This is a genomic window from Candidatus Moraniibacteriota bacterium (assembly GCA_016699425.1).
Lineage (GTDB): Bacteria > Patescibacteriota > Minisyncoccia > Moranbacterales > UBA1568 > SSEF01.
On record CP064975.1, the window covers coordinates 692,059 to 749,257 of the forward strand.

Here is a 57,199-nt window from a genome sequence, read left to right on the forward strand (position 1 = left end):
CGAGAGTTCACCGCTATCCGTCAGGAGCACGGGCCGTGCTGGATCAAGTGACTTCACCAGTGCCACTTCCTCCTCGAGGAAAGCGACATCGAGCGGTGGGCATTCTCCGAAGAAAACGAGGAATGGCTCATTCTCCACCTGCCAGGTCGTAATGATCGAACGATCGCGATACCGCTCCACGGTTTCACGCATAAACGCCTTCAGAGCTGCCTGCCGATCAGCGTCCCCACGCGACTTCGCCCACCCAGGGATATGACACTCGGGCCAGCGCGGCACCCGCTGACCGATCGAGAGGATAACCGTAGCGCCGGATTCTTCGGCCACATCCAGCTGCCAGTCGACATCAGTATAGTCGCGTTTCCCCGGTTCGCGTTCGACGAGATCCCAGTACACTGGGAGACGGAGCCGCTTCACGCCGGCATCATCAAGCAACGCCCGATACGTCTCTCGCCAATCCAGACCTAGATCCGTCGCATAGCGCGAGGAAAACGTCATACCGAGATGCACGTCTTCGCGCGGCGCCGGCCCAGGCAGATTGAAGTAGCCGAAGATGAGTCCGACAAGAAGTAAACATCCGAGCAAAGTATAACCAATTGTTTTGATGACACCCCACCAATGCGAATGCGTCGACTCAGACTGCGGATTCAGGAGTGTTTGATTCATAGGGCTTGTCTAGAGGAAAAGAAAATCGACGCCCTGAGTCACCGCCAACCACATCCCGAGACCGATGAGAATAACGGCCACCCCTTTCTGGAACCAATCCCAGAAGTAGAGCTTTTCTCCAAATATCTTCGGGTAGCGGAATGCCAGAGGAATCGCGAGGATGAGCACGAACGCATACTGAACGCCGTTCAAGGCCTGGATGAAGGTCACTGGGCCGAGGAAGGTCGCATAGGTCAGGAAGAAAGAAGCCGCTGCACCAAAAATCTTGTTCAAGATGAAAAGGATGCCAGTCGTCACATCACGCCGGTTCGACGACGAAAGACCGCGGGTATTGGCGAGGATAGCCCGACGATACTCGGGGATGATGAACAGACTGAAGCCGCCGATGATGAATCCCATCCGCGACCAGAGAAGACCGTTCACAAAATCCACATTATTGCGGTACCCGGTCTTCAGAAACAGAAGCGAGAGTGCCATGAGCGCGCCGGCCAAGAGTGTCGACTTCATGAGCGCGTCATTTTTCTTGAGCGGCAAGTCGAAGGCGATAAAGAACGCGCCTGTCAGGAGAAGGAGAAGCGAGAGGAGGTGGCCTGGTGAAAACGATAGCGTCGCGGCTGGACCAAATGCGAGTGAAGCAACACCGGCAATGATGGAAATCGTGATGCCGACGAGCGGTGCGACCCGTGAGATCTCGCTTCGCTTGACCGCATTATAGAAAGCGACCAATCCGTAGAGGAACAACACTCCCGAGATGACGAACACGACCATGGTCTGCCAAGGGATCGGCTGATAACCGAAAGGGACAAGCACAATCGCAAAGAGCGAGAGGACGGAAACGAAAAAAGCATACACGACCGGCTCCTTGATCCGACCGGCGAGGAGAAACTTGTCGAAGAGCGCCGTAACGGCATTGAAGAAATAGCCCGCAAGCGCAAAAGTGAGCCAGTGCATGAGGATTTGTTTTCTCAAGTATACCACCCCTGCCAGACCACTGGCGGGGGTAATACCCCACTTCTCAGCCTAGCAGTGCGATAACCGAGTCTGTCGTCCAGTACTATTTCCGTGCAATGGCGCGGAAGTAGAGGTCAACGTCCGAGATCCACTTCCGGACGCTTTCGGGTGAATGACCCGCACAAGATGATCCACATTTCCAAATAACCAGATTTGCCGGTTCGCTCGTCTGACGAAGGGCCGTGAGTTCTTGGAGCCGACCGCCGATAGCGTGCACCGCCTCGGCTGATTCGCCGAAACAGCCATGTCCCATCGCGATGCCACGCGCACCCGCACCCTTGTAGCCCCAGTAATTGAAACAGTCATCGCCCGATGCTGTCCGTGGCACCCGTTTCCCCCAATTACTCTCTTTCTTGGCGATCCCAACGATGAGACCGGCGATATCCCGATCGTACTCGGCAATCACCGGGACCATCGCTTCAATCGGGTATCCCGACACGATTGCCCGGAGTTCAGCTTCAAAGGAAGCCTTCTCACCGCTCGGGGGCATGTCCCGCTCTGCCTGATCAGAAGCGACTGTCACAGCCCGTCGGAAAGCCGCCTCACAGGGATTGGTCTCAACCTTATCTGCTTTCGGGGCCTTGGCAAAGAAGTGATAGTCCCGCTGCCAATCGCACAGGCTCGCACGAGACAAAGGGTCATCAGACTGCGCCTCCGAACCCGAATCGCTCGCTCCATCTGCTGTCTGGCCGAGGGAAAGGAAGAGTACTCCGACGAGACTGAGTGTCTGGCATGATCGCAGGATCCGGCCGCGCTTGTGTCGTCGCCTACCCATCGAAACCAGCTGGGGAATTCGCATAGAATATCGTTAGAAATTATGCCCTTTTCCGGAATATCCCGCTTGGGACGCAAGCCTGAGAATAGCATTTTTACACGCCTCGGTCAAAGCTTTTGTCCCAGAAATGAGCTCATTTATGGCTTTTATAAAGGATAAAACCGCCTCAAAGGGCGGCCGATATCACACAATACGAAAATGCCGTGTCAAGGGTTTTGTGAGCCCCCACTATACTACTCAAGCGGACCGCCCTCAGCTTGGTTCAATTCCTTGAAATACATGTCCACGTCGGCGATCCACTTCCGGACACTCTCCCGGCTATGGCCGTCACAGCTATAGCCACATTTCCAGATAATCATCTTGGCCGGAGTATCGATCTTGGATGAATAGATAAGAGACTCGATCCGAAGCGCAACCGTGTCGACGGCATCCTTACGACTATTGAAGCAGGTGTGTCCACCCGTTCCCATGAGCCGCCGCACCCCCCGATACCCCCAATAATTGAAGCAGTCCTGACCGTCCAAGACTGGCACCCGCTTCCCCCAATTACTCTCTTTCTTGCCGATGCCAATGAGGAAGGCCGCAACAATTCGATCCTTCTCGAGGATATAGGGTAACATGTCTTCAATCGGATACCCCTTCACCAATTCATGAATCTGATCACTGTACTCTTCCTTTTCTGCCTCGCTGAAAAATTGGAGGAAGAGATCATCATTCGGATCATACTTCTTCTTCTCTTCGGAGACTTCGTTCGCTATTTTGTCTGATTCGTCCGTCGCGACTGCCACCACCGCCGGAGCTGGTGAGCCTGCATTCGCCTCATCCGCTCCGATATCCTTGATGACTGACATCGACACCATGCCAAAGCTCACGCCCGCAAAGAGTGAAGCATAGAGTGCTTTCTTGGGCGACAAATTTCCCGGTGCTGGCAGCCAGCGACCCAAGCGCCGACTGAAACGACGTGACACGACAAAGACCCGCCGAAACAGCATCAGTTTCTTCCACTTGCGTTGGAACCCGAAAAAACTCTCGCGCGCGCCAGTGTGTTCCTTCAAAAGTACCGCGTCAAGCTGTCGCCGGGCGCGAATCATCGCCGGTGAGACGAGTGGGCGAGGCGCCAAACCCGGCCGCGGTGAGCGGTATTCATGACCATGAGCGACGCCATCGAACAGCATCTTGGCGTGCGATATTGATTTTGCTTTGGGCGGAAAAATTTCACGCATGGATTCAGATACCAGCTTTTTGTTTGAAGAATCCGATCACATCCGGCGTCCCGACCAGACATTTCCCTTCTGAGAAGACGAAGGGAACAGCAATCTTCGTCGTGTCCAAGGCACAGATTCCCGCCGCCTCACGCATCAATCGGGCATTGGACTGATCGCTCCACACTTCACGCTTCACAAAGCTGAACTTGCTCGCAATATCATTCTCATCGAGGAATTTCTGAACATCCCGACAGTGTGGACAGGTCTCTCCATAGAAATAGGTCGTCACTGTCTGATCCAAGGATGGTTTCGACTGGTCTTCATACACTCCCCACCAGATGAGAGCACCGATGAGTACAACCAAACCAAGCGCGAGCGCGATGCTGTGTTTCTTCTCCATAGGTATTTGTTACCCCTAGTATACCACGCGTTTCCGAGTAACGAGGAGGACGATGCTTCCGAGGAGTGCCATCGCGACCGAGAGCGCCTGACCAGTAGTCAAGACTCCATATACCAGGTTCCCCTCGAGCGGCAAGGCCCGGTAGTATTCGGCGCCGTACCGGATACCAGCATACAGGAAGAGGAAAAGGGCGGTGATTCGTCCTGGACGGCTCGCTTGTCGGCTCAAGACAGCCAGCAGGAGGAAAAGAAGCACCCCCTCGAACGCGGCTTCATAGAGTGTCACCGGATGGAGCAAGAGCGACCCTGATCCAGGAAAATGCATCCCCCAAGGTAGGGCCGACGGGCGGCCGAGGATTTCCTGATTGAGAAAGTTCCCAATCCGACCAAAGAAGATCGCGATTGGCACCGCCTGAACGAGCACATCCGAAAACCGGAGGAACTCACGCCTTGCTTCACGAGTAAACATAAAGAGTCCGATGGCTCCCCCGATGAGTCCACCGTGGAAACTCATCCCCCGGATACCGACCCATGCATCCTGTCCGAAATCATAAGGCAGGATAATCCGCCACGGTTCCTGGATGAAGTCCGATCCACCATAAAAGGCAACGTATCCGAGACGGGCACCAATGAGTACACCCCAGAGGACACTGACAATGACTTCGACGGTCGCATCCGCATCGACGAGCAAGCCCCGCCGACGAGCCAGCTTCACAAAATACAGCGCGGAAAACAAGACCCCCGCAATATACATGACCGCATACCAGGTCACCGGCAACCCGCCGATACGCACGACAACTGGGTCGATCGAAAGTGGCAGTGACTGCCACAGGGCGGCCATAGACTAATCGTTATTATATTCTGCGAGCTGCCCCTTGAATTCGATCGCATAGATCTCACCGAGCGCCATAAACAGTGAGACAATGATAGGACCAATGATGAAGCCCGGCAGTCCGAAGAGTGAGATACCGCCCAAGGTGGCAAAAAATATCATCAACGGATGCATCTGCGTGTCCTTGCCGACGAGTTTCGGACGGAGAATATTATCAATCAGCGAGATAACACCAAAGCCGACGATGAGGAGGAACACCCCTTGCCAGACCTGCCCCATGAGGAGGAGAATGATACCCGCCGGGAGCCAAACCAGGGCCGAACCGACCAACGGGATGATGGAGAGCAGGATCATGAGAAGTCCCCAGATAGCCGGCGATGGGACACCGACGATCCAAAAGGCGAGCCCCCGAGGAGGCCTTGGATCGCACCGACCACCAGCGTCCCCTTGAGCGTCGCGCGACTGATCGAGATGAATTTCGAAGCGAGCAATGTCTCATGCTCGGTCTTCAAGGGCGACAGTTGAATAAGACGGTGGAAGGCACGATCGCCATCGATCAGGAAGTAGAACAGCGTGAAGAACATGACGAAAACCCAGAACACAAAATGGGTCACGCTCTGATACGCTGTCTGAAGCAATCCCAAGGCGTTCTGGCTGAATTGCTGGATATCTTCCATGACGCTTTCTGTGGTGAAGGCAGAATCCTTGAAGACGATCTGGCCGAACGATGTTTCTTGAACCGTCTGCACTCCGATTTCAACAACGCTCGAGAACGAACGTTCCTCGGCGATGGCGTGGTACAGGTGATTCGCCTCTGCCACCGCGAGCGAGAGCACCGAGAGCACCGGGGTCACGATGATCACGCCAACCAAGAGACAAGTCAGAAATGAGGCGCTCCCCGGCTGTCCCGGGATCATCCGGAGAAGCGTCTGATAGGCGGGACGGAAGAGAACGGAAAGAATTGCCGCCGCGACAATCGCTGTCAGAAACGGCTGGAAAATGAAAAACACCGTCACGCCCACGAGAAGCATGATGAGGAAGAAAAAGTAGACATTGAGATGACGGACCTGCATAGAGTTCGACGCGTAACTACCATCCCCAGTATAGCGGAGAATGCACTCTAAGAAAACCGATGCCGGATGTTCAATACTTCTGTGCTATTTCAGTTGCAGCGAAGGCGCGAAATGCCGGCTGACCGAGCAAGATCTGAGCGTGGACGAAGATCTTCGGCTGCTGACCCTCGACGCGTTTCGCATGCGGCGGCCGGACAGCCAGTGTCAGTCCGTACTTTTCCAAAAAGAAAGCCTTGATCCCGGCGCGCGTATTGTAACCTATAGGGAGGACAAATGGCGCATATACTGTCCGCTTCGAGGAATAGTAGACCCGGTGTCTATCATGCAGGATGACGACCGCTTCCGCTCTTGCCCAATCCTGCCGGGGTAACGTTTTCCCTGCCGTCTTTCTCTTCTCTTGTTTTCCGCCTTCTCGAGTGTAGAGACAACGGGATCGCAAGGGACATGCTTCACACTTTGGTCGAGCAACACAGAGCGCGCTGCCAAAGTCCATCAGTGCCGCATTCAACGATTTTCTCGAACTGGTAAACTTTGACTCAAAGTAGTTCGTATCAATCACCGCATTCCTATTTCCAAGAAAGAATCGCCCCACGACACGTTTCAGATTTGTGTCCCAAGCCAAATGCCGATCGCCATACGCGAAGCTCATGATTGCCGCCGCCGTATATGGTCCGATGCCTGGAAGTCCTCGCAAGGCTTCGACATCCCGAGGGAATTTCCCTTGATGCTTAGCGACGACTTCTTTGGCCGCGGAAAGCATGTTCCGGCCGCGGGCATAATAGCCCAGGCCTTCATAATACGGGAGGAATTCCTCCCAAGAGGCGGCTGCCAATGACTCGACCGTCGGAAAGCGCTCAAGGAAACGCGTGTAGTAGCCGATGACGCGCGACACCTGCGTCTGCTGGAGCATGATCTCCGACACCCAGACTTCATACGCGGTGATCTTTGGGCGACGCCACGGCAAATGCTCCCGCCCAGCTTTCCGGAAGAAATCCATGAGTACTCGCTCAAAGAATGCAATTTTCTCTCGCCGGATTGACATAGTGTTCATGTCATTGTAGACTTTTTCTTCATGCCGAACAAGGTATGAATGACCCAGCACCTTCCCATTCACTACTGCAGAGGAGACTCGCATGCGCTACCGACCATTCCCTTCGTTCATCCGGGTCGTTCCTGGCCCAGGCGACGAAACCTACTTCGGACTCCAGGTCCCTCGTCAGCCCTGGCTACCACCAGGAGCAAAGAATATCGATGTTCTCCCAATGTCTTTTGTGGATCATCTACAGCTAGAAATCCGAACCGCGGCAGGTTCACATATGATTTCGCGAGACCAGTTCCACCAGCTGATGGTCACGGTGATCACAATCAGTAATAGGTTCTGTTCAGGGGTCGGGTACCCCTGCCATCTGGCAGTGATCGCGTCCGGTGAGATCGTCAACGATTTCGGAAGTCAGAGCGCGGCACAATTCTGTTCCAATGGACTCGTCTTCGAAGTCAGCAGGCTCTGCATCGATCTGCTGCAGGAATACCTCCTGGTGCCAGAATATCCTTCTTCAGTAAACAGCGACGCAGAGAATCGTCTCTATGCCTCGTCCGTGGTGCTGAAAGATAGAGTCCTCCACCAGTTCGTCCTCAACCGCTGATCACGCCGCCGCCCAAACAATAGTCACCGCGGTAAAATACCGCATACTGCCCCGACGCCACCCCGGTGTCGGTTTCTTTTTGGAGAAACACTTCCAGCGTCTCAGTATCCTGCCACTGTACCTGACACTCGTATTCTTTCGGGCCATGGCGAAGCTTCACCGAGAGCTCGGCGCCATCTTCGGGCCATTCACCGAACCAATTCAGATCGCGGACCATAAAGGTAGCTCGCGCCCGCTCAGTCCGATGCTCGGCATGCGAGATACAGACGGTGTTTTTCTCTACGTCCTTGGCCACCACATACCAGGGTCCACCCGACAGCCCGATCCCCTCGCGTTGTCCGATGGTGAAGTACCAAAAGCCATGGTGCTCACCCAAGACTTTCCCCGTCTCGAACTCGACGAGCGGGCCTTTTTTTATTCCGAGATGGTGGCGAAGAAATTCGTCGAACGGGATCTTGCCGAGGAAACAAATCCCCTGACTGTCACGGCGCTTGGCATTGGGAAGCTGGAATTTCTCGGCGAGCGCGCGCACCTGGGGCTTGGTATACTGGCCGATCGGAAACAGCGCCCGGGACAGCTGTGACTTCGACAGTTGAGAGAGAAAGTACGTCTGGTCCTTCACTGGATCAATGGCACGTTTCAAGAAACGGGTGGCCGGCCAGCTCGGCGTTCGCGTTGTGTCCGACCGCGAGCGTAAACGATCAGCGAAAGAAAACTGCGTGTTGAAATTGACCACGGCATCCGTCTGAGCATAGTGCCCGGTCGCGACTTTCGTATATCCATCCCCAATCGCGTCCCAGAACGCGCCGAACTTGATCCGCGCATTACAGAGCATATCCGGATTCGGCGTCCGACCAGCCTTCACCTCGCGGATCGCTTCTGCCACGACATACTCCCAATACTCCTTTTGAAGTGGCACGATTTCAAGCGACACACCGAGCTTTTCCGTCACCGCGCGGACATATGCTAGATCCTCTTCCCAGGGACAGTCCCCCAAGAAAGCCAGCTCGTCCTCGAGCCAGATCTTGATATAGAACGCGGTCACATCGAAACCCGCTTCCACCAGGAGTGCGAGCGCGACCGAACTATCCACGCCACCCGAAACCAGGACAGCGATTTTTTCCTTACTGTGATCCATAGGAATCGTTGCCCGCGGAACAAGAACAAGCTCTAAGTCTAAGGGGTGTCCCGAGACCCGTCAGCCTATCAGAATCATGTGAGAAATCAAGTCTCCTCGTCTTTCTCCTGCCGCGCTTCGTCGATGAGGGCTCGGACGGCACTCACATTGATATCCGGCTTGCGACGTATGGCCTTGAATTTTTTGGGTTCGATATGCTGTGCCTGAGAGAGTTTCATCGGTCGTTCAACTGAAGCATACACCCGGTGCTCCGAAGTGCGGTGATCTGTCCGGTTCGTCGGCCCATCTGTCGACTGTTGTCGGCCTGCAGGAGGGGTTTTCCCTGCGATCTGATTGCGCTCCCTGGCCACCGCTCGCTGATAGTCACGGAGACAGTCCTTGCAAAATGTCGGACGTGAGGCATCCGGCACAAACGGTACTTCGATCTCGAGACCACAAGTGGCACACACTGCCGGGTACAACACTTTCTCTGGGATGTTCACCGGCGCTTCGGTAGCCAAGGTCCCTTCGGCTGCCTCGAGCGTCGTGATAGCTGGCACGACTTCAGGTTTCGCTACAGACACCACCGGAGTCGGCATTGCTTCAAGGGGTTGGGTCGGGGTGTCCGACGACTCTTCTGGTAAATCAACAGCCACCAGCGGCGTCGCGACAGGTACCGAAACAGTTTCGGCTTTTACTCCTGGTTCCGCCATCACACGTGACCGATCAGGCTCTGGCAGTTTCACTGGTATCGGCTGGGGAGCAATCGGCTTGGCCACTGGTTTTGGTGTCGGTGCTTCGACAACCCGTTCACGCTTCGTGATACTCTCGGTGCCATGCTGCGGCACACGCTCGCGCGGAGCCGGCCGAGGGGTCGGAGTACTCGGAGTACGTGAGGTAGTTGCTGGGCGCGGAGTGGCTGGTACTGCTAGCGGAGCACGAAGGGCTTGCTTCTCTTCTTCGGTCAGCATGCCGGTCCAGCGGCGGATCTTGTCCTCCACCTCTTCCCGCGCTGAAGCATAGCGTTCTCGGGTCACTGCGATGACCTTGTCGTCGATACCCGGTGTCTCGACGAGGATCGGTGGCAAAGTCGTCGCCGAAAACGCATCCCCCGCGATCCCGTCGATCATGAGCTTCAGGTAGACCTGATACTTCGGCAAATTCACCATGTCATTCAACATGAAAACCGGCTCGAATTCTTTCTCGAGAAACTCCGCATCCATCGCCCCGACGCGGAAGGAAATAATTGTCCCCGCGTTGCCGAAGATGGCGTCCCGGATCTCTTCTTCAAATTGAGTGATGTACTGATTGGCCAAGATGAGCGAGAGTCGATATTTACGTGCTTCTGAGAGGATGTTGGCAAATGAGAGGGTCGCAAAGTTCTGGAACTCATCGATGTAGAGGTAGAAGTCATTTCGCTCCTCCTCGGGCGTATCCACTCGGCCCATCGCGGCTTGCTGGATCTTCGTGACCATCATCGCGCCCAAGAGCGCTGTCGAGTCCTCACCAATCTTGCCCTTGGCGAGGTTCATGATGAGAATCTTCCTCTCGTCCATGATTTTCCGCACATCAAACGCGCTCGTCGGCTGGCCGATGATATTGCGGATGAGGCTATTCGAGGTGAACTGCCCGACCTTGTTCTGAATTGGCGAGATAACTTCCTGCAACACGCGCTCATTCCAACCGGCGAATTCGACAGTCCAGAATTGCTTCACTACCGGATCGGTCACTTTCTCCATCACCCGCTCACGGTACGATTTGTCGACGAGGATGCGCATCACTCCCAAGAGCGTCGCACCCGGATATTCGAGGAGGGCGAGGATGGCATTCCTGAGGATGTACTCAAGCCGCGGCCCCCACGAATCGGCCCAGATTTTCTTGAAGACACTGACGAGACCGGACGCGACGACTGAGCGTTGATCGGCACCAACTTGCTCGAGCACATTGAAAGCGATCGGGAAGTCCTGGTCCGCCGGGTCGAAGTAGATAACGTCGTTGATACGCTCGGGCGGAATCGCCTTGATGAGTTTCAGGGCGACATCGCCGTGCGGGTCGATGAAGCAAATACCGTGACCCTGCTGGATATCCTGGATCGCCAGGTTCTCGAGCAAGTTGGTCTTACCCATACCGGTCTTCCCCAAGATGTACATGTGCCGGCGCCGGTCATCGGCCTTGATACCGAAGACCCGCTCTTGATTGCGAAAATTGGTCTTAGCAAAGACGGTAATCGGATTGGTATCGAGCTCGGACATACTTCAGATGCGTTGATCTTTTAGAGGGAAAGAAATCGGCCTACCGAACGGCCAGAGTGCTCATCATTGTACCGGCAAATTGCCCGGCGCGCCACCCCGCTTCGTCATGACGCGCGAGAACGACGGAGCGAGCACCTGCATATCCGGGAGGTGATAGATAGTTGCCAATTCTTCGGATGAAAACATGAACCGGTTTTCCTGAGGATCGGGATCACGCGTGATATACCGGCGGAGGAGTCGGCGCTGCCGATACCGGAGACGCGGCTCGACCATAACATAGCTCGCATAGGTCTTGGTGAGATCGTCTGGTATCATGCTATTCATCGCGAGATCATTGAATTGTTTGATGGCCCCGATAAACGCCGAGACTCCCGTCGCTTTGGAAAAGTGCTCCTTCTTCCCAAGATAGACATGGCGCATTTTGATCTTGAACATCGGTTTCCCGATATTGCTCTCGAGCGCTTTCAGGATATCCTTCTGTCCGGGTGTGAGACGGAATTCGACGGGCTGTTCCTCGGCTTTGGCCGCCTCCTCCTGGCTGGTCCACTCCAGTTCACTCCCCATCATGCCGGAAAACAGGTTATGAAAAACGTCAGCCAGGTCATGCCAAACGCGTGAAAATATTCCCGGCCGCTCGACTTCCTCATGACCGAGAAATTCTTCGATGGTTAGCGCGCCTTTCTTCGGGCCCCAGTCCTCCTTCACCGGCGTCGCGATGAATTGCAGCCAGAGATGCTGCCCCGGACCGAGCTTCCCCATGGTTTCGATCAGTCCGGCCATTGGGTCGAGCATCTTGCCGGTCACCGATTCCTCGAAAAATTTGTAGGTCCGAATTGGATAGAGATCGGGCTTGAGGAGCTTGAACTCCGTCCCCCAGAGGTCCCAGTCCTTGTTCGGCACGGTCCGCGGCACCTGCTTCGTATAATCCTCGGCTTCCACGATCTCGACATCCGGGTACTGGGCATAGAAATGCGCTTCGACCAGATTGCGAAACGCCTTCTGCGTCCGGATGAACATATGGACCTTGCCCTCAGCACTCACGAGCTCGAGCGAAAAACTCACCGGGTATTCACCGAGGATGAATTCTTCATACGCCGATGATGTTTTGATCACTCCAGCAAACCCAGAGTAGATGAGCTCCATCGGATGCGGGCTCTTCTCCAGCAGTTTCGGAGCGACGATCTCGAGCAGCACCCATTCGATCTTGCCCCCGAACACATTGTTCCGGCTATCGATCCAGAGAAATATGAAAATCGGGTAAAAAATGAACGGAATGATATAGAACCAAACATCGCTTGCGACTGAAGCGATAGTGGCTATGTTATGGAAAAATTCGAACATGCGACAGTGTCACTACATTACGAAGAACGTTGTCTTCATCTAGCAGTATAAAGAGTTTTCACCCGGGAGCAAACTCCTTCCCATCCCGAGTGCTCTCGATGAGTCCCGCTACTCAGGAACGTACCAAAACTATTCAGTTCAGGAACCCGAGTTACCGCTGCTTGTCAGAAAGAGAATAGATGTTCTTCCCAACCTTTGTGAAGAAGCTGTTGAGATTGATGATCACGGTCGAACGCTTTACTTGACGGACCTTCATGACCGCCTTCAGGAGTTCTTCACGCGTCATCGGTGTCTCGTGTTCCTTCAAAATGGACGAGAGTACCTCGCGGACCGTGCCCGGACGGAAACCCCAATCGGAGAGCGCATAGGTCCCGCGTCCGACCAAGACGAAACGCTGGTCCTTGATGAGTTCATTATGCACCGTCTGTGGATGCGTCTTCTTGCCGGTCTTGTAGAGGCCGTGTTCATCGATGAGACGAGCAATCTCACGGAAATGCAGTGGCTTCTTCATTACCTGGAGGATGAGGTGGGCGCGCTCGCGAGTTCCGCGCGGACGAACCGCACTCCAGTGCGAGAGACCATAGCGACCGAAAGCATTCTTCTCGATTTCAGCCGATGGCGCAATGAATGACTCGAACGTCTCTTTCGTGAGGTCAGTGTCCCCCGACTGCTTCACATACATCGAATAGAGTTCTTCCAGTGACTGGACTTCACCAGATTTTTGAAGGAGGTTCGTTACTGACGTAATCATCGCTTCCCACTCGTCCAGCGAAAAAGCATCCGTTGTGACCACCAATTTCCGCTCGGCCGTCTCTTTGCTAATCTGGACACCGGGAAATGCCGGGAGGAGCGCAAGCAGCGATTTTTGTTCTGATACTTTCCCTCCACCGAGGGCCGCGAGCAAATCATCCACGGACAGAATACCGCCGCGCGCCTGCACCGTCTCGATGACGCGCCTCACGAGAATGTGGTCACCTGCCTCTGCCATGACTTCCTTGACCCGCTTCATGATGACATCGACGATCTGACGAACTCGTTCGCGCGTGATGCCGTGAGTCTTCCCGATTTCCTCAAGGGTCTTTTCCTGACCATCAGAAACACCATAACGCTCACGTGTGATAACTCCGGAACGCTCTGGGAAAGACGACAACAGAGCACCCAAAAGCTCTTCGGCAGAGCGGGTGCTTGACAGACGAGTGGAATCGATCGGTTTCCTTCTTTCAGCCATAAAAAACTTCAGTAATTAGCATTTCTGAGAACGCCTCATATTAACGCATATTACCATATTTTGTCAAGAGCCGTAATAGAACCGACATTCTCCGGTCCAGTTTCCTCTCGATCACAGTTTGCAGTTGACAAATATGTCTTGTATAATTTCAGACAGGGAAACGCCAAAGAAAGTTTCCCTCTAAAAACAGAGACAACAAAAAAAGTATGGCTGATTCTTCGACCGAACCCAATTCCCAAACTGCTCCGGACAATGGCAACAAGATCCAAGCCCTCCGGGACATGATTTTGAACGCTGAACGCACCATCCAAGGAGCCAAGGCGATGCTGCTCCAGATTGAGGGAAAGAAGAAAACTGGCCGGCCGAAGAAGTCAGATGATGATGCGCTCGGGATTGTGGTTGAGGGTACCTTTGATGGCCAGATCATGCTCGGAACGGATGGCAAGCAATATCCTGTTCCCGCCAATTACGCGTCCAAGTCCAAACTCGTCGAAGGTGACATGCTGAAGCTCACCATCACTCCCGATGGCTCGTTCATCTACAAACAAATTGGACCGATTGACCGGCGCCATGCCATCGGCATCGTGAGTCAGGACGAAAACGGCAATTACCACATCGTGGTTGAGGGTGAACCGTTTCGTGTCCTGCTCGCTTCCATCACCTATTTCCGAGCTGAGCCAGGTGATGAAGTCGCTGTCACCATGCCCCGCGATCTCTCGGCCTCCTGGGTTGCGATCGAGAACATCCTGCAGAAAGGTGCTTTCGGAGCACCCGCCCCGATTGTGAAGCCCGCCGGCGAACGCCACTTGAACGCCGACTGGAAGAAAGATCTCGCCGAAAAGAAACCAGTTGATACTCCAGTCCCAGCCGAACCAGCCGTCCCCGACGCGACCGCCAATGCCAACCTCTCCCCGCTCGATGCCTGGGTGAAAGACATGGAAGCGATCGAGAAGGAGATCGCCGAAGGACGCTAGTGCAGTACATAAATTATTCTATACTTCGTCACCCAATATCATGGAAACTCCTGTTGTCACAGTCGAGAGCGCAGTCGTCGTTGGAGCTGAAAATCGAGTGGTCCGCATCGTAAAGCAGTTCTCGAAATTCATCATCGTCGGCGGAGTAAATACGGGAATTGATTTTCTCGTTTTGAATATTCTTATGTTCATGACGCACATCAATTCCGGACCGATGCTTTTTGTGCTGAATTGCATTTCGTTCTCTGTCGCAGTCGTCAACAGTTACTATATGAATCGACGCTGGACCTTCAAAGAGGCAGCGGCGGGGCTGGGCGAAAAGAAAGCCACTGTCCAATTCTCACAATTCTTTGTGGTTTCGGTCATCGGTATTATCCTGAACGGTACCGTCCTCACTGGCATCACCTCGGCGATTACCGCACCGTTCGGCATCGGGCCCCAACTCTGGGCCAATGTTGCCAAGCTCTTCGCGACCGGTGTCTCGCTCGTCTGGAACTTTATCGGCTACAAGCTCTTCGTCTTCAAGAAATAGCTCCCCGCTCGATCCTAGCCCCGCTCAAACGGCGGGGTTTTGTTTTGCTCGCCCGAAGACGGTATAATAGGAGTCACTGTTTCACCCTACACGAATTATGTCCGAAACCTTCTACCGCAAATACCGCCCGCTCCAATTCAAAGACGTCATTGGACAAGAAACGGCTGTCACCGTCCTCACTCAGAGCCTCGTCACAGGGAAACTCGCTCATGCCTATCTCTTCACTGGACCGCGCGGCACCGGTAAGACGACCTTGGCCCGCCTCTTCGCACGTGCGCTCAACTGCTCCAGTCGGAAAGACAAATCTGCGGAACCCTGCGGACGGTGTACGCATTGTCTCGCGATGGCCGATGGCCGTTCACTCGATGTCATCGAGATCGATGCTGCTTCCCACACCGGGGTCGACAATATCCGTGAACTCCGCGAGACCGTCACGAGCGCCCCGGTTCTCGGCAGCCACAAAGTCTATATCATTGACGAGGCGCACATGCTCTCCATCGGTGCCTGGAATGCTCTCCTGAAGACCCTCGAGGAACCGCCCGCCCATGTCGTCTTCGTCCTCGCCACTACCAACGCCGCCAAAGTACCCGAAACCATCCTTTCCCGTACCCTACGTCTCGACCTGCGTCGCTTCCCCGTAGAAATGATCGTGACCAAGCTCGAAAAGATCGCCAAAGCTGAAAAACTGAAGGTCGAGAAAGACGCTCTCACCCTTATAGCCCGTACCGCTCAGGGCGGGATGCGCGATGCCGAAGTACTCTTCACCCAGATCGCGACGCTCGAGGAGTCCCCCATCGATGCGGCCCGGGTCGCACTCCTCCTCGGGACGACAACCCTCGCCGCCAATCACGCTCTCATGCAGGCCGTTGCTGAGCGCGATCTGACCCGTGCTTTTGCGACCGTCACCGAACTGAAAGACACCGGTGCCCAGCTCGCCGGCTTCACTCTGTCGCTCCTCGAATACTGCCGCAAGCTTCTCTTCGCATCCGTCGATAGGGCAACAGCGGAGAAACTCATCGATGATTTCACGAAAGAAGAAAAGGCCGAGCTCTTCACGCTCGCCACGACCCTCGGTTCCAGCCGTATCGTCGAATGCCTCGAGCGTTTCCAGGAGGCCGACCGCCTCATCAAGGTCTCGCCGCTCCCGGAGCTTCCGATCGAGATCGCTCTGGTGAAGCTCATCCAAAGCGAACAGCCGCCCATCATAGCTTCAGCTGCGCCGAAAGTCACACCTCTGGCGGCGCCCGCGAGCCAGCCGAAAGTGGTCACTCCCGATCGATCCCAGCCCGCTCCAGCTGCTCCCAGCGCACCCGAGAAGTCAGCTTTGACCCCCACCTCAGTACTATCCTCTGCCGAGGAAGAACGGGCCGAGACTGATGCTCCAGTCGATCTCGGGCTGGCACTCCGCCAGTGGCCCGCTATCATGACTCATGCCCTCCGGCTGAACGCCTCGCTCGGTGTCGCCCTCTCGACGGCCACACCTGTCATCAAAAGCGAAAAGCTCTTGCTCCAGGTGAAGTATCCCTTTCACAAAGAGCGCCTGGAGCAAAAGTCGAATCGATTGACACTCGACCAGGCCTTTGTTACGATCTTGGGGTTTCGTACGCCGTGGAGCATCACCACGGAGAAAGATGCCGCGACTGAGGCACCTGCCGCCTCAGCTGAACGCCCCGCCATCATCGATGAAGCAATAAGCATGCTCGGTGGCCAGCTCGTTCAAGAGAGTTCCTAGAGGCTATAAAACTTAGGGGTTAGAGAGAACACTGGCTCAGCTCTCTAGAATCTATCTTCTAGTCACTAGTAACTGAATTTAATGGGGAGTAGCCAAGTGGTAAGGCAGGGGCCTTTGAAGCCTCCATGCGATGGTTCGATCCCATCCTCCCCAGCATAAAGAACATCTTGTAAATATGGATATCGGTATTTGGGGAGACAGCATTACGTATGGCGAAGGCGATCGTGAAGGTCTGGGATGGGTAGGAAGACTCCGAAGATCACGCCTCACTACTGACTATTGCGTTTATAATTTTGGTGTCTGTGGCGATACCACAGAAGACCTCTTGAAACGTTTTGTTATAGAAGCAAATTCAATTCAGCCAGATATAGTGGTGTTTGCTATAGGTATCAATGATTCAAAGATTCCAGCAAATGAAACTGCCAATAAAGTTACGATTGAAAAGTATCAGAAAAATATTCAAGAGCTCCTTAAGATGGCTAGAGGCTATACGGATAAGATTTATATAGTTGGGGCAACAAAAGTGAACGATCAGACCATAAGAGACAGCGGGACAAGATTTAAAAACGAAACTATTCAAACGTATAATAAATACCTCAAAGAGCTGTCTTTATCAGAAAACCTTATTTTCATAGATGTGTTTGAGATTCTGGATACAAACAATGACTTAGAAGATGGGTTACATCCAAACGCTCGAGGTTACGAAAAGCTTTATCAGATTTTAAGCAAACTTGTAAAATAATTTTAGTTCCTCAGCTACGCCTTTCCAATCTTCAGTTCTGAACACATCCAATAAGACCAGCTTTTGTTAACGGAAATACCCCTTGTGGGTGTTATTGTTTATAATGGGACGGATGGGAGCGAACAGGAAAGGCCTGCCTGCCGGTAGGCAGGGGTCGGGAAAACGGAAGTTTTCCTGTGGCGGAGAGCAGCGAGTCATCGAGTGTTGAGAACCGAGGGGTTCTCAAAGAGCGAAGCGAGTAAGATTCCCATCCTCCCCAGCACACAAACTTATGCAAAAAGTAGTCATCGTACATTGTTGGGACGGATATCCAGACTACTGTTGGTATTCGCAAACTAAGAAAGAGCTTCAGGAAAAAGGATTCGAAGTTCTCGTGCCAGAAATGCCTGAAACAGGTACTCCAAACCTCACTTTGTGGCTGCCTACGCTTCAGGCTCTTGCCTCAGAGCCGAATGAGAGTCTCCATTTCGTTGGACATAGTGCTGGATGTATTACAATCCTGAGATATCTAGAGCAGCTGAAAGATAGCCAAAAGATAGGAAAGGTTATCTTAGTAGCTGGCTTTACGGATGATCTTGGCTATGAGGAACTCAAAAACTTCTTCACAACGCCTATTCTTTTTGAAAAGATAAAACAAAGAGCGGAACATTTCGTGGCAATCCATTCAGACAACGATCCTTTTGTAGATCTAAAATATGGTACAATTTTCAAAGAAAAGTTAGGCGCAGACCTCATTATAAAAAACAAGATGGGTCATTTTTCTGGCGAGCGCGACAAAGAAGGGAGTTGCGTTTCACTTCCCGAAGTGTCAGAGGCTTTGACTAGATAAGTTGGAGCAACCTAGTCCGCAATCTTTTTCCAATCAACAGCTCCGAACGCATCCAATAAGCCTAGCAAAATACCATATGCCAAAAATATTAGTACTAGGCCCCTCTGGTTCGGGAAAAACATATATTTCTGCCGCGCTTCGTGAGAAAGGGATCAATGCTCTCGACGGAGACCTCATCGAAAACTTATCAGATTGGTTTGATGGCACCGGTAACAAAGTCGGGTGTCCGCCTGATGCTAATAAAGAATTTCTCGATACCCATGAATTTCTTTGGGATAGGGAGGTACTGAAAGACTTTCTAAAACAACAAGACAGCGTCTATCTTTTTGGAATGTCAGGCAATGCTTTTGATATGGTTGATCTTTTTGATAAAACCTATTTTCTAAAAGCGACTCCCGAGATTCTCGCAAATAGACTACGACACGAGAGCAGAGAGAACCCTATGGGTAAAACTGACTACCAACTTCAAAATGCTCTTGATTGGGCAAAAGAAATAGAGCAAGAAGCCTCAAGCCGAGGAATTGCTACGCTTGACGCAAATAAATCTCCTGAAGAAATTTTTGATGAAATAGTTTAATGTCTTCCGAAATCTTTTTCCAGTCCATAGTCCTGATACGTATCCAATAAGCCCAGTGAAATATTTCATGAAAACTTTTACCCCAACAAAAAAATTATCCAATGGCGACAAAGTCGCTATTCTATCACCATCATTTGCTGCTCCCGGAAAATGGCCTCATGTCTACGAACTTGGACTAAAAAGATTGCGGGAAAATTTTCAATTAGAACCTGTAGAATTTCCAACCACAAAAAAGATTGACGCATCCAATGATGAGAGGACTCAAGACTTGATAGCTGCATTTGAAGATAAGAACATACAAGCGATCATCTCTTCCTTGGGCGGTAACGACCAAGTAACTTATATAAAGAATCTTCCTTCGAAGCCATTCACAGATAATCCGAAACCATTTTTCGGATATAGTGATAACACTCATTTTATGAATTTCCTGTGGCTCCATGGAATTCCTTCCTATTATGGAGGCGCTCTTTTTACCCAGTTTGCCGAGTCGGGAAAAATAAACGAATACACGGCCCAGCATTTGAAAATCGCGCTCTTTCAACGCGGTGAAGTTAGCATTCAGGCAAGCGACTCCTATTGTGATCAGGGCCTGAGCTGGGACGACCAAAAAAATCTCGAGGTGAGTAAGTCGTATGAACCCAATGCAGGCTGGTTTTGGGATGGCGACCAAAACGCAACGGGCATTACTTGGGGAGGTTGTCTGGAATCAATTGATGAATTACTCCGTCATGCCATTCCCATTCCATCACTACAAGATTTTGAGAATATCATTTTACTAACAGAAACATCTGAAGAAATTCCTTCACCGGAGTATGTCAGACGTGTTTATAGAGCGCTAGGAGAGCGAGGAATACTGGAAAGGATCAAGGGTTTCCTCGTGGGACGGCCCAAAGCCTGGGAATTCGATACTCAAAAAAGTAGCGAAGAAAAAGAAGAGTATCGAAAAAAACAACGAGAGGCTACTCTGCAAATCATACGGCAATACAATAAAACCGCACCGATTGTACAAAATGTAGATTTTGGCCATACTGATCCACAGATTCCCATGCCCTACGGCATGCCTGTCCAGATAAACGCAGAAAATAAGGAGGTAATCGTCAATTTCTAAAGACCTGTGTTTCCTGTAGGAGATACGTTCCAACCTCGTCCCAGAGCCGCAGCCACCGTTGCTCGCGAACGACGTGGCCAGCACCGATCATCTATGACAACATACGAGACATACTTTAAAGACTTCATTGGACGAGCGGAAAAGTTATCTGCGGTAAAACGATATCGTGCATACGACACGATGTTCTACCGGACCAACCTCGCCACGCACTCGAAGCGCGTCGGTTGGCAGACAATGGCGCTCCTCGCGATGCTCCCCGACGATATCCGCCAGACGCTCGACCAAGAAAAAATACTCCTCCTTGCCTGGGTTCACGATGATCACGAGATATTTGCTGGCGATCACCAATCAGCAAGCGAGTGGCATATGACCAGGCAGCAATGTACCGATCAGGAAACAAAGGAGGCATGGGCTGTCGAAAAAACTGCCAAGATATTCCCGCATCAGCTCGGACGACATGTCTATCACGATCTCCTCGCAGAGGCCGTGCGCGTCGACACGATTGAATCACAACTAGTAAAGCTCGCTGACAAGATCGAGGGCTGTGGCGAGGCGCTCCATGAAATCTTTGGCGGGAATGTGGGCTTTACTGTCGAAGTGAAGGACCCCGACCATGACTATGGTAAAACCAACCCCATTCCTCCGGTGTACTACGGTCACTATTTTGACCATCTTCCAAAAAAACTCCCTCTCCTCGAACCCTGGAGAGCCTTCCTTGTACCTCCCCTCGTGAGCTGTCACGACAATATCAACTTTTCCGAGCTCGCCGCATTACATACTCCGCACACGAGAGCCTCACTGGATATCCCGATTGGATTCGCGCCATACGACTATTGGAAAGCCACCTTCCTCGCCTCTGGGAGCGAAGATGAAATCCATCAGCTGTTTGTCCGCGCGGGATGATTTTCAAGCACCAGCACCCATAATCTCGTCTATTATCACAACCCCACTATGACAGAAAACATCTCACACGATAGCGAAACACCAGCCCAGGGTCAGCAAGTTATCACAGCTTGTGCCTTTATTCATCACAACTTTGATGAAATTGAAAAAGTATTCCTCCCCAAACGGGCTGACACCAAAAAATTCTTGCCCGGAGTCTATGAGCTTCCGGGTGGGCATATTGATTACGGTGAGGACATCGTCAAAGGACTTGAGCGTGAGATTATGGAGGAGTTCGGCATGAAGGTGACAATCGGAGACCCCTTTGCTACTTTTACCTACCTCAACGAGATAAAAGGCTCCCACTCAGTAGAAATCATCTATTATGCAGCGTTTGTCGATTCTCTAGAAAATATCACTCTTCATCCCGAAGATCACTCTCAATTTGAATGGGTTGCAGAAGATGAGCTGCAAAAAGTCTTTACCGAACACAAAAAAGGCGACGATCCAGAAATACAAGCCATAGAGAAAGGCTTTTCTCTGCTCAGAGGAGAATCATTAGCCTTTCACTAAAGTAACTTCATCCAGTAGAAAAGCTCCAACTTCATCCCAGAGCCTAGGAAGACAAACTTTAATTACATTTAGAAACTCACAAAGCGTACACGTAAGAACATGTTTACATTACTCACTACCAGTATATATTTTGGTGTATCAGCAGCTCACTGGCTTGTGATTTTGTCAGCGCTTATAAGTTTCAGCGGGGCATTCGCGTACATACGCGACATGATAAGAGGTAAATCGAAGCCAAACTTAGTGACTTGGGGTCTTTGGGCATTTGCTCCTCTCATCGCCACCGGCGCTGCTCTGAGTGCAGACTCCGATTTGTGGTCAACTGTCAGAATCTTTATGTCTGGCTTCGGACCACTTTTAGTTTTTGTCGCTGCTCTTTTAGTTTCTCAAGGCTACTGGAAATTATCAAAATTCGACTACTTTTGTGGTCTCATATCGCTTTTCGCTCTTGGCGCTTGGACTCTTGCTGATGAACCTATCCTAGCAATATTATTTGCTGCTACAGCAGATTTATTTGCAACCATTCCGACCGTTCTAAAGGCCTGGAAGTATCCCGAGACAGAGACGCTTTATACCTATTTCGTTGGTCTCTTTACTGCTACAATAGTCATTCCTGCAATTCCTATTTGGAATATCGAAAATGCTGCTTTCCAAGCGTATCTGTTGGCAGCAAACGTTGTATTATTTTTTGTGGTTTTAAAAGGAAAGCTCCGGAAGGAAAGTTAGGTTTCTTAGTAAAAAAAGTTCTAGCCCATCTTAAACCTCAACATGTACAGTCTATGGATATCGAAAACACCATTCGCGAATATATTAGCGATGTGCTCCACATGTCACTCGCCACCTGTAAGGATAGTAAGCCCTGGGTATGCGAGGTGCATTTTTCTTTTGATAATGACCTCAACTTTTACTTCCTCTCCAAACCTGAGAGACGCCATAGCCAGGAGATATCGTTCAATCCACACGTTTCAGGAAACATCATCCATGAGCACGCCATTGGCGAATCAGTGAGAGGAGTCTATTTTGAAGGTCGAGCGGAATTCATCCCCAATATAAGTGAAGAGCACCCTGCCTATCGTACTTATTGCCAACGTTTCAATATGGGACCAGAAATTCTCGATCATGGATTCTACGCCATAAAAGTGACTGACCTCTATCTTTTTGATAATAAAGAAACCGAACCTGGTCAAAAGTATCACCTCCCCTGGTCTCAATAAGCTCCAACATCGTCCTAGAGTATCAGCACACCCTATGTACTATCTTTATCATAAAGTACCCAAAGAGCTCGAAGGAAATATTCTCTATCCTCTAAATCAATTAGAAACTCTTCTCCCGCGTACCTTTGAAAAAGAGAAAGAAAAATACAGGGGGAGGGAAATGCTTCTGCAGGTAAAGATACCTTTTCTCGACTGTCTTTGGAATGATGTCCTACACCTCACGGCCGTTCCTCCAGTCGAGATAAAAAAGGCACTGATTGAAGCAGGGCGAACGCCTGATTTTAACATGAACTGTTTTCAAATTGACCCAGCAATGCTTGAGGCGGAGAACACCGTTATTTATCTCTACACTCAGAATAGCCTCCAAGATATATCAGAAGAAAATAACTTTAGACCATACGATGCGACAAAAATATCCCAATACTCAGAAGTACCACAAAAAACGAGAGCCTATTACGAAGAGCTCCTGAGCGAAGGAAAGAAACCACTCCTCTATCATTTTATTCCACACATTCTCTATAAAGGGTCTATCGATACGAAAAACTTAGAACGTATCACCGTGTAGCATTGAGATACTCAATATTTAAAAGTGTTAATCTTTTTTGACTTTTCCCCAATCCACAGTTCCAAACACGTATCCAATAGCCAAGCATCGACAGACGGGACGCTGTGTGCTATTATCCAATGTTGCAAAATCGCAACAGCCCATTACGAAAAGGAGGTACCGATGGCCACGTGGCACAGCGTAAGAATGGTGGATGACAGGGAACAGAACGCCGAGGAGAAGATTGCTACCGCATTGAATCTCTGGCAGACCAAGCATCCCGACAGAAAGATTGTGAACCTACACCTCACGACGGGCCGACTCCTTGGTTCCAAGGGCGTATATGTCATCGGCATCTTCACCTCAGAGGAATGGCAGAGTAAGTAATCCCGAAAGGCATGGCGACCCGCCACAAGTGGTCGTCTTCTTTTTTTCACAAAGAAGCTCTCTGAGCAATACTTCACTCGATAGTTGGTATGCTATCCTGAAAATATATGAACAAAACCGTCATCTTCGACCTGGATGGTACACTGGTGGATATCGAGCCGGTTTTTCTTCGCATCTACAATACGCTGGCAGCGGAATTTGGACTCGCGCCCATTCGACCAGATGAACTTCCGGCTCTGAGGAAGCTCCATCTGAAACAGGTGATGTTTCGGCGGCTCGGCTGGCGGATAGTTTTCCTTCCGCGGATTTTGAAACGGGGCCAGACAGAATACCGGTTGCTCGTCCCCGAGGTCGAGCTCTTTCCCGGTATCCAGGAAACCCTCACACACCTCCGAGCCTTCGGTTATCGGATCGGTATCATCTCTTCGAGCGAACGAACGACGGTCCTCGCGCTCATCGAAAAATTTGGTCTCGATATCGATTTTGTCTATCAGAGTTCGCTCTTCGGAAAGGCCGCGATCCTGAAGGAAACGGCCGAAAAGGAATCATTTGCCCTTGCCGATACGGTCTATATCGGTGATGAGATACGCGATATCGATGCTTGTCGGAAGGCCGGCCTTGATATCATCGCGGTCACGTGGGGGCTAAACGACCGCTCAGCCTTGATCGCGACCGGTGCCCCGACAGCCGACACGCCTGCCGAACTCGAGGCGAAAATCCTCGCCCTCCTTCCGCTTAGTCACTCTCTCAAATCTCAACGCTGATAGATAAAAGAAACCAACCGCTTATCTCATAAAATACTCAGATTTCGGCTGAAAACCTCTCAGCGCTCGTCAGGATATCTCGATAGCCTTCCTCGCTTTTCAAGATTTTCCTCTCGTCCCGCCAGGGCGGGATCTCGAGACATGAGATTTGAGAGAGTGACTTACCAGCTCTTCCCATCAAACGGCGTCAGCGTAAGTTTCGCAATATCGACATCCGTGAGCGTCCGGACATTGATGGCCACCGTCTCGGCACCCGTCGTTGGGTCTTTCCCTTTCGCAATCGGTTGGACACCGCAAAACCGACAGAACAGGTGCTGCAGTGTCTTCTTGTTGAAGCGATACTCCACCAAATCATCCACCCCAGAAAGTAATCGGAACTGAGCGCCCGGAACAAAGGCGAGGAGCATCCCTTTCATGCTGCAGTGAGAACAATTGCACTCGAGCACAGACGCGAGATCAGTTTCAACCTCGAAAGCGACCTTTCCACAGTGGCATTTTCCCTGGTATTGATTGGCCATTGGCATAATTTAGTACTCCTACTATAGCATGGATAAGCCTAGAATGGGGCTTGCTTTTTCCAGAGAAAGCTGTTATCATGGACCCATAGAAGTTGAGGAATATAGTCGAGTTTCCCGCTTTCTAGACTAATTGAACATAGAGCAGCACCATTATGACTGGTACTATCAAGACGCTCACGGATCGTGGATTCGGTTTCATCGCTCGCGAAGGCGAAGTGAAGGACCTGTTCTTCCACTCCAAGGAGCTCTCCGGCGTGACGTTCGATGAGCTCAAGGTTGGCGATGTCGTCAGCTTCGAAGTCGTCGACGGTGAGAAGGGCCCGGCCGCGGTCAATGTGACCCGCGCCTAAGGCGTTCTCCCACGAACAAAAATACCGTCCCTTCGAGGGCGGTTTTTTTGTTGCTCCATTTTGACTAAGACGTGCCCACCAGAGAATCTTGTTTAACAAAAATCTACGGCACCAATCTACGATTGGTGCCGTTTCATATTGTCAACTTGTGATCATCGCTTCGGGACGATAAAAAGGAATCGCGTCCTTTGCTGAATGCTTCCAACCCCGCCCCCCCAAGCATCGAAACGTTACATCAGCGGCGAGGTCACCGAAATCGAGCAATATGCCAACTGGCAATAGAATGAGCGGTAAAGGGTTATCCGCATGTCCCGACTCAGATCGGTCACTATCACTTGCAAGTGCTCGAGCAAGTCTGTGGCGCACACCTGTCACGGTGTTTACGGGAAAATGAACAACGTTATCGTGCACGAAACCACCTCCTTCGTTGAGCTGTGGTAGATGACAATAGTGTAGCGCATTCCAGAAAAAAAGGAAGTCCCTCCCCGACATGAACGCACCTACAGATCATTGCCTGAGTAGGAGAGATTCAGGCTCTTGTTGATAAGTGGAAAATCCGGCACTATATCGTTCGTTACGAGATAGGGAAATACCTGCCAATTCAGGAAAGATGGATCGCGCACTTTTACTCGGGTGATCATGCCGTTTGCATCCGTCATGATGAAATAGACGATATCACCGCGCCAACCTTCGACGATACCGATGGCGTGAGCGTTCGGCATCAGACTCCCGATTCCGATCGCGACCGGACCAGGATTCGAGACGGCCCGATCGATTGCCTGATGGAGGATCTTGAAGGACTGGTGGACTTCACGTTCGCGCACTTTGTACCGGGCAAAGACATCCCCCGTCGTTTCTGTCGGGATAGAGAAGTACACTGTGTCATAGGCCGCATAAGGAAAATCTACTCGGGCATCCCGTTCGATCCCGACCGCCCGTGCCCCGATACCGACGATCCCATGATCTTCACCGACTGTGCGCTCCAGCCGTCCCGTGTCCTGCAGTCGATTCAGGAGGGAGAGGCTTTCGGCGACGGCCTCCATCACGGAGAGGAAATCATTTTCGAGATCGATGAGGTCCGTCTTGAGGAGCGTGAGTTCACCATCCAGGATATCCGCGGTCAGGCCACCTGGCATGAGCCTGCCCCGGAGGAAACGACTGCTGGTGAGCCGCTCATTCCATGCCATCACTCGCTCGCGGAGACGCGTCCCCTGACTGCCACCAAAGGACAGCCCCGTATCGAGCATGATGAAGGCGAGATCATTGTAGTGATTGGCCAGCCGTTCCAATTCGGCCAGGACCATACGCAGATACAGCGCACGCTTGGGTACTGTGACCGCAGCCAACGACTCAACCGCCTGGCAATAGGCAAGTGCATGGTGGAATGAACTGTCGCCGGAAATCCGTTCCGCGAGCGCCACCCGTTTCTCAGACGGCAATGCTTCAAATAACTTCTCTGTCCCCTTGTGGACATAGCCGAGCCGTGGCTCGAGTCGGAGGATCTCTTCGCCGAGCACACTGAAGCGGAAATGCCCTGGCTCGATGATACCCGCATGCACGGGACCAACGGGGATTTCATACACCCCTTCCCCGGCGTACCGCTCGAACGTCGCCCACTCTTTTTCTTTCGGTTCGACGATACCCTGATCCCAATGGAAATCTTTCCGGAGTGGATAGATATCCTTCGGGAAATTCTCAGCATGGAGATTGATTCGCTCAGCCTGAGGATGTCCCTGTGGCATCAGGCCGAAGAACGTGAGGATCTCCCGCTCATACATGGCGAATTCCTGATCTTCTGGCGTCAGTGATGGGAACGTTGAACGCTCCGGGCTCACCGAGAGAAAGGGCACGAGGAAACAGGCTTCCTTAGGAATACCAAAGACATAATAAATCCGGAAACCCCGGCCCTCCGCTCGCTCATCGGTCGCCGCCACCGTTTTCAGCGGGAGACCGTGAGTGTGCTTCAGTGTCCGAATGACCCGCGCGAGATCGGTCGCCGCCACTTCAAACAGCACCCGGTCACCTTCGGCTGTCGGAGTGAAGCCACCTTGGCCAAAACGCAAGAGTAGTTGGATCGGATCAGTCATAGTGGTCAGAGTGAAAAATTCTGAGAAATCGACTGGAGCAAAGCGGGCAACGGCTCAGGCAATTGCCAACTCAGGACGAGCAAGAGAGCAAACATCAGTACAACCGGGAGCTGCGTAAGCCGATTGCTTTCACCGCGCTCAGTTCCTTCCAGAACCGGTCCATACACCAGTGCCGACAGAATGCGGAAGAAGCCAAAGAAAATAACACTCAGCGCCAGGAGCAATACTCCAACAAGCCAGGGAGAGAAAGAGATCCCCGCAGAGAGAATGAGCAATTTCGTCACGAAGAGTGCAAACGGCGGCAATCCGGCGAGCATAAGGATGCCCGCAAAGAAAAGTGGTCCCGTCAGGGGCAGCGCCTTGAAGAGGCCGCTCACATTCTTGAGTTTGGTCGAACTGAACCGGAGAAAAATATTTCCCGCCAAGAGAAACAACATCGACTTAGCGATAGCATGATAGAACATGTGCAAGAGCCCGGCCATGATCCCGACACCACCTAGACCGAAACCGATCGTCATGAGCCCCATGTGTTCGATGCTCGAGTAGGCGAGGAGACGCTTGTAGTTTTCTGGACGAAGATGATGAAGGCGGCCAGCACAACTGAGAGTGTCCCGAAGAAAATAAGCAGGCCACTCGTGAAGTGAGTGTCCCCCAAGGCGAGATCGGTGATATGCTTCCAGCGAAGGACCGCAAACAACGCAACGTTGAGGAGTACGCCGGAAAGCAATGCCGAGATGGGCGACGGCGCCTTGCTATGAGCATCTGGAAGCCAGGCATGGAGCGGAGCGAGGCCCACCTTGGTCCCATAGCCGACGAGGATGAGGACAAAGGCGATCTTGGCGACGTCAGGCGTCATCGATCCAGCCGCGGCAGCCAGACTGGCCCAATCAGTCGCGCCCGAATGATCATCTGAGAGTGCAAGAAACAATAGCGTCCCGAGGAGACCAATGAGGAGGCCGAGAGAATTCAAGATGAGGTATTTCCACGCTGCCTCGGTCGCCGACGGTTTGTTGTAGAAACTGATGAGGAACGCCGTCGCCAATGTTGTCGCTTCGACTGCGGTCCAGGTGATAACCGGATGCACGGTCGAAACTGCGAGGTACATCGCAAAGAGGAAGATTTCGAGGAGGATGAAGAATTGGCGTACCCGACGCGGGCCGATGATGCCCTTTGTTACTTCCGCCCGCAGATACCCGACGGAATAGAGACTGACAAAGAAACCAACGAGCGCGATGATGAGAATGAGGTAAACGGAAAGTCCATCCACCGCGAAGACGCCTGCACTTCGGACAGTTTCTTCCGCAACCACGCGCGCGACGAGGCGGAACGCGAGTACGAGCTCGACCATCGCCGCCACGATGACACCCATTTCGATGAGTCGGGTCTTCTTGGCCGGCAAGAGGAAGAAGAGGGCGGCCGCGAGAACTGGAATGAGGACGAGAAAGATAATCATATGGACAGTTTAGTCTTCAATCAATCGGTTCATCTCACGCGTGTCAAGCGATCCGAACTGGCGATGTACGAGACGCAGAAAAGCGTATGCGATGACCATCCAGACGAGGATATCAAAAACGATACCGAGTTCCAGTGCCAGTGTCTGCTTCACTCCGAGGAAGAGAGCAAAGAGAACGACACTGTTTTCAAGTGCCAAGACAGCGATGATCTGGGCAAGTGCCCCCTGGCGATTGATGAGTAAGAAGATGGCGATGAACACCATCGCGATATTGAAGACGAACACATCCGGCGTCACCGAAGAGACCGTCCAGAGTGCAGCAAAGGACTGCGAGGCCGCAAAGACGATGAGGCCAAGCATGACAGCCAGCGTCGCCGGGGTTGAGAGATAGCTCGTACTCGCAACGAGGTGTCCAAAACGACGCAAGAGTCGCAAGAAGAAGTACGGTGCAACAATGACCTTGGCGATGAACGTTACCACCCCGACTATCACGAGTCCCAGCTCATCTCCGGCGATGCCAAGCACGATGATGATCGTCGCCACTGCCGCGGATTGCAACGCATAGAGGCGAAGGGTATAGGTGGTACTTTTCACGAGATGCAAAAGCACAACCGCGACGAAGGCCATGAGATCGAGCGAGAGCGTCAGTTGGAGAAAATCGGATTCCATAAGCCTAGGCAGTGAGAGAAACAGTCAGGACGACGGCGATCATACCGAGAACAAAAGAGGTGAAAAGGAGATCCGGAACACGGAAGATACGGTACTTCGACATGAGCGACTCCAGGAAAGCGATCGCGATCAGGAGTAGAAGTCCTTTCCCGATAAAAATGAGGGTCGGGACAAGGAGTGCAGAGAACGAAGTGTACTCGAGTGCCACCCCCCATGGGAAGAACACATTGGCACCCAATGCGATGAAGATAAGGAGCTTGTTGGCACTCGCCCATTCCATGAGCGCGAGGCGCTTGCCGGAGTATTCGAGGAGCATCGCCTCGTGGATCATAGTCAGTTCGAGATGGGTGGCTGGATTGTCGACAGGGAAGCGCGCGTTTTCGGCGAGGAGCGCGATCGCAAACGCGAGAAACGCGACAAAGAGCGGGAAGGCGGCTGTCACCGGTAGATTACTAAGCTGGGCCACCATATCGAGGAGGTGTCCCGTCCCCGCGAGGAATGATGCCGGTAGCAGCGAAAAGATGAGCCCTGCCTCGGCAAGCGCCGCGACCATCATTTCCCGACTCGAACCAAAGCCGCCGAAGCCACTGCCCGCATCCATCCCGGCGAGGGCGAGGAAAAATGTCATGAGCGCAAGGAGATATACGATCACGAGGAAGTCACCCGTCGCCGTCAGCGCCAATTCCGGCACGCCCGGCACAGCCGGAGCGACAGCCGTCACGAGGGGCACGGTCGCCCCGAGCAAGAGCGTAATCGCAAAGATGAGGTACGGAGCGAAACGAGTAATCCAAGACGCATCTGCCGAAATCACTTCATCCTTGGCAAAGAGTTTGCGGAAATCGCGATACGGCTGGAAAATATCTGCCCCCGTCCGCCCTTGCAAGCGGGCTTTCACGCGTCGGATGATGCCGATACACAAAGGCGCCAGGATCGGGACCGCGAGGATTTGGAGAATAAAGAAGAGAAGAGTCATACACGTGTGATCAGGAGTGAGTCGCCCACAACAGCACACCGAGGAAAGTGAGGGCAAAGTACAGGATATACACATTCACATTGCCGGTCTGGACGAGGCGAATCCGGTCCGCGAGGAAATGAAGTGCCGCATTCACGGGCCGATAGAGCCGCTCACGATACACATCGCGAAGCCCCGTCTCGATGGAAACCGACTTGAAGAAATAGCGCGTCTGATCGTCATGATATTCGATGGTTGACTGCTTCGTCGGTTGGAGGATGCCCCGAAATATCGTGACGAGTGAGCGCGAAAAACTCGTCGCCGTGATTTCGTTTCGGCCAGAGAGTGGGAATCCGCAGTCCCAGGTCGAACCGATGACGACACACCGCCCCCGAGTCGCGAGACGGACTGCGACCGTGATCGCTACGAGGATCACTATGAGGAGAATTGCAACGGTCGCGAGCGGGAGCACATCCGCAAATGCATGTCGCGAAGCCACGATCTCGAGGAAAGGGAAACCGAGCGTCGCCGGGTTGGTGAGACCGATACTCGCGACGATACCAGTCAGTCCGGCGAGGACCGGAGATGAAGCGAGGCCGAGCACTAGCGAGAGGAGTGCGAGGACACCCATCGGCACCACCATGATCCAGGAGACTTCCTTCGCCGCCTTTGCCTCCGCCGAGCGTGGTCGAGCCAAGAACGTCGTACCAAAGACCTTCACAAAACACGCGACCGCTAATCCACTGGTGAAGACGAGGCTCGTGAGAGCGATGAGGAAGGCGATCTTCACGGCGAGCGGCGACCCGATCACACCAGCAAACAGAACTTGAAACGTGAGCCACTCACTGACGAACCCATTGAAGGGTGGGAGCGCCGCGATCGCCAGCGACCCCACCAGAAAAAAAGTGGCGGTGTATGGCATCACCCGCAAGAGTCCACCATAGGCTTCCAGGTTACGCGTTCCCGCCCTGCTGACGACTGATCCGGCTCCGAGGAACAGGAGCGACTTGAAAACTGCATGATTGAGCAGGTGATACAATGCCGCCGCGAGCGCAAACAGCGCTACCCGCTCCTGCCCCAATGCAAAAAGCGTCAACCCCGCACCGAAAGCAATCGTGATGATACCGACATTCTCCACAGTGCTGTAGGCCAAGAGGCGCTTCAGATCACGCTCGGCATTTGCATACAGGATACCGAGCAAGGCCGAGACGGATCCGATGATGAGGAAGGTGACCCCCCACTCGACACGGGCCCCCTGGAAGAAATCAAAGAAGAATCGGAACAGCATGAAGAGAGCTGTCTTCACCATGATGCCAGACATGAGAGCTGAGACATGGGATGGAGCGGCCGGATGCGCCTCGGGGAGCCAGATATGGAGTGGGATGAGCCCTGCTTTGGTCGCAAATCCGATGAGTGCGAACCCGAGGATGAATGCTTCGCCAGTCGGCGAGAGCGTCCCGAAGGCTTCACGCCAGGTATCGAAAGAAAATGATCCGGTTGCCTGATAGGCGAGGAGACAGGCGAGGATGATGAAAGCTGTCCCGAAATGCGTCATGAGGAAATACACGAATCCGGCGCGGACATTTTCGGCTTTCTCATGTTCGAAAACAACGAGGAAGTATGATGCAAGTGACATCAGCTCCCACACCAAGAGGAAGAACAGTGCCTGGTTCGCAATCGGGATAAGCAAGAGACTACCAACGAAAAGATTGTAGAAAAAACCAAAAGACCCCAATCGACCACTGCCAATGAAATGTCGGAGATAACCATAGCCATACACCGATGCCAAGAGCGCGACGAGTGAGGCGAGGGCGAGGAAATAAGCCCCCATCCCATCGATACGAAAGGAAAGTTCCAGGAGCGGGAACGGCCCCGAGTATAGCCAGGCTACTCCCCGACCCCGATACAGTACGGGAAACGCCATCCCGAGACCGACGACCGATCCCAACGCAGCCATGGCATGCGCCGCCGCATTCGCCACTCGCCCGCCATCATTGATCCGTGCCCCAGCCAACAGCGAAGCGACCGCTCCGACGAGGAACAGTCCGATAAGGAGAAACAAAGCATCTTCTGAGAGAAAGAATTCCATAGGCGCTAGGCAGGTGTCGAACGGTTTTGATCAATCGTGTCCAGAATTTTCAACAATGCCTTCAGTATTTGCTTTGGAGACGGTGGGTCACCAGGGATCATGAAATCCACCGGGACGATATCCTCCACCCGATCATAGACCGCGTACGAGCCACGATAGATGCCCCCATCGATCGCTCCGTCCCCGACTGCGACGACCCATTTCGGTGTCGGCATCGCGGCATAACTGTGGCGGAGACCATCGGCCATATTGCGGCTGACTGGCCCCGTCACAAAGAGCATGTCCGCATGCCGCGGCGAGGCGACGAAACGGACACCGAAGCGCTCGACATCATAATACGCATTGGTGAGCGCTGTCAGTTCCTGTTCCTCGGCATTGCTCGATCCAGCCGACACGACCCGGATCGCGAGTGAGCCGCCGAATGTCCCCCGCACCCGCTGCCTGAGTGCTTCGCCCAATTCCTCGGCTTCACCCCCTCGGATGTCGCCCTCGCTGAGAGCCATGAGCGGCGTCGTAAAGATTTTCTTCAGCATGCGGTACATAACGGTCTCGACAATCGGGAAAAATCAAACATCCAACAAAAACTCCTTCCGGTATTTTCACCCGGCTATGATACCCCCTTCGGCTACCTATTGTCCACTACGCTCGCAGGGACAACCCCGTTCGCCAGGCGTTCCTTCCGGTCCCGCCAGTATTCGAACGCTCCCGGCAATACTGACAAGAAAATGATAAGGACGACAATCGGGAGGAGGTAGCGGTCGATATCCTCGATCAGACTGCCCAGATAATAGGCCAAGGTCGTCAGACCAACCGACCACAACAGCGCGCCTATAAGATTGAAAAAAGCGAATGTCCCATAGTGCATGCGAGCCACCCCGGCGACAATCGGCGCAAAGGTCCGGACAATCGGAACGAAACGCGCCAGGACTATCGTCTTGCCGCCGTAGCGCTCATAAAACGCCTGTGCTTTCAGGATATGGGATTTCCGGAACAAGAGCGAATCCTCGCGCGAAAAAATCTTCGGCCCGACCAAAGCCCCGAACCAGTACCCGACCATGTTCCCCGTGAACGCCGCGACAAACAGAATAACCAGGAGAAGCGGGAGCGAGAAGAACCCCTGCGCCGCCAATACCCCCGCCACAAAGAGCAAACTATCCCCCGGGAAGAAGAACCCGAGGAAAAGGCCTGTCTCAGCGAAGACAATCGCGAAGAGACCAATATACCCGATCGTCTTGATTGCCTCCACCATGTCGATACCGAAGAATTCCATAGAGTATTGTCGTTTAGCTAAATCGAGTAGGCTTCGTCCTTCAGCTCATTATAGAGCATATTCCCCACTTTGCGCGGAAGCATGGCATTTTCCAAGAGTTCGTCGAGCATCCGTTCTTCGGTCTTGAAGAGTGCATAGCGACCGAATGACTCGTTCAAATACGCGAGCTCCGTCCCAATTTTTGCTGCTACGGCGTCGCGCTTTTTTTCTGCATCCACCCGGAGTCCCTCATACAGTGCGATGACGGCCGTTGTCGATGCCTCATCTCCGTAGAGCCCTGGAAAGCGTTCCGAGAGTGACTTGAGACGCCGGAGCACCTTGGCCAGCACCACTTCCTGGGCGCGATAGTAACGGTATTCCTCGAGCATTTCCTGTTTGACTGGTTTGGGACGGAACTTCTTCCGCAGCCACATGACGAGTGTCTCGAACCAGTCCTGACGGAAGCGCTCCGCATGATGCGATACTTGCTCCCTTCCCTCCTCAACTCGCGACGTCTGAATCGCGATCTTGTTCAAAATCTCCTTGTATTCCGATTCGGAAATCTCCTGATAGACGTAGAGCTCGCGGAGAAAGCGCTTTTCCATGCCGAGAGCATACATCTGCAGTGCTCGGTTCATGTCGCTCGGTGTCGCCGTAAAGAGCGACTGACAGGCCGCTACCGACTTCTCGTAACGCTCCGTGTATTCTTGTTTGAGTCGGGCAAACACATCGCTCTTCACGTATCCTTTCTCATGGAAATCGGCGAGCTTCTCGAGCGCCTCCTGATAGACCAGGGCCGAGCACTCATGGTACTCCACGGTCTCGAGAGATGTCAGATCCGACAGTTTCATCTTCTTGATCATCGCTCCGATCGAGGTCGCTTTGATGAGGAGAGTGAAGTAGATGCAGCCAATCGTGATGGCCGCGATGAATTCCTTCACGGTAAAGTCATAATTCCAACCTGGAAGTATAAGTGTATCGGGGATGAGAAGCACCATCGTGACCGCCAGCGCTCCGCGGAGACTCCCCCACGCGAGCAGATGCTGCCACGACATCGGAATCTGATCTTCTTTCTTCAGTCGATTCACCATAGCCACGACTGGATAAATGGACAGTCCTCGGCCAATCATCACCACCACAACCGTCATGAGCATCGGCACGATAAATTGATCAAAATGGATCGGAAGATCAGCAAAGAGTAGTCCCATCAGAATGAAAACGAGCGAGTTTGCCACGAAGGCGAAGTACCCCCAGAACTTCTCCATGTATTCCTCGACGCGCGGCGAAATCTTGAACCGACCATAGTTGCCGATGACCATCGACGCCATCACGGTCGCGATAATCGACGAAAATCTGATTTCTTGGCCGAAGAGGACGAGATGATGCGAAATGAGTTCGGAGAGTATGAAGGTGAGATGCGCCACGAGCATGGTGAGCGTGATTTCAACGTGCTCATTATCCTGCACTTTACCGATGATCTTGGAAAATACGAACCCCATCAAGAGCCCGAAAATGCCACCACCAAGCACCATCGTCATAAACATGAATACACCCTCGAGTATGCTCCCGAGTCCCGAGAACCCGGCCATCGCTACATCAAGGACGATGAGAAAGAGAGCAAGCGAAGTACCATCATTGAACAAGCTCTCCCCCTCAAAGATGAGTGAGAGACGGCGCGGCACGCCGAATTCCTTGAACAATGCGAGCACCGCCACCGGATCCGTCGCCGAGATGAGCGCCCCGAAAACGAGCGTCGCCATGAACGGCACCGGGAAGCCGATGAACTTCAGTCCCCAGAAAAGCACGAACGCCACGAAAAAGGCAGAAACGACAAGACTCACAACTGACAGCCACGAGATCGATCGAACATTTTCGGCCATCTCACGCATGTTCATGTTGTAGGCCGACTCAAAGATGAGCACCGGCAGAAAGACAAAGAAGAGGAGCTCGGGAGTCAGTTCAAAACTTTTGATGAAATGAAAGAATGCAAAATGCGTGAGTGGCACCAGGATAGAGCCGACGATGACGAGCAGCACTGTATACGGCAATTTCAAGCGGCCGGCGACAAAATACGTGCCAATACAGATGAGCATGAGTACGGCGACCGCGAGCACGACTTCGAGTGACATAGGCGTTATTTATAGCAAACAAACAAAAGAGGCTCTTCTGAGCCATCGTTTCTATCGGCTCCATTCTACGCCCTCCCCTCCGTTTGGTCAAAGCAAAGACCGTAATCCTCAGTCACCGACACCATCACTATTGATTCTTTGGCTACCCGATGCTATGCTAGTGCTTCGTCAAAATCATTTCCCTGACGAACCACACGTCCCTTTCAATTAGCCAGGAGAACAGCATGAATGCATCGACATTCGCTTTAGCGGCTTTCATCGCCTTTGCCTACGTCGCATGGCCCAATCTCAGCAAGGCACTTGGCGTAAGCGGCGGACTCATCGCTTTCATCATGGTGGCTGGCGCACTTGTCGTGCTGATCATCACGTCTCATCAAGACCTAATGTCGATTGGAAAACTCACGACGAAGCAGGTACTCTGGATCACCTTTTTTGCAATCGCGAATGGCATAGCTGTGTACCTCTATGCCGAGACGGCTGCCGACAAGCGTGTCTCCACGGCGATTTTCCTCACTATGATTTTTGTCCTGGAGGTCGCTTTTGCTCCATTCATCGAATGGTATGTCACCGGGACGAAGCCTGACCTGATCCTAGCGTTCGGCTATGTACTCATACTGCCTGGCATGTGGATCATCGGCACAAGATCTGGCTAACTGCCATAAAGGAACTCAAAGAAAGGGACTGTATTCCAAATGGAATCAGTCCCTTTACAATTCCTCTTGAAGAGCGAGATTATTTGAGGGTCACGGTCGCACCGGCTTCCTCGAGCTTCTTCTTCATCACTTCGGCATCGGCCTTGGCGACTTTCTCCTTGATCACCTTTGGAGCGGCGTCGACGAGATCCTTGGCTTCCTTGAGGCCCAAGCCGGTCACTTCACGGACCGCCTTGATGGCATTGATCTTCTGCTGACCCGCGGCGGTGAGCTCGACATCGAAATCTGTCTTTTCTTCGACTTCTTCAGTAGCGGCGGCTGGCGCGGCACCCATCATCATCGGGGCAGCGGCTGACACGCCGAACTTTTCCTCGAGCACGCTCACGAGCTCGGACAGGTCGAGCACGCTCATCTTTTCGATCTCAGCGACGAGCTTCTCGAACTTCTCCGGCACAACGACTTCCTTCTTTTCCTCTGACATATGCGTACTGATTACGTGATTACAAATTGATTAGGCACCCTTGGCATCCCGCACCGCACCGAGTACTCGGACCAACCCCGTGAGATTACCCGAGAGGGTCCGGACGAATCCAGCGATCGGCGCTTGGAGTGTCCCGACAAGCTTTGCCCGGAGCTCATCCTTGGACGGCAATTTGGCTAGCGCCTTCACTGCTTCCACAGACAACGCCTCAGATCCGAGCGAGCCCCCGACAATTGAGAGCGTCGAGTCCTTGTGCGCTTTGATGAAATCGGCAATTGTTTTGGCGGCCGCAACTTCGTCCACAGAGAACGCGACGCCGACCTGGCCGTCGAGAGCACGAGCGTCCACCTTCACACCGACCTCATCCAGCGCGCGATTGAGGAGGGTTTTCTTCAACACCTGCCAGCTCGAGCCCGTCTCGCGGAGACTCCGACGGAGTGTCGTGATATCCTTCACCGAAACGCCCTTGAAGTTGGCAAACACCAGTGCCTTCGAGCCCTTCGCTTTGGCTGCGACACTGGCGATGAGCTCGGTCTTCTGTGATTTATTCTGCATAGTGAGATAACCGACAACCAACAACGGACAACCAACAACTTTATTCAAACACAGAAATTATTCCTCTGGTTTTCGGCTGTCGGCTATCGAGTAGTCGGTTGTGAAATTAACAAAAAATCTCCCTTTCCAGGAGACCGAAACAAGTAAAACCGCAAGGCTTCGAATCGTTCCTGCTAGGGATTTATCTACTCATTATTACTCTTGAGCAGTACCTTAGGTCTCTGGAAATATTCAGTTGTAGCACCATCGTAGCCTGAGAAACGAGCCGCTGTCAACCCCGCACCATTCTCCACGACGACTTCGTCACTCCAGAGAAACCACCTAACTATTCCGACTCCGCCCTCAGGCATCAGTATTTTGGCCTCGACAATCCCGAGAAGAATAGTGCGGGGTCAACTCCGATTACTCAGACTTTCGGGGCCTCGGCTGGAGCGACTTCAGCAGGGGTCGTCGCCTCAGCGGGAGCGCTCGCCACGACTGGGGTAGCTTCGGTGGCCGCCTCTTCCACCTTCAAAGCTTCTTCTTCCTTTTTATCTACCTGAGCTTCGGCAGGCTTTTCCTCAGCCGGTTTCTCCTCGACTAGCGGCTCCTCCTTTTTTACCGGACGTGGCATACGCTTGGGCGTGATTTTCCCTTCGATGACACCCTCCTTCACGAGCATATTGTGGACACGATCAGATGGCTGGGCGCCCTGGCCGATCCAATACAGGATGCGGTCCTTCTTGAAAATCGTCACCTTGGAGTGCGGGTCATGGCTCCCGAGCATCTCCACATGGCGATGGCCTGGGGCTTTGGTTTTCTCCTGAAGGACGACTCGGAATTGAGCCTGGTTTCTCTTGCCGAAGCGGTTGAGGCGGATGACGAGCATAATTTCCTAAATAAGCGTAAAATCGACACCAATCCACCGAAAGGAGGATACGAAAGCCATTCTAGCCGGATTCTTCCTGGGTGTCAACTTAGGCTGGGACCTCAACTTTCCCTATCCTCAGCAGTCTGGTCGAACGACTACGGATGTATCGCTTGCGTCCTCACAAAACCACCGTCTTCATTTACATAGTAGCGAAAATCTGAATCCCCTTGCGTGAAGGTCACATCGACGATCTCTGTCTCCGGATCCAAACAAGGTATTTTGAGAAATGATCTCTTCTCCCAAACTAATCGAGTGACGCCGACTGAACTCGCTTGCTCGGAGAAGGTATCCAGTCGAAAGGATAATTGGTGCAGGCCTTCACTCGTATCGGGACCGACTGGTATTCCTTCGGTCCATTCATTGCTATTCCCATGTACCCGCTGATCAGCCTTGTAGACCAATTGATTATCCCAGAACACCGACAATAGTCCACCGCTGCCTCCGAAGCGGTAATCAAATTGGATGATGAGGTTCTGTCCAACGGTGATACTCGCATCTTGCCCTCGACTTATCTGGACTGGATAGACGACCCAAACGGGTTTGTCTTTTTCTGCCTCCAACACAAAAGTCTTGTCGTTCTTGACCATGAAACTCCCGCTAGGGCTTTGAAAAGATGGCAGATTCAGATCAATATCAAATGGCTGCAGGTCTGAAGTCATACAAAAATGATTCAACTCCAAAGGTCCTTCTGAACCGCGAGAATTCAACACCGCTGCCCGTTTCTTAGTCTGGATAGTTTTGGGGTCCACCTGGAGTAACGTAGCGAGTGCCATTCGAGTCATATCTATAGCCTGATCAATGTTCTTTTTTCAGGTTCGATATTCGAAACAGTCGACTCTGGTACTGCCGAGTTCTGAATATACACCACGTATAAAGCAATGGCATTGAGAGCAACAACGGCTGCTATTACAATCCACATTTTCCGATTCATATTCGTCATTTTATTTCCCCTTATACTGTACTATTTCGTCTCCACTTTTCCACCCTCACCGACTTGGTCGAGCCGGATGGAGAGGAGCTTCGAGACGCCGTCTTTGGCCATAGTCACACCATAGATGAGTCCGGCCTGCGCCATCGTCTCGCGGTTATGCGTGATGGCGATGAACTGGGTGTGTTCGGAGAGTTCCGCGAGCATTTTGGAGAAACGCCGAGAATTCGCTTCGTCGAGGGCCGCTTCGACTTCATCAAGAACAGCAAACGGCGGCGGATTGTGCGAGATGATCGCAAAGAGGAGTGCGAGGGACGTGAGCGAACGTTCGCCGCCTGAGAGCATAGACAAGTTGTGGATGCGTTTACCAGGTGGACACGCCGCGATCTCGATACCGACTTCATACGCCTCCGGAGTCGCTTCAGCATCGCCGAGCTCGTCTTCGTCCTCTGCCGCATCATCCGCCGATTTCCGCAGTTTCACCCGCACGATCTCCAGGCTCGCCTTGCCGCCACCAAAGATGATCTTGAAGTATTCGGCAAACCGCTTGTCGATTTCCTTGAACGCGCCCTTGAACGCAGCATCGATCTTGTGATCCATTTCCTTGATGACTTCCTTCAGCGACTCGGCGGCCTTTTTCAAATCCTCAGATTCGGTCGAAAGAAAGGTGAAACGCTTTTCCGTTTCCTGGAATTCGTCAACAACCAGCGGGTCAATCGTGCCGACATGCTCCACTTCCACCTTCAGCCGGGCGACTTCACGTTCGAGCTTCTCGCGTTCGACCAACGTCCCGTCGTACTGGAGCGCTTCCGGCGCGAGCGAGAGCTCTTCGCGGATGAGCGCGGTCAGGTCTTCCTCGCGGACTTCGACCCGAGCGAGGCCGACCTTCAAATCGTTCAGCTCATCTTTCTTCCGCTGGAGGAGATGTTCTTTCTCACGGAACTCTTTTTCCGCCGCAAAATAGGCTTCCCGTTCGGCTTTCCCCGATTCCCGGACGGTAGCGAGTTCGGCGTTCTTTTCAGACACGCGCTGTTCAAAGGATCGGGCTTGTTCATGCAACGTCGCAAGTTGCGACTCAATCTCGGCCAGACGCGCTGCCGTGGCTTCACGCTCCGTATCCGAGATGGCCATGACCTTCTTCATCTTCACACTCCCCTCGCCAGCCTGGGCGCGCAGATCAGCGATCCGCTGACGGACAACCGTCGCGAACTCGCGGATATCCTGCAGATCTTCAAGTTGCTCGATATGCGCTAATTTATCGATGAGTTCTGCCTGGAGTTTCGCTATTTCTTCGAGCCGAGCCTGGACGAATGGAAGATCGACTGGGATGATTTCGATTTCTTCACGTTCCCGCTGCTTCTCCCTCTCCGCTTCTTGGCGACCCTCGAGGACGCTCGTCTCCCGGATTATCACATTGAGTTCTGCGCGCAGTTTCCCAAGTTCATTCTCGATGGCATCCTCGCGTTCATTCGTCTCCATGGCGGTCGCTGCCCGTTTCGATTGCGCCTCAAGTGTCACCGTCTCGTGTTCAAGAGCAGCAATCGCCTCCTCAATCGCTGTTCGTCGGACGATAAGACTGCCCCGCTCTTCGCTCTGGGTATGCCAGAGAAAACTGTAGAGGAGCTCCTGTTTCGCTCGGAGTTTCAAGGCGATGTCTTTGGCCTGAGACGCTTTTTCGGCTTGGCGGCGGAGATTCCGAAGGTGTGGTTCGATCTCGATGACGAGTGAATCGACACGGACGAGGTTTTCGCGTGTGCTTTCAAGCTTCCGAAGGGCGCGCTCTTTCTCGATCTGATATGGCTTCACTCCGGCAGCGTCCTCGAAGATGGCACGACGCTCCAAAGGCGTCGCATTAAGCACAGCGTCGCTCATGCCTTGTGTGATTACGCAGTAGCTATCACGGCCGACCCCGGCCTTGGCCAAGAGGTCGACGACATCGAGGAGTCGAACGCGCGAACCATTGATCAGATATTCACCCTCGCCATCTCGGTGGACCTTGCGCGTGATCGCGACCTCCGAAAACTCTATCGGGATACGTTTGTCGGTATTGTCAAAGTAGAGCGTGACTGACGCCGTCCCAAGCCGCGCTTTGCCCTCGGTCCCAGCAAAGATGACGTCTTCGGACTTCTTGCCACGCAAGTTCTTCGATGACTGCTCACCGATCGCCCAACGGATTGCATCGGCCACATTGGACTTGCCACTGCCATTGGGCCCGACGATCGCGGTGATGCCGCACCGGCCCACATCTCTTCGAGAAGTGTTTCCGGCAGGCTTTCCGCTATTATCTGAAGCGATATCCCTGCCCGACTCATTATGCGAAGCATCATAGACGGGACAGTCAGGTAGAAAATCCAAAGCTGTCTTCGTGGCGAAAGACTTGAAACCGTTCAGTTCGAGTTTCTTGAGATACACGTCGGAAGAATCAGGAATTATGATTCAAGAATAAAGCAAAAAAGAGCGTGGCTTCCCCTTATCCCACATTCTGACTTCTATATTCTACCCCCAGTATAGCTTCTCTCAAGACAAAAAGAAAAAGAGTTCCCGGACCTTCACTATACGCTCACAACTCAACTCTACAGGCTAAATTACCACCCCTTCTTAACCAGCCCTTCCTTGGCGGCATTGCGTTGCGCCTCCTGTTTGGACAGTCCCTCGCCCTCGGCGATGAGTTCGTCGCCGATGAAGACCCCCGCGATGAAACGCCGGTCATGATCCGGACCGGACTCGCGCAGTACCCGATACTGCGGCGTGACCCCCTGCTTCTCTTGAGCCAGCTCCTGAAAACGACTCTTCGGATCAGTATACAGTTTAGCATCGAGCACTTCCTGTATCCGCGTCAGCACTTGCGCTTCGATGAAGGCTTGGGCCGCCGTATATCCCTGATCGAGATAGAGTGCCCCGATGACAGCCTCGACCACGTTGGCGACGAGGAACTGACGCGCTCGGCCAGTGTCTTTTGACTCGCCTCGACTCATGAGGAGGAATTGCTCGATCCCCAGATCATGACCGACCTTGGCGAGCATATCACTATTGACCAGCGCCGCTCGGAGCGCCGTCAGTTCGCCCTCGGGACGCTCGGGAAAATCCGCGTACAGCCGCTCCGTCACGACGAGTTCCAGCACCGCGTCACCGAGGAATTCCAGCCGCTCATTGTGCGGGACCGGATGACTCTTGTGCTCGTTCAGATACGAACGATGCGTCACAGCCTCTTGGAAGAGCGCCGCGTTGCCGATCTTGATGCCGAGTGTCTTGGCGATTTTCTGTGCGTCAAATGTCATAAAACTGGCTCGTCTAATCCCTGTAAAGAAAAGTACCTGTTCAGAACCTAAGAAGAAATCTCTCTTTTCTACTCCAAATCTGCTCTTTTGGCTGCAAAGCACTCAAGACTCGTCGGGTTACTCGCCGAGTAGCCTTTCTCATCTTTCGCACTTTTCGTTCAAAACATCAGTTTTTCGTTACGAAAAAGAGATTCATCTCAGGTTCTATTCGCCCTTCGCAGCTTTCATCTTCGACTTATCTTCTTCCCCACTATCCGCTGGCTCGGCCTGCAGTTCTTCGGCCCGCTTGGCCTTGTGCTTTTCACTCGTATCATCCTTCATCGGCTCCCCCATCTCACGGTAAATCGTCCCGAGTACACCATTGACGAAGCGCGGCGTCGCATCACTCCCGAAACTTTTCCCCAGTTCGATCGCTTCATTGATCGCGACCTTGGGTGGCACTTCCTCATAATCCCCAAACATAAGTTCCGCGATGCCGAGCCGCAAGATATTGCGATCGACAACCGTCACCTGCTCGAGCGGCCACTCGGGTGCACATTTTTCGATGAGCTGATCGATTGTCGAACGATTGTGCAGCACGCTCTCCATCAAACGGCGCGCGAAAGTGTACTCCTCGAGCCCAGGGGCGAATTCCTCCATGTTTTTGCGGAGGACGGCGAGCGCTTTTTCATCATGCTTCCCCTGAAAGTCCCATTCGAAGAGAGACTGCATGACGACCGAACGCTGAAGGTGTCTATTGGCCATGGCGGCAAGGAACTACTTGATTATGTTTAGGTTCAGTATAGCATTTCTCCCTCTGACGTACAGCAGGATCTCGATACTTGTACCTTTTGCCGCGCCAGTTGGCGGATTGAATATAATCTTCTGACTCAAGATTCCTCATTCGATATTCTCCATTCTAAAGCAAAAGACTGCCCTTAGGCAGCTTTTGCGGTTTTCATTTTTGGAGTGGTCTTCACAACCTCGCGTCCCTTGTAGTGGCCGCACTCTTTGCAAGCCCGATGTGGGAGGACTTCCGCCTGACACTTCGGACACTTCGCGGTAACCACGGGAGTAAGTTCGAGGAATTTGCGCGCTCGGTCGCGGCGATGATGGGTATGTCGTTGCTTGGGGAGAGCCATAGACGAACAGTTAGCGAGTCTACCCTGAGCTCAGTCGAAGGGTAGGTCTGACGAGGAATTAGCGTTTAGGGGATAGCGTGTAACGTATAGAAAAAGCCTCTGCAAGGCTCTGCTAGAGTATCAGATCGGTCGCTTCTTGGCAATACTGGGCCGTTTCTTGGGCTGGAGATCGCGGGAAAACCGCTGATTGACCGTCTCGGGATTGGCCAGCTGGACTGGACGGAAGCTTTTCCGGTGAATCGGGGTCGGCCCGTACTTTCGGAGGGCTTCCATGTGCTCCCGCGTCCCATAACCCTTGTGCCGGGCGAAGCCATACGCCGGATATTCGTGGTCAGCGAGGATGATGAGCCGGTCGCGCGTCACTTTGGCGATGATGGACGCGGCGGCAATCGACTTCACCAGTCCGTCGCCATCGACAATCGCTTCTTGTGCTAGGGAAGTATTTGGAATCTTCTGATTGCCATCTATCAATAAAACAAGTTTCTCTTCCCCCTTGATTCCTAACTCTTGATTCAAGATTCTCCGCAATTCAGATATTGCGGACCGCATCGCCAGGAACGTCGCCTGAAGGATATTCACTCGATCGATCGTCTCGGCAGAAATGATCCCCACCCCGATATGGAATTGATCTCGTACAAAGAGATACGCCTGTTCGCGCTGTTTTTCACTAAGTTTCTTCGAATCCCGCACCAACTTCCATAGTTTCTCATTTTCTTCTTTCTCGAGATTCGAAATCCGAGATTCGAAATTTTTCAGCAAAACTGCTGCCGCCACGACCGGTCCAGCCAAGGGTCCCCGCCCGGCCTCATCGATCCCAATCGGGATTAGGCCCTGTCCAGTAAGCCTCTTTTCATATTCAAAAGTCGGGAGTTGCATATATCAATGTCTCTATCGTAGCACCAAAAAATACCAGTTATAAGCCGTTTTACGTGAGTATTGACACACTGCCGTCAATAAGTTATCGTATACTGTCCTTGAAATTCGAGGGCGAGTTCTTCCAACTGTCGGAGGTGGAAATGAAAAATCCGTTTCGAAACCCGTTCTTTGTGATTCTCCTCATCATAGCAGCTGTCTTTACTAGCTTGCTCTGGGGCAGCCACTACGTCGTTCTTTTGTTTACCGACTCAAGCGCTACCGCATGGCTGGTCATCCTAGGAGTCCTTCTGATCGTCCTGGTTCTCATACGGTTTCGCAGGACCAGACTCTTGACGCCACACGAGGCTCAGGACAGGTTACTGAAAATTCTGGAACCTCCAGACTTTCGTAACACTCACCCAAAGAGCACGAGCAACAAGCGTGAAGAACCACCCGGCCAATAAACCACCAAGCCCCCGAGAGCTGCCCGACCAAAATCCGGCAGCTTCTTTCTTTCCTTCATAACTGATAGACTGAGATCAGTTAACTTCCCTGCGGAGTCCAGAGCGCGAGCCGGATATTTGAGGGAACTCTACCGCTATGATGGAACTCTTCCACAATCGTCGCTGCACCCATCAAGTTTGATTGGTGTTTTTATTTTCTGAAATTTTCAATTTACAATTCTCAATTTTCAAACAATGACGCAATTTTTGGATTCTCCAATTGAACACTTGATCTATTTGGAAATTGATTGAAAATTAGAAATTGATAATTGGAAATTGCATTCCTATGTCCTTCACCCATCTCCACGTCCACTCACACTACACGCTCCTCACCGCGCTCCCGACACCGGATCAGCTCATTCATCGTGCAAAGGAGCTCGGGATGACATCGCTCGCGCTCACCGATACCTCGGCGCTCTATGCCGCCGTCGAATTTTACAGTCATGCGAAGGAACTCGGGATTAAGCCCATCCTCGGCGCCGAGATCTGGGTGTCCAAAGACCTCCACAGCAAGAACAACACCGCCGAAGACCGCCGCCGCAATCAACTCGTCCTCCTGGTGAAAAATGAGACAGGGTACAAGAACCTGATGAAAATCATCTCGATTGCGCAGCTCGAGGGCTTCTACTACAAGGCGCGGGCGGACAAGGACCTCCTCCGGCAGCACCACGAAGGCCTCATCGCGCTCTCTGGGTCGCTCCAGGGCGAAGTGCCGGCCGAGACGATTTATGGCAATGTGGAACGCGCCAAGACAATCGCACTCGAGTATCAGGAGATCTTTGGCCCCGGCAATTTCTACCTGGAAATCCAACCGCACCTCGACTACGAAAACCAGATGGTCGCGAACCAAGGGCTGATCCAGATCGCGCGCGAGACCGGTATCCCACTCGTCGCGACGAACGATGTCCACTATATCCACCCCGAGGACGCCGAGACTCAGGACGTCCTCCTCGCCATCCGTGACAACAAACGTGTGACCGACACTGAGCGCTTCAGCATGAAGGCGTTCGATCTCTCGTTCCGCAGTGAATCCGAGATGCGTGAACTCTTCCACGACATCCCCGAGGCCGTCGACAACACAGAAGTGATCGCCGCGCAGTGTGACTTCACACTGAAAATGGGCGAGAACCAGCTCCCCTCTTTCCCTCTGCCTGCCGGCACCAGCGCGGACGCCTACCTCCGTGAACTCTGCAAGGCTGGACTGACCAAACGCTATCCCGGCGAAACGATCACGCCAGAGCAAGAGGAACGTATGAACTATGAATTGTCCGTCATCGAAAAGACTGGCTTCGCGTCTTACTTCCTCATCGTGGCTGACTTCGTGAACTGGGCCAAGGACAACGGCGTCGTCGTCGGTCCGGGCCGCGGTTCGGCCGCTGGTTCGTTCGTCGCCTACCTCACGGGTATCACCAACCTCGACCCGATCAAGTACAATCTCCTCTTTGAACGCTTCCTCAACCCGGAACGCATCTCCATGCCGGACGTCGACATGGACTTCGCCGATACGCGTCGCGAGGACGTGCTCAACTACGTCCGACAGAAATATGGTGCTGATCATGTCGCCCAGATCATCACCTTTGGGACCATGGCCGCCCGCGGCAGTATCCGCGATGTCGGCCGGGCACTCGGCATCCCGCTTGAGCTCTGTGACCGAACCGCCAAGATGATTCCGATGTTTACCTCGATCGAAGAAGCGCTCGAAGGTGTGCCGGAATTCCAAGCCCACTACAACGGCTCGGCGGAAGTGAAGCGACTGGTCGACGCCGCGAAAAAAATTGAAGGTCTGGCCCGTCACGCTTCGATGCATGCCTGCGGTGTCGTCATCACCAAAGACCCCGTCACTGAGTACACGCCGCTCCAACGCGTGGCCGGCGGTGTCGATGCCGTCGTCACCCAATACGCTGCTTCAACCAAAGCCAACGCCGTCGAAAAAATCGGCCTCCTGAAGATGGACTTTCTGGGACTCAAAAACCTGACTATCATCGAGAACACACTCAAGATCGCGAAGAAGATCGGCAAGGAAGTACCCGACATCGAAAAGCTCCTGCTCGATGATGCGGCCAGTTACAAAGTTTTGCAGGATGCACATACGACAGGCGTCTTCCAGCTCGAATCGACTGGCATGAAGCGTTATCTGAAGCAGCTGAAACCGACTGTCTTCGAAGATATCATCGCGATGGTCGCCCTGTACCGCCCGGGTCCGATGGAGTATATCCCCGACTTCATCGCCGGCAAACACGGCACCCGTGAGGTGAAGTACCTGCATCCCCTGCTCGAGCCGATCTTGAAGAACACCTACGGTGTTGCTGTCTACCAGGAACAACTCATGCAGATCGCGCGTGATCTCGCCGGTTTCACCCTCGGCGAAGCGGATGTATTGCGGAAAGCCGTCGGTAAAAAGATCAAAGAGCTCGTCGATGGCCAGCGGGTGAAGTTCGTCGAAGGCTGCGAGAAAACTGGCGTCGGTCGCGCGATCGGCGAAAAAGTCTTCGCCTTCATCGAACCATTCGCAGGCTATGGCTTCAACCGCTCCCACGCCGCTTGTTATGCGCTCATCGGGTATCAGACCGCGTACTTGAAGGCTCATTTCCCCGCCGAATTCATGGCTGCGCTCCTCACCAGCGACCAGGGCGATACCGACCGTATCGCCATCGAGGTCCGTGAGGCACGCGAAATCGGCATCGATGTCCTTCCACCAGATGTTAATGAGAGCTTTGACACCTTTGCTGTCATCAAGGGCGACGACAATCAGGAGCATATCCGCTTCGGATTGAATGCGATCAAAAATGTCGGCACCTTGGCGGCAGAGGAAATCGTCGCCGAACGCAAACGTGGTGGCAAGTACACCTCGCTCGAAAACTTCATGGAGCGAGTCCAAACCAAAGATCTCAACAAGCGTACAATCGAAGCCCTCGCCAAAGTTGGCGCCTTTGATTCACTCTCGGAACGCCGAACCGTGCTCGATAATCTCGACGCCATCCTCACTCATGGTCGCGAGCTCCGCACACTGAAAGCCACCCATGGTCAAAGTCTCTTCGGCGATATGCCGCTCCCAGAGATGAGAATCCCCTTGAAAGAGACTATTCACTCAACGAAACGTGAACGACTCGCCTGGGAAAAAGAACTCCTCGGCCTCTACGTCACCGATCATCCGATGACTGAATATGCTGAGTACCTGAAAAAAGCTGCTACCGAGATTGGCCGTCTCGAAAAAACACCGGACGGCAAGCGGGTCACGGTGGGCGGCGTCATCACGAGCGCCCGAAAATCGCTTTCAAAATCAGGTCAACCGCTCTACTTCGTCACCATTGAAGACATGACCGGCCGCATCGATATCCTCGTCTTTGGCAAGACAGCCGAACGCGTCGCAGGACTCTTGAACGAAGACGAGATCGTCATGATTGACCTGAAAGTCGCACGCAAAGACGGGTTGCTCCGGCTCGCCGCCGATGATGTGCGCCGCATGGATATGGAGACGGTCGCTGGCTTTGACCGCGTGACGAAAACCCATGAGAAATACCAGCACGGCAAAGCAGCAGAACCACGGTTGCCCAAGGTCTGCCTCACTATCCACTGCGCGGATACGGCCGACTCACGCCTCTTCGATGAGATCGGTAAAACGCTCCGTCATCTCCCACCTGGCCCGGTCGGCGTGACACTGCGGCTCCTCGGACAGACTATCGCCACTTCATTTTCCATCGAACGGACCGATGAGACTATCCAAATGCTCGCCGCTCTGCCCGGAGTGACCAAAGTTGAAGGGTGACCGCCAAGCCTTCCCGAAATCCAGTATCTAGGATATACTCATCGCTTATGGAAAAACCACCCATCATCGTCATCGTCGGGCCGACTGCTTCCGGCAAGTCCGCCTTGGCCATCGCTCTCGCACGAGAGCTTGGTGGTGAGATCGTATCCGCTGACAGCCGCCAAGTCTATCGCGGTATGGATATCGGCACCGGCAAAGTGCCTCGCGACAAAGGAGCGAGGCATCCTGAGCGTGTCGAAGGATCTGGTAAGAATAATGCACTGCCCTTTTACTCTCAGGGCATTCCTCATCACCTGATCGACATCGCCAATCCGAAAATCGAATACAATGTGTCTCACTTCCTCGCTGATGCAACGAAAGCGATTGTCGACATCGAGGCGCGTGGCAAACGTGTAATCATCTGCGGCGGCACGACCTTTTGGATCGAAGCGCTCATGTTGGGCTTGCCGATCCCCAAAGTTGTACCCGATCAAGTCTTCCGCGAGAAGTGGGGCAAGAAGGACGCTGGTGAACTCTATGGTTACCTGAAACGCCTCGACCCCGAGCGCGCGAAGACGATTGATAAGAAGAACAAGCTCCGACTCCTCCGGGCCATCGAGATTGCCAAAGCCCTCGGCAAAGTCCCTCCTCTCTCACCTACCAGCTACCAGCTACAAGCTACCCGCTATATTGTCATCGGCCTCAATCCACCCGTCGAGGAATTGAACAAGAAGATCCGCGAACGCCTCATGGGGTGGATGAAAGCTGGCCTTGTCAACGAAGTAATAAAACTCAACCGCAGCGGCATCTCTTATGAGCGTTTGGAATCCTTTGGACTGGAATACCGCGCTGTCACGAGATACATCCAGAAGAAGATCACTGATGCCGAGCTCTATACCAATCTCCCCTACGACATCATCCACTATGCCAAACGCCAGCGCTCCTCGCTCCGCCGCCTCGAAAAGCAAGGTATCACGATCCATTGGATCGAAAACATACAACAGGCTATGAGTCTGGTGAAATGAAAACGTGCCCTCAGCCGTTTGGCTTGGGCACGGTGGAACATCGATGACTACAGCTAACCATCCTCCCGGTTGCGATAGGCAATCACTTGATCACGATAGGCTGGAAAGTCTGGGTCGTAGGCAATGCCACAACACCGGCAGGAACATGCCACCCGCTCGCGCATCGGATTCGATGCATCAAGCCTTACTTCCTCTGGTGAACAGGCGAGTACGAACTCAGAAATGTACTGAATTGAACCACCACAACCTTTATGCTCGCCGACGACCAACGTCACTTTTTCCGATTGCTGTCGCTCGCGGCGCTTGCGCTTTGCCTCGGCGGCAGCAAATTCCTCCTGCCACCGAGCAACGGCATCCGGCGAAACAGGTTCGGCGAGAAATTTCAGATCTACTTCCGTAGTATCCTCTGACATCCTGTTCTCCTCCTGATATGGGATGATTCCCAACCCAAACCTACACTCAAAGCCGGAATATTACAAGCCTAATCCGATCCTATGTAAGTTGGTGAATATCCTCAACAAGTTCGGGAAATTCCTCCTGGAGAAAATGGCCTCTATCTTTGAAAATACGAACCATCGCATTCGGCAAGTCGAACTGGTACGCCGCGAAATCCGAAAACGGAACGATCGGATCATCCTCACTCTGGTAAAGGTGAATGGAGACACCCGAGGTAGCAAGTCCTTTGAGTCCATCTTCGATCGCGAAATCAGTAAGTGAATACTCCTCACTGTCTTTATACGGCGATGCAACCAGAAAGAGCGCTTTTAATTTTTCAAACGCTCGCTCCTCAGAAAAATATTTAGCAAGGAATACGCCGCCGAGCGAGTGTCCGACGAATATCGTTTCACCAGAAAGAAGCGGGAGAAGCTTCTCGAAAATGATCTTCCACTCGAGATACTTTGCATTATCCAAACACGGCATACGAAGTGATAAGACTTCATATTCGTCGCCAAGGGCAGAGCCGAGTACTGACTTCCACCCTTTCCCCCTCAGGCGTTCCAAATCAATCGTACGACCACGAAGTGCTACGAGATACTCGTCATACGTATCAAACGTATGGGCGCCGCCAATGACTACTACTTGTTGCATACTTAGACCGCCAGTTTTTTCACCAGCAGCTCTTTCGCCACGCCTGGATTAGCTTTCCCTTTCGTTTCCTTCATCACCTGGCCGACCAGGTACTGGAGCGCATTCTGTTTGCCGGCTTTGTAGTCAGCGACTGACTGGACATTGTTCGCCAGGATAGTATCGACAATAGTTTCAAGTTCGCCCGCATCACTCATCTGCACGAGATTGAGCCGCTCAATGATATGCGATGGATCATTGTCCTCGCCCTGGTACATCTCGTACAGAACCGTCTGAGCAGCACTCGAGTTGATCACTCCATCAGCAACGATGGTGATGAACTCGGCATAGTTTTCTGGCGTGATGACGAACTTCTCGATCGCCACCCCCGTTTCAGACAGATGTTTCCTGACTTCGGTGATGAAATAGTTGGCCCCGAGCTTCACTAGTTTGGACAGTTCGGCTTTCGTCTCGCCAGCGTCTTGCTTGGCACCGAACTCACTCACGACCGCCTCAAAATACGAGGCGACCTCTTTGTCTTCGGTGATAATGTCTGCATCCGAGTCCGACAAGCCGAATTCCGTCATGAAACGAGTTCGTTTCGCATCTGGCAACTCCGGCAAAGACGCTCTCAACTGCTTGATGTACTCACCAGAAAAATCAAACGGCGGGATATCCGGCTCAGGGAAATACCGGTAGTCATGGGCTGATTCTTTCTTGCGCTGGGAGACAGTTGCGTTCCGATTTTCGTCCCAACCGCGAGTTTCCTGCACGATCTTTTCGCCCCGCTCGAGTGCCTCCGTCTGGCGGACGATCTCATACTCGATCGCGCGTTCGACCGCCTTGAATGAATTGATATTCTTCACCTCGACTTTGGTCCCCGACAAGCGGTCTGCCCCGGCCTCATGCAGTGAGATGTTTACTTCGCAGCGCATCTGCCCCTTCTCCATGTCAGCATCCGAGACGTCGAGATAGCGGAGGATCTGTTGCAGTTTCTGACAAAACGCGCGGGCGTCTTTGGCCGTGCTGAAATCCGGCTCCGTCACGAGCTCCATGAGGGGCAGTCCGGCGCGATTGTAGTCGACGAGCGTATGGTCCGCTCCGGCCGGGTGCGTCAATTTTCCGGTATCTTCCTCCAAGTGGATGCGAGTGATATTGAACGGTTTGCCATCGATCTCCATCGTCCCCCGCCCGCAGAATGGCTCATCGAATTGTGAGATCTGATACCCCTTCGGCAGATCCGGATAGAAATAGTTCTTGCGGTCGAATTTCGAGTGGAAACTGAGTGCACAATTCAGCGCCAGGCCGACTCTCTGAACCGATCGGATTGCTTCCTGATTGGGCACCGGCAAGGCGCCCGGCTGCCCTGTGCAGACATGGCAGATGTGGACATTCGGTTCGGTCTCGAGCCCGAGGCCATTCGCGCAGCGGCAAAACATCTTGGAAGCAGTTTTCAGCTCCGCGTGGACTTCCATGCCGATAGTCGGTTCATATTGTGCCATAGTGTTACTCTGATTGCTTAGTGTACTCTGCGGCAGCCCAGGCGTCCAGCGGGCTCTGTGGCATAACATTTATGCACTCGACTCCATCGTCTGCTCCGGTCTGCCATATTCGGGCAATATGCCCAATTCGTGGAAAAGTTTTGTGCTGGGCCGCGTGAAGAGATACGTTCCCAGATCGCCACGATCGATCCAGCGGATTTCAGTGATATCGTCAGCCGCCCGCGTTGTTTCGGAAACACACCGTGCCCAATATACCAAGAACACATAGTGTGTCATCACGCCATGCTTATTTGGCTCATAGTCTTCATCAAAGGAAACACGCCTGACCTCGGCAAGTTCAATCCCCGCTTCCTCTCTAATCTCTCGGCGTAAGGCCTCCTCGCAGCTCTCTTCACCCAACTTCACCCCGCCACCGAGCAAGTGCCAGGTATTCGGGTACGGGCCGATGTCCCGTGGCTTCTGGCCGAAGAGATACTTCCCGTCTTTCTCGACAATCGCCGTCACGATAACGCGAGACTCCATAGCGAGTTGAAATCAAGACTGTCCAATTCGACCGACCGCGCGATCCAAAGCGGCGTGCAATTCGGAAATCTCACCTTCATTCACAATCATGAAATCAGCCAGTGCGATTGGCGTCCCCTGCGTAAGTCGATTAAGTTGCGCCCAGTCACGCTCTTCGGATTCTTGGAGTGTTAGTGGTCGCTCGGGTCGGGTGAGAAGCCGTTGATGACGAATAGATGGCCGCGTGTGGATTGCGATGGTGAGAAAATCATCTTTAAAACGATCTTTGAACACTCGATATTCTGGCGCACTATAAAAACTTTCAAGGAGAATTACTTCTGCGTCGAGTAGGGCCTCAACTTTCTTTACTGCCTCGCGAGCATAATAATCATCACCGTGCAGGTTACGGAGATCCTCGCGCACCAATCGCTCATTCGCCTGATTGCGTTCAAGTCCCCGTCGTTCCATCTCGTCAAAGGTCGGCTGAGCGAAATAAATCTTCGGCCACTGATACTTTGTCATCAGATATTCGATCGCTTCTGATTTCCCGCCTCCTGGCATTCCGAGCACCGCGACAATTTTCGGCATAGACGTTCGTTAATTCTTTTCCAATGTGAGGTACGTCAGACGGTACCCAGATTCTTCAAAATCCTCCGATGTCACCACTGTTCCGAAGGATGCCGCATACTCCGGGAAAAAAGCGTCCCCGTCTATTATGGCGTGGACCACCGTCAGATACAAGCGGTCAGCCTGGGACAAGGCTTCAGTATAGATCTGTCCGCCACCGCAGATGAACACCTCCTCGGTCTCGATGGCCCGCGCCCGCTCAAGTGCTTCAGCTAAGCTCCCGACAACGACACACCCCGGGATCTCGCGGCCTGTGTCGCGGGTGATGACGATATTGGTCCGACCCGGCAGTGGCCGCCCGATGGACTCGTAAGTCTTCCGCCCCATGATGATCACATGTCCGAGGGTGCGTTCCTTGAAACGGCGCCAGTCATCTTTCAAATGCCACGGGATCTTGCCAGCATTCCCGATGACTCGGTTTTCAGAGATTGCCGCGATGATGCTGAGACGTGGTGTAGGCATATCCTTCGAAAAGTCCATTACTTCTTCAACGCAACACTATATCCTCTATTGATCGCTTTCTCTATATTCGGAAGAAGATTCCCAAGCGATCCTACATCATGTATGTTCGTCCACTGTGGACTCGTCTCCCCTGAACCCCTGAGATCCCCCACATAGTGAGTACAAAGGTATGCATCCATCGTGAAGTGCTTCACTCCCTCTTTCTGTTGAATACGCGCTTCATACTGACTGAGAAAGATCATGTCTGTAGATGAGGCAGTAAGCCCAGTCTCTTCTTGTAATTCACGTACGCCGGCATCGATGTTCTTTTCTCCGACTTGAACCCTCCCAGCCGGAAGACCAAATGTCCCTGTCACATGATGTGCGCCTGGTAAATGTTCTACCAAACAGACTAGCTCAGGGTTATCATTCTTAAAAACAACTACGGCTACTGTCGGAATAATAGCCAATTCCTCGCTCATAACTTATTTTGCTTTTCCTCTTCTTCCTGTTTTCCCTTCAGATACGCCTCCCAGTTCTTCGAGCGCAGCCCGCCCGCTACCTTGAGCTCGGCCTTGATCGCCGGATGTGGATCATAGCCCGAGAGGACAGCATGTTCCGGTCGGAAGTCATCGATGTCCTTCACACTCGGATCGATAGTGACGGTCGGGAAAGGCCGCGGCAGACGGCTAAGCTGCTCGCGTGCCTGATCCATGTGGTTCTCATAGACGTGCACATCACCCAACGTGTGGATGAATTCCCCTGGTTCGGTCCCAGTCGCCCGGGCCAAGACATGTGCGAGGAGCGCATAGCTCGCGATATTGAACGGCACACCGAGGAAGATGTCCGCACTCCGCTGATAGAGGTGGAGTGAGAGCTTTCCGTTCTTGATATTGCACTGATACATATTGTGACAAATCGGGAAACGTGCCGCCTCGTCCGGCTTCGCCATCGCATACAGGTACTCGGGATTCCAGGAATTGACGAGGGTGTTGTGCGCATCCGGGTCCTCGCGGAGTTCATTCACCAGCCAGCGGACCTGGTCCACGGTCCGGCCATCTTTGGCGGGCCAGCGGCGCCACATTTCGCCATAGATATGCCGCAAATTACCATGCTTTTCGGCGAAGTCATCATCCGCCACGAGCTTGGCTATGAACTCTTCCTTTGTCATTTCCGGTTCAGTCCCGGCCGCCATCTTCTCTCGATAGATCTTGTACGGGTAATCATCCCAGATGTGTACATTGTTCTCGGCTAGGTACCGCACATTGGATTGGCCCGAGAGGAACCAGTACAGCTCGTACAACAACCCCTTCCAATAGACTTTCTTGGTTGTCAAAAGCGGAAATCCCTCAGACAAATCAAAACGAATCTGCCGGCCGAAAAGACTGTACGTTACTGCATCCGTTCCCTTGTCCTCCTGCCTGACGCCTTTGTCCAAGATTTCCTGCACCAGGTCGAGATACTGATATTCCGGGTGTCTTTTTTCCATAGTTATTTCTTAGGACGAATGAGCTACTCCATACGCATGCCAATCTTTTTCCATGTTTCTAAAGAGCGGTTCCCCCATCTTCTTACTCACAGCCAATTGAAGCTTGTCGAACTTCTCTAATTTTCTCTGGATAGAACTCTCGTGTCCTTCCCTGAAGGCCCATTCAATGTACAACATATATAGGCGTTTGTCTGAAGGGAACGCTAATACGTCTGCTTCCTTGATAATCTGCATTTCAATCCCCTCGTCCTCGAAGGCCACCAGTTTCTTCAATTTCTCAAGCCGAGGCCGAGATATATCCAACGTGCCTAAGAAAACCTCTGAAACGGGCAGATTAAAAGTCTCATGTTCGAGATGAAGCGTCTTTTCATCTGCCTTGTAGGTTTTCCCAATATCATGAAGCAGTGCCCCGACCGCGACCAAGAGTTCATCGCAAGCTACGCTTTGCGCGATCGTATGTGCTATTGACTCGACATTACAGGAATGATCATACATCACTGTCCAATCGTGGAAGCTAAAATGAGGATTCTCAATGAACGCCTGTTTCACAAAGCCCTTCACTTCTTCAACTATCTTTTCCTCATCACTTGAGAGCATACCGGCGCCTCTGATTATTTCTTTGACTTTTTTACGGTCCGCTTTTTCGCTACTTTGAAATTCTCCCAATTGTTCTTATTGAAGCGGCCAGTCTTGGCATAGTTCTGCTCGACCGGACTCGTCAGTCGGGAAAACACGAGCTGAGCGATCTCCATCCCCGGCCGAAGGATGATCGGCATACGGTTGATATTGGAAAGTTCAAGTGTGATGTTGAGGAAGTGCCCGGGGTTGATGAGCCCAGCCGTATTGTGCACGACGAGACCGATCCGCGCCAGGCTCGACTTGCCCGAAATCTGGATGAGGAATTCGTCGCTCCCGACAAAGTCGCGCACCTTGCCGAGTACTGTCTCGCCCGGATAGAGACAAAATGGCTCGCCGTCTTTCACGTGGTGTTCTCTCGTCTTGGGAAAAATCTTCTTCACCGGATCGATGAGCAGCGTATTGTACACGTCCGTCACGATGAAATCATTGTCGAGGATCACATCATAGCTCGCCGGCGACAACCGGGCCGAATCGAATCCCTTGATGATGATACTCCCATCCTTCACAGCCTTCTTGATATCGACGTCAGAGAGAAACATACACGTTTCAGGGGTTAGAGATTAGGGTGTTCGGACTATGAGAGAGTAAAGATCTTTTCTGTGCCGTAGTACTCCGGCCAGTGCTCATTGTAAAAGGCGAACATGCGCTCCAGACGATCCTGCGGCAATTCTTCGGCCCCGAGCTCGGACATGAGCGCCCGGATTCCGTCGCGCGCTGCTTCAGCTTCCGCCGGTGTCGCGACCATGCGTTCGAATTCTGCCAGATACCCATAGCCCGCATTGCGATCGAGACAGACGACTGTCCCATCCGCGAGCGTATATTCTTCACGGTCACGTGACCACTTTGCCTGATACGCAAAGCCTGCATCGAGCAGCACCTGATCGAGCGCGGTGATATCGAGCCCAGGGACTTCTTCCTCGAATTCGATCCGGAGGAGTCCGTTGGAGCTCGTCGTGTCATCGATCGACGCTTTCAAGACGAGGAGTGCCTT

At 52.8% G+C, this 57,199-nt stretch carries 62 protein-coding genes and 1 tRNA gene (2 of these 63 running past the window's edge); 20 read left to right on the forward strand and 43 right to left on the reverse strand.

What is annotated here, in order from left to right; translation table 11 throughout:
• From IPJ68_03490 to IPJ68_03530, 9 genes are all read right to left on the reverse strand, one after another.
• Positions 1-663: the 5' portion of a cellulase family glycosylhydrolase gene (locus IPJ68_03490; GenBank protein QQR78122.1), read on the reverse strand. It extends 399 nt beyond the left edge of the window; the window shows 663 of its 1,062 coding nt (coding positions 1-663); its start codon is at positions 661-663; the stop codon falls past the left edge of the window.
• A 9-nt stretch (positions 664-672) separates the two neighbouring features.
• On the reverse strand, positions 673-1,614 hold the full coding sequence (locus IPJ68_03495; GenBank protein ID QQR78123.1) for a hypothetical protein: 942 nt from the start codon (positions 1,612-1,614) through the stop codon (positions 673-675).
• Positions 1,615-1,717: 103 nt separating this feature from the next.
• A complete protein-coding gene (locus IPJ68_03500; protein ID QQR78124.1) occupies positions 1,718-2,473 on the reverse strand; it encodes a hypothetical protein in 756 nt (251 codons plus the stop codon).
• A 209-nt stretch (positions 2,474-2,682) separates the two neighbouring features.
• Positions 2,683-3,672, reverse strand: coding sequence for a hypothetical protein (locus IPJ68_03505; GenBank protein QQR78125.1), 990 nt, complete (start codon positions 3,670-3,672; stop codon positions 2,683-2,685).
• A 4-nt stretch (positions 3,673-3,676) separates the two neighbouring features.
• Positions 3,677-4,054: a hypothetical protein gene (locus IPJ68_03510; protein ID QQR78126.1), complete on the reverse strand. Its 378-nt coding sequence runs from the start codon at positions 4,052-4,054 to the stop codon at positions 3,677-3,679.
• Positions 4,055-4,069: 15 nt separating this feature from the next.
• Positions 4,070-4,894 carry a prolipoprotein diacylglyceryl transferase gene (gene lgt, locus IPJ68_03515; protein QQR78127.1) on the reverse strand — a complete coding sequence of 275 codons (825 nt, stop codon included), beginning with the start codon at positions 4,892-4,894 and terminating at the stop codon, positions 4,070-4,072.
• Between the two features lie 3 nt (positions 4,895-4,897).
• Entirely contained in the window at positions 4,898-5,239 is a 342-nt protein-coding gene (locus IPJ68_03520) for an AI-2E family transporter (protein QQR78128.1), read from the reverse strand.
• Entirely contained in the window at positions 5,236-5,958 is a 723-nt protein-coding gene (locus tag IPJ68_03525) for an AI-2E family transporter (protein QQR78129.1), read from the reverse strand. Before IPJ68_03525 ends, IPJ68_03520 begins: the two co-directional genes overlap by 4 nt.
• 70 nt (positions 5,959-6,028) lie before the next feature.
• Positions 6,029-7,000 (reverse strand): A/G-specific adenine glycosylase, encoded by a 972-nt coding sequence (locus IPJ68_03530; GenBank protein QQR78130.1) that lies wholly within the window; start codon positions 6,998-7,000, stop codon positions 6,029-6,031.
• A gap of 91 nt (positions 7,001-7,091) precedes the next feature.
• Here IPJ68_03530 and IPJ68_03535 point away from each other — a divergent pair, with 91 nt between their 5' ends.
• Complete coding sequence (locus tag IPJ68_03535) at positions 7,092-7,601, forward strand: hypothetical protein (GenBank protein ID QQR78131.1); 510 nt, start codon at positions 7,092-7,094, stop codon at positions 7,599-7,601.
• Here IPJ68_03535 and mnmA read toward each other — a convergent pair.
• The 4 genes from mnmA to IPJ68_03555 form a co-directional block, all read right to left on the reverse strand.
• A complete protein-coding gene (gene mnmA / locus IPJ68_03540; protein QQR78132.1) occupies positions 7,591-8,739 on the reverse strand; it encodes a tRNA 2-thiouridine(34) synthase MnmA in 1,149 nt (382 codons plus the stop codon). The genes IPJ68_03535 and mnmA overlap by 11 nt on opposite strands.
• 86 nt (positions 8,740-8,825) lie before the next feature.
• Entirely contained in the window at positions 8,826-10,970 is a 2,145-nt protein-coding gene (locus tag IPJ68_03545; GenBank protein QQR78133.1) for a type IV secretion system DNA-binding domain-containing protein, read from the reverse strand.
• 63 nt (positions 10,971-11,033) lie between these two features.
• Entirely contained in the window at positions 11,034-12,311 is a 1,278-nt protein-coding gene (locus IPJ68_03550; GenBank protein ID QQR78134.1) for a hypothetical protein, read from the reverse strand.
• Positions 12,312-12,462: 151 nt separating this feature from the next.
• A complete protein-coding gene (locus IPJ68_03555) occupies positions 12,463-13,539 on the reverse strand; it encodes a hypothetical protein (protein QQR78135.1) in 1,077 nt (358 codons plus the stop codon).
• A 206-nt stretch (positions 13,540-13,745) separates the two neighbouring features.
• Here IPJ68_03555 and IPJ68_03560 point away from each other — a divergent pair, with 206 nt between their 5' ends.
• From IPJ68_03560 to IPJ68_03630, 15 genes are all read left to right on the forward strand, one after another.
• Complete coding sequence (locus IPJ68_03560; protein QQR78136.1) at positions 13,746-14,513, forward strand: hypothetical protein; 768 nt, start codon at positions 13,746-13,748, stop codon at positions 14,511-14,513.
• 40 nt (positions 14,514-14,553) lie between these two features.
• Positions 14,554-15,045 (forward strand): GtrA family protein, encoded by a 492-nt coding sequence (locus IPJ68_03565; protein QQR78137.1) that lies wholly within the window; start codon positions 14,554-14,556, stop codon positions 15,043-15,045.
• Positions 15,046-15,142: 97 nt separating this feature from the next.
• Positions 15,143-16,777: a DNA polymerase III subunit gamma/tau gene (gene dnaX / locus IPJ68_03570; protein ID QQR78138.1), complete on the forward strand. Its 1,635-nt coding sequence runs from the start codon at positions 15,143-15,145 to the stop codon at positions 16,775-16,777.
• Between the two features lie 82 nt (positions 16,778-16,859).
• Positions 16,860-16,931: transfer RNA gene (locus IPJ68_03575), tRNA-Gln, on the forward strand.
• A 21-nt stretch (positions 16,932-16,952) separates the two neighbouring features.
• The gene (locus IPJ68_03580; GenBank protein QQR78139.1) at positions 16,953-17,519 is read left to right on the forward strand and encodes an SGNH/GDSL hydrolase family protein; all 567 of its coding nucleotides are present in this window, start codon (positions 16,953-16,955) and stop codon (positions 17,517-17,519) included.
• A 271-nt stretch (positions 17,520-17,790) separates the two neighbouring features.
• Positions 17,791-18,348 carry an alpha/beta hydrolase gene (locus IPJ68_03585; protein ID QQR78140.1) on the forward strand — a complete coding sequence of 186 codons (558 nt, stop codon included), beginning with the start codon at positions 17,791-17,793 and terminating at the stop codon, positions 18,346-18,348.
• A gap of 76 nt (positions 18,349-18,424) precedes the next feature.
• Positions 18,425-18,925, forward strand: a complete 501-nt coding sequence (locus IPJ68_03590) for an AAA family ATPase (GenBank protein QQR78141.1) — start codon at positions 18,425-18,427, stop codon at positions 18,923-18,925.
• A gap of 67 nt (positions 18,926-18,992) precedes the next feature.
• Complete coding sequence (locus IPJ68_03595) at positions 18,993-20,033, forward strand: LD-carboxypeptidase (protein QQR78142.1); 1,041 nt, start codon at positions 18,993-18,995, stop codon at positions 20,031-20,033.
• Between the two features lie 93 nt (positions 20,034-20,126).
• Positions 20,127-20,936, forward strand: coding sequence for an HD domain-containing protein (locus tag IPJ68_03600; protein ID QQR78143.1), 810 nt, complete (start codon positions 20,127-20,129; stop codon positions 20,934-20,936).
• A 48-nt stretch (positions 20,937-20,984) separates the two neighbouring features.
• Positions 20,985-21,488: an NUDIX hydrolase gene (locus tag IPJ68_03605; protein ID QQR78144.1), complete on the forward strand. Its 504-nt coding sequence runs from the start codon at positions 20,985-20,987 to the stop codon at positions 21,486-21,488.
• Between the two features lie 99 nt (positions 21,489-21,587).
• A complete protein-coding gene (locus IPJ68_03610; protein ID QQR78145.1) occupies positions 21,588-22,211 on the forward strand; it encodes a hypothetical protein in 624 nt (207 codons plus the stop codon).
• 53 nt (positions 22,212-22,264) lie between these two features.
• Complete coding sequence (locus IPJ68_03615) at positions 22,265-22,699, forward strand: pyridoxamine 5'-phosphate oxidase family protein (protein ID QQR78146.1); 435 nt, start codon at positions 22,265-22,267, stop codon at positions 22,697-22,699.
• A 34-nt stretch (positions 22,700-22,733) separates the two neighbouring features.
• Positions 22,734-23,264: a hypothetical protein gene (locus IPJ68_03620; GenBank protein QQR78147.1), complete on the forward strand. Its 531-nt coding sequence runs from the start codon at positions 22,734-22,736 to the stop codon at positions 23,262-23,264.
• Between the two features lie 162 nt (positions 23,265-23,426).
• Positions 23,427-23,630: a hypothetical protein gene (locus IPJ68_03625; protein ID QQR78148.1), complete on the forward strand. Its 204-nt coding sequence runs from the start codon at positions 23,427-23,429 to the stop codon at positions 23,628-23,630.
• A gap of 107 nt (positions 23,631-23,737) precedes the next feature.
• A complete protein-coding gene (locus IPJ68_03630; protein ID QQR78149.1) occupies positions 23,738-24,394 on the forward strand; it encodes an HAD-IA family hydrolase in 657 nt (218 codons plus the stop codon).
• Between the two features lie 161 nt (positions 24,395-24,555).
• Here the strand turns inward: IPJ68_03630 and IPJ68_03635 are convergent, their stop codons facing one another.
• Positions 24,556-24,912 (reverse strand): GFA family protein, encoded by a 357-nt coding sequence (locus tag IPJ68_03635; GenBank protein QQR79251.1) that lies wholly within the window; start codon positions 24,910-24,912, stop codon positions 24,556-24,558.
• Positions 24,913-25,064: 152 nt separating this feature from the next.
• On the opposite strand from IPJ68_03635, the gene IPJ68_03640 reads away from it, so the two are divergent.
• Positions 25,065-25,262 carry a cold shock domain-containing protein gene (locus tag IPJ68_03640; GenBank protein ID QQR78150.1) on the forward strand — a complete coding sequence of 66 codons (198 nt, stop codon included), beginning with the start codon at positions 25,065-25,067 and terminating at the stop codon, positions 25,260-25,262.
• Positions 25,263-25,762: 500 nt separating this feature from the next.
• On the opposite strand, the gene IPJ68_03645 is transcribed toward IPJ68_03640, so the two are convergent.
• The 9 genes from IPJ68_03645 to IPJ68_03685 form a co-directional block, all read right to left on the reverse strand.
• Positions 25,763-27,349, reverse strand: a complete 1,587-nt coding sequence (locus IPJ68_03645; protein QQR78151.1) for an NADH-quinone oxidoreductase subunit C — start codon at positions 27,347-27,349, stop codon at positions 25,763-25,765.
• Positions 27,350-27,354: 5 nt separating this feature from the next.
• Entirely contained in the window at positions 27,355-27,876 is a 522-nt protein-coding gene (locus IPJ68_03650; GenBank protein ID QQR78152.1) for a hypothetical protein, read from the reverse strand.
• The gene (locus IPJ68_03655) at positions 27,864-28,802 is read right to left on the reverse strand and encodes a hypothetical protein (GenBank protein ID QQR78153.1); all 939 of its coding nucleotides are present in this window, start codon (positions 28,800-28,802) and stop codon (positions 27,864-27,866) included. The genes IPJ68_03650 and IPJ68_03655 overlap by 13 nt, the downstream gene beginning before the upstream one ends.
• A 9-nt stretch (positions 28,803-28,811) precedes the next feature.
• Complete coding sequence (locus IPJ68_03660; protein QQR78154.1) at positions 28,812-29,471, reverse strand: hypothetical protein; 660 nt, start codon at positions 29,469-29,471, stop codon at positions 28,812-28,814.
• Between the two features lie 4 nt (positions 29,472-29,475).
• Positions 29,476-30,444 (reverse strand): NADH-quinone oxidoreductase subunit H, encoded by a 969-nt coding sequence (locus IPJ68_03665; GenBank protein ID QQR78155.1) that lies wholly within the window; start codon positions 30,442-30,444, stop codon positions 29,476-29,478.
• A gap of 10 nt (positions 30,445-30,454) precedes the next feature.
• Complete coding sequence (locus tag IPJ68_03670; protein QQR78156.1) at positions 30,455-32,512, reverse strand: hydrogenase 4 subunit B; 2,058 nt, start codon at positions 32,510-32,512, stop codon at positions 30,455-30,457.
• A gap of 5 nt (positions 32,513-32,517) precedes the next feature.
• Complete coding sequence (gene nuoB / locus IPJ68_03675) at positions 32,518-33,054, reverse strand: NADH-quinone oxidoreductase subunit NuoB (protein ID QQR78157.1); 537 nt, start codon at positions 33,052-33,054, stop codon at positions 32,518-32,520.
• An 83-nt stretch (positions 33,055-33,137) separates the two neighbouring features.
• The gene (locus IPJ68_03680) at positions 33,138-33,782 is read right to left on the reverse strand and encodes a VTT domain-containing protein (GenBank protein ID QQR78158.1); all 645 of its coding nucleotides are present in this window, start codon (positions 33,780-33,782) and stop codon (positions 33,138-33,140) included.
• A 17-nt stretch (positions 33,783-33,799) separates the two neighbouring features.
• Positions 33,800-35,890, reverse strand: coding sequence for a cation:proton antiporter (locus IPJ68_03685; protein QQR78159.1), 2,091 nt, complete (start codon positions 35,888-35,890; stop codon positions 33,800-33,802).
• Between the two features lie 224 nt (positions 35,891-36,114).
• Between IPJ68_03685 and IPJ68_03690 the strand changes: the two genes are divergently transcribed.
• Positions 36,115-36,543: a hypothetical protein gene (locus tag IPJ68_03690; GenBank protein ID QQR78160.1), complete on the forward strand. Its 429-nt coding sequence runs from the start codon at positions 36,115-36,117 to the stop codon at positions 36,541-36,543.
• A gap of 79 nt (positions 36,544-36,622) precedes the next feature.
• On the opposite strand, the gene rplL is transcribed toward IPJ68_03690, so the two are convergent.
• The 9 genes from rplL to IPJ68_03735 all read right to left on the reverse strand — a co-directional run bounded on the left by rplL (position 36,623) and on the right by IPJ68_03735 (position 44,692).
• Complete coding sequence (gene rplL / locus IPJ68_03695) at positions 36,623-37,024, reverse strand: 50S ribosomal protein L7/L12 (GenBank protein QQR78161.1); 402 nt, start codon at positions 37,022-37,024, stop codon at positions 36,623-36,625.
• Between the two features lie 30 nt (positions 37,025-37,054).
• Entirely contained in the window at positions 37,055-37,579 is a 525-nt protein-coding gene (locus IPJ68_03700) for a 50S ribosomal protein L10 (GenBank protein QQR78162.1), read from the reverse strand.
• Between the two features lie 406 nt (positions 37,580-37,985).
• Positions 37,986-38,447 (reverse strand): 30S ribosomal protein S16, encoded by a 462-nt coding sequence (rpsP, locus tag IPJ68_03705; protein QQR78163.1) that lies wholly within the window; start codon positions 38,445-38,447, stop codon positions 37,986-37,988.
• 137 nt (positions 38,448-38,584) lie between these two features.
• Entirely contained in the window at positions 38,585-39,148 is a 564-nt protein-coding gene (locus IPJ68_03710; GenBank protein ID QQR78164.1) for a hypothetical protein, read from the reverse strand.
• 302 nt (positions 39,149-39,450) lie between these two features.
• Complete coding sequence (locus IPJ68_03715) at positions 39,451-41,829, reverse strand: AAA family ATPase (protein ID QQR78165.1); 2,379 nt, start codon at positions 41,827-41,829, stop codon at positions 39,451-39,453.
• A 173-nt stretch (positions 41,830-42,002) separates the two neighbouring features.
• Entirely contained in the window at positions 42,003-42,695 is a 693-nt protein-coding gene (gene rnc / locus IPJ68_03720; protein QQR78166.1) for a ribonuclease III, read from the reverse strand.
• A 204-nt stretch (positions 42,696-42,899) separates the two neighbouring features.
• Positions 42,900-43,439 carry a transcription antitermination factor NusB gene (nusB, locus tag IPJ68_03725; GenBank protein ID QQR78167.1) on the reverse strand — a complete coding sequence of 180 codons (540 nt, stop codon included), beginning with the start codon at positions 43,437-43,439 and terminating at the stop codon, positions 42,900-42,902.
• Positions 43,440-43,612: 173 nt separating this feature from the next.
• A complete protein-coding gene (gene rpmF / locus IPJ68_03730; protein ID QQR78168.1) occupies positions 43,613-43,816 on the reverse strand; it encodes a 50S ribosomal protein L32 in 204 nt (67 codons plus the stop codon).
• A 120-nt stretch (positions 43,817-43,936) separates the two neighbouring features.
• Positions 43,937-44,692, reverse strand: a complete 756-nt coding sequence (locus tag IPJ68_03735) for a ribonuclease HII (GenBank protein QQR78169.1) — start codon at positions 44,690-44,692, stop codon at positions 43,937-43,939.
• Positions 44,693-45,460: 768 nt separating this feature from the next.
• Here IPJ68_03735 and IPJ68_03740 point away from each other — a divergent pair.
• Positions 45,461-48,940, forward strand: coding sequence for a DNA polymerase III subunit alpha (locus IPJ68_03740; GenBank protein ID QQR78170.1), 3,480 nt, complete (start codon positions 45,461-45,463; stop codon positions 48,938-48,940).
• Between the two features lie 47 nt (positions 48,941-48,987).
• Entirely contained in the window at positions 48,988-49,944 is a 957-nt protein-coding gene (locus IPJ68_03745; protein QQR78171.1) for a tRNA dimethylallyltransferase, read from the forward strand.
• 53 nt (positions 49,945-49,997) lie between these two features.
• Here the strand turns inward: IPJ68_03745 and IPJ68_03750 are convergent, their stop codons facing one another.
• The 11 genes from IPJ68_03750 to IPJ68_03800 form a co-directional block, all read right to left on the reverse strand.
• A complete protein-coding gene (locus tag IPJ68_03750) occupies positions 49,998-50,357 on the reverse strand; it encodes a hypothetical protein (GenBank protein ID QQR78172.1) in 360 nt (119 codons plus the stop codon).
• Positions 50,358-50,436: 79 nt separating this feature from the next.
• Positions 50,437-51,033, reverse strand: a complete 597-nt coding sequence (locus IPJ68_03755; GenBank protein ID QQR78173.1) for an alpha/beta hydrolase — start codon at positions 51,031-51,033, stop codon at positions 50,437-50,439.
• A gap of 2 nt (positions 51,034-51,035) precedes the next feature.
• Positions 51,036-52,511 (reverse strand): Asp-tRNA(Asn)/Glu-tRNA(Gln) amidotransferase subunit GatB, encoded by a 1,476-nt coding sequence (gene gatB, locus IPJ68_03760; protein ID QQR78174.1) that lies wholly within the window; start codon positions 52,509-52,511, stop codon positions 51,036-51,038.
• Positions 52,512-52,580: 69 nt separating this feature from the next.
• On the reverse strand, positions 52,581-53,033 hold the full coding sequence (locus IPJ68_03765; GenBank protein QQR78175.1) for an NUDIX domain-containing protein: 453 nt from the start codon (positions 53,031-53,033) through the stop codon (positions 52,581-52,583).
• A gap of 12 nt (positions 53,034-53,045) precedes the next feature.
• The gene (locus IPJ68_03770; protein ID QQR78176.1) at positions 53,046-53,600 is read right to left on the reverse strand and encodes an AAA family ATPase; all 555 of its coding nucleotides are present in this window, start codon (positions 53,598-53,600) and stop codon (positions 53,046-53,048) included.
• Positions 53,601-53,609: 9 nt separating this feature from the next.
• Positions 53,610-54,101: a dihydrofolate reductase gene (locus IPJ68_03775; protein ID QQR78177.1), complete on the reverse strand. Its 492-nt coding sequence runs from the start codon at positions 54,099-54,101 to the stop codon at positions 53,610-53,612.
• Positions 54,102-54,118: 17 nt separating this feature from the next.
• On the reverse strand, positions 54,119-54,562 hold the full coding sequence (locus tag IPJ68_03780; protein QQR78178.1) for an NUDIX hydrolase: 444 nt from the start codon (positions 54,560-54,562) through the stop codon (positions 54,119-54,121).
• Entirely contained in the window at positions 54,559-55,569 is a 1,011-nt protein-coding gene (gene thyA / locus IPJ68_03785; GenBank protein ID QQR78179.1) for a thymidylate synthase, read from the reverse strand. Before thyA ends, IPJ68_03780 begins: the two co-directional genes overlap by 4 nt.
• A gap of 9 nt (positions 55,570-55,578) precedes the next feature.
• Positions 55,579-56,166, reverse strand: a complete 588-nt coding sequence (locus tag IPJ68_03790; GenBank protein ID QQR78180.1) for an HDIG domain-containing protein — start codon at positions 56,164-56,166, stop codon at positions 55,579-55,581.
• A gap of 14 nt (positions 56,167-56,180) precedes the next feature.
• Complete coding sequence (gene dcd / locus IPJ68_03795) at positions 56,181-56,747, reverse strand: dCTP deaminase (protein QQR78181.1); 567 nt, start codon at positions 56,745-56,747, stop codon at positions 56,181-56,183.
• Positions 56,748-56,782: 35 nt separating this feature from the next.
• A protein-coding gene (locus IPJ68_03800; GenBank protein QQR78182.1) for a CYTH domain-containing protein crosses the window boundary here: on the reverse strand, positions 56,783-57,199 show its 3' portion. The gene runs 267 nt beyond the window's last position; the window shows 417 of its 684 coding nt (coding positions 268-684); the start codon falls outside the window, past its right edge; its stop codon occupies positions 56,783-56,785.

Coding starts and splice junctions, on each gene's coding strand:
- IPJ68_03545 (QQR78133.1), bottom strand. CDS start 10,970: ATGTCCGAGCTCGATACCAATCCGATTACCGTCTTTGCTAAGACCAAT.
- IPJ68_03585 (QQR78140.1), top strand. CDS start 17,791: ATGCAAAAAGTAGTCATCGTACATTGTTGGGACGGATATCCAGACTAC.
- IPJ68_03640 (QQR78150.1), top strand. CDS start 25,065: ATGACTGGTACTATCAAGACGCTCACGGATCGTGGATTCGGTTTCATC.
- IPJ68_03635 (QQR79251.1), bottom strand. CDS start 24,912: ATGGCCAATCAATACCAGGGAAAATGCCACTGTGGAAAGGTCGCTTTC.
- IPJ68_03615 (QQR78146.1), top strand. CDS start 22,265: ATGGATATCGAAAACACCATTCGCGAATATATTAGCGATGTGCTCCAC.
- dnaX (QQR78138.1), top strand. CDS start 15,143: ATGTCCGAAACCTTCTACCGCAAATACCGCCCGCTCCAATTCAAAGAC.
- IPJ68_03510 (QQR78126.1), bottom strand. CDS start 4,054: ATGGAGAAGAAACACAGCATCGCGCTCGCGCTTGGTTTGGTTGTACTC.
- IPJ68_03555 (QQR78135.1), bottom strand. CDS start 13,539: ATGGCTGAAAGAAGGAAACCGATCGATTCCACTCGTCTGTCAAGCACC.
- IPJ68_03620 (QQR78147.1), top strand. CDS start 22,734: ATGTACTATCTTTATCATAAAGTACCCAAAGAGCTCGAAGGAAATATT.
- IPJ68_03495 (QQR78123.1), bottom strand. CDS start 1,614: ATGCACTGGCTCACTTTTGCGCTTGCGGGCTATTTCTTCAATGCCGTT.
- IPJ68_03535 (QQR78131.1), top strand. CDS start 7,092: ATGCGCTACCGACCATTCCCTTCGTTCATCCGGGTCGTTCCTGGCCCA.
- IPJ68_03610 (QQR78145.1), top strand. CDS start 21,588: ATGTTTACATTACTCACTACCAGTATATATTTTGGTGTATCAGCAGCT.
- IPJ68_03625 (QQR78148.1), top strand. CDS start 23,427: ATGGCCACGTGGCACAGCGTAAGAATGGTGGATGACAGGGAACAGAAC.
- IPJ68_03655 (QQR78153.1), bottom strand. CDS start 28,802: ATGATTATCTTTCTCGTCCTCATTCCAGTTCTCGCGGCCGCCCTCTTC.
- IPJ68_03645 (QQR78151.1), bottom strand. CDS start 27,349: ATGACTGATCCGATCCAACTACTCTTGCGTTTTGGCCAAGGTGGCTTC.
- IPJ68_03520 (QQR78128.1), bottom strand. CDS start 5,239: ATGATCCTGCTCTCCATCATCCCGTTGGTCGGTTCGGCCCTGGTTTGG.
- IPJ68_03685 (QQR78159.1), bottom strand. CDS start 35,890: ATGTCACTCGAAGTCGTGCTCGCGGTCGCCGTACTCATGCTCATCTGT.
- rpmF (QQR78168.1), bottom strand. CDS start 43,816: ATGGCTCTCCCCAAGCAACGACATACCCATCATCGCCGCGACCGAGCG.
- IPJ68_03680 (QQR78158.1), bottom strand. CDS start 33,782: ATGGAATTCTTCGGTATCGACATGGTGGAGGCAATCAAGACGATCGGG.
- rplL (QQR78161.1), bottom strand. CDS start 37,024: ATGTCAGAGGAAAAGAAGGAAGTCGTTGTGCCGGAGAAGTTCGAGAAG.
- IPJ68_03530 (QQR78130.1), bottom strand. CDS start 7,000: ATGTCAATCCGGCGAGAGAAAATTGCATTCTTTGAGCGAGTACTCATG.
- rnc (QQR78166.1), bottom strand. CDS start 42,695: ATGACATTTGACGCACAGAAAATCGCCAAGACACTCGGCATCAAGATC.
- rpsP (QQR78163.1), bottom strand. CDS start 38,447: ATGCTCGTCATCCGCCTCAACCGCTTCGGCAAGAGAAACCAGGCTCAA.
- IPJ68_03660 (QQR78154.1), bottom strand. CDS start 29,471: ATGGAATCCGATTTTCTCCAACTGACGCTCTCGCTCGATCTCATGGCC.
- IPJ68_03665 (QQR78155.1), bottom strand. CDS start 30,444: ATGACTCTTCTCTTCTTTATTCTCCAAATCCTCGCGGTCCCGATCCTG.
- IPJ68_03525 (QQR78129.1), bottom strand. CDS start 5,958: ATGCAGGTCCGTCATCTCAATGTCTACTTTTTCTTCCTCATCATGCTT.
- IPJ68_03780 (QQR78178.1), bottom strand. CDS start 54,562: ATGAGCGAGGAATTGGCTATTATTCCGACAGTAGCCGTAGTTGTTTTT.
- IPJ68_03560 (QQR78136.1), top strand. CDS start 13,746: ATGGCTGATTCTTCGACCGAACCCAATTCCCAAACTGCTCCGGACAAT.
- IPJ68_03750 (QQR78172.1), bottom strand. CDS start 50,357: ATGTCAGAGGATACTACGGAAGTAGATCTGAAATTTCTCGCCGAACCT.
- IPJ68_03650 (QQR78152.1), bottom strand. CDS start 27,876: ATGGGGCTCATGACGATCGGTTTCGGTCTAGGTGGTGTCGGGATCATG.
- nuoB (QQR78157.1), bottom strand. CDS start 33,054: ATGTACCGCATGCTGAAGAAAATCTTTACGACGCCGCTCATGGCTCTC.
- IPJ68_03790 (QQR78180.1), bottom strand. CDS start 56,166: ATGCTCTCAAGTGATGAGGAAAAGATAGTTGAAGAAGTGAAGGGCTTT.
- IPJ68_03595 (QQR78142.1), top strand. CDS start 18,993: ATGAAAACTTTTACCCCAACAAAAAAATTATCCAATGGCGACAAAGTC.
- IPJ68_03630 (QQR78149.1), top strand. CDS start 23,738: ATGAACAAAACCGTCATCTTCGACCTGGATGGTACACTGGTGGATATC.
- thyA (QQR78179.1), bottom strand. CDS start 55,569: ATGGAAAAAAGACACCCGGAATATCAGTATCTCGACCTGGTGCAGGAA.
- IPJ68_03735 (QQR78169.1), bottom strand. CDS start 44,692: ATGCAACTCCCGACTTTTGAATATGAAAAGAGGCTTACTGGACAGGGC.
- IPJ68_03550 (QQR78134.1), bottom strand. CDS start 12,311: ATGTTCGAATTTTTCCATAACATAGCCACTATCGCTTCAGTCGCAAGC.
- IPJ68_03700 (QQR78162.1), bottom strand. CDS start 37,579: ATGCAGAATAAATCACAGAAGACCGAGCTCATCGCCAGTGTCGCAGCC.
- IPJ68_03565 (QQR78137.1), top strand. CDS start 14,554: ATGGAAACTCCTGTTGTCACAGTCGAGAGCGCAGTCGTCGTTGGAGCT.
- dcd (QQR78181.1), bottom strand. CDS start 56,747: ATGTTTCTCTCTGACGTCGATATCAAGAAGGCTGTGAAGGATGGGAGT.
- IPJ68_03755 (QQR78173.1), bottom strand. CDS start 51,033: ATGCAACAAGTAGTAGTCATTGGCGGCGCCCATACGTTTGATACGTAT.
- IPJ68_03710 (QQR78164.1), bottom strand. CDS start 39,148: ATGACTTCAGACCTGCAGCCATTTGATATTGATCTGAATCTGCCATCT.
- lgt (QQR78127.1), bottom strand. CDS start 4,894: ATGGCCGCCCTGTGGCAGTCACTGCCACTTTCGATCGACCCAGTTGTC.
- IPJ68_03600 (QQR78143.1), top strand. CDS start 20,127: ATGACAACATACGAGACATACTTTAAAGACTTCATTGGACGAGCGGAA.
- IPJ68_03505 (QQR78125.1), bottom strand. CDS start 3,672: ATGCGTGAAATTTTTCCGCCCAAAGCAAAATCAATATCGCACGCCAAG.
- gatB (QQR78174.1), bottom strand. CDS start 52,511: ATGGCACAATATGAACCGACTATCGGCATGGAAGTCCACGCGGAGCTG.
- IPJ68_03765 (QQR78175.1), bottom strand. CDS start 53,033: ATGGAGTCTCGCGTTATCGTGACGGCGATTGTCGAGAAAGACGGGAAG.
- IPJ68_03590 (QQR78141.1), top strand. CDS start 18,425: ATGCCAAAAATATTAGTACTAGGCCCCTCTGGTTCGGGAAAAACATAT.
- IPJ68_03775 (QQR78177.1), bottom strand. CDS start 54,101: ATGCCTACACCACGTCTCAGCATCATCGCGGCAATCTCTGAAAACCGA.
- nusB (QQR78167.1), bottom strand. CDS start 43,439: ATGGCCAATAGACACCTTCAGCGTTCGGTCGTCATGCAGTCTCTCTTC.
- IPJ68_03770 (QQR78176.1), bottom strand. CDS start 53,600: ATGCCGAAAATTGTCGCGGTGCTCGGAATGCCAGGAGGCGGGAAATCA.
- IPJ68_03745 (QQR78171.1), top strand. CDS start 48,988: ATGGAAAAACCACCCATCATCGTCATCGTCGGGCCGACTGCTTCCGGC.
- IPJ68_03690 (QQR78160.1), top strand. CDS start 36,115: ATGAATGCATCGACATTCGCTTTAGCGGCTTTCATCGCCTTTGCCTAC.
- IPJ68_03580 (QQR78139.1), top strand. CDS start 16,953: ATGGATATCGGTATTTGGGGAGACAGCATTACGTATGGCGAAGGCGAT.
- mnmA (QQR78132.1), bottom strand. CDS start 8,739: ATGGATCACAGTAAGGAAAAAATCGCTGTCCTGGTTTCGGGTGGCGTG.
- IPJ68_03500 (QQR78124.1), bottom strand. CDS start 2,473: ATGCGAATTCCCCAGCTGGTTTCGATGGGTAGGCGACGACACAAGCGC.
- IPJ68_03740 (QQR78170.1), top strand. CDS start 45,461: ATGTCCTTCACCCATCTCCACGTCCACTCACACTACACGCTCCTCACC.
- IPJ68_03605 (QQR78144.1), top strand. CDS start 20,985: ATGACAGAAAACATCTCACACGATAGCGAAACACCAGCCCAGGGTCAG.
- IPJ68_03670 (QQR78156.1), bottom strand. CDS start 32,512: ATGGAATTCTTTCTCTCAGAAGATGCTTTGTTTCTCCTTATCGGACTG.